38 protein-coding genes (1 of these 38 running past the window's edge) are annotated in these 57,671 nt (G+C 63.2%); 27 read left to right on the top strand and 11 right to left on the bottom strand.

The window, feature by feature from the left end; genetic code table 11:
- The 8 genes from AC3WQY_RS01605 to hemH all read left to right on the top strand — a co-directional run.
- Positions 1-130, top strand: partial view of an oxidative damage protection protein gene (locus tag AC3WQY_RS01605; RefSeq protein WP_285232857.1) — the 3' portion only. It extends 143 nt beyond the left edge of the window; only the last 130 of its 273 coding nucleotides appear in the window; its start codon lies beyond the left edge, outside the window; it ends in the stop codon at positions 128-130.
- A 144-nt stretch (positions 131-274) separates the two neighbouring features.
- Positions 275-1,276, top strand: a complete 1,002-nt coding sequence (locus tag AC3WQY_RS01600) for an extracellular solute-binding protein (protein ID WP_285232858.1) — start codon at positions 275-277, stop codon at positions 1,274-1,276.
- 164 nt (positions 1,277-1,440) lie between these two features.
- A complete protein-coding gene (locus AC3WQY_RS01595) occupies positions 1,441-1,737 on the top strand; it encodes an H-NS histone family protein (RefSeq protein ID WP_285232859.1) in 297 nt (98 codons plus the stop codon).
- A 214-nt stretch (positions 1,738-1,951) separates the two neighbouring features.
- The gene (locus AC3WQY_RS01590) at positions 1,952-4,966 is read left to right on the top strand and encodes a bifunctional diguanylate cyclase/phosphodiesterase (protein WP_492705241.1); all 3,015 of its coding nucleotides are present in this window, start codon (positions 1,952-1,954) and stop codon (positions 4,964-4,966) included.
- A 9-nt stretch (positions 4,967-4,975) separates the two neighbouring features.
- The gene (gene dnaG, locus AC3WQY_RS01585; protein ID WP_492705239.1) at positions 4,976-6,925 is read left to right on the top strand and encodes a DNA primase; all 1,950 of its coding nucleotides are present in this window, start codon (positions 4,976-4,978) and stop codon (positions 6,923-6,925) included.
- A gap of 350 nt (positions 6,926-7,275) precedes the next feature.
- Entirely contained in the window at positions 7,276-9,501 is a 2,226-nt protein-coding gene (rpoD, locus tag AC3WQY_RS01580; protein ID WP_492705237.1) for an RNA polymerase sigma factor RpoD, read from the top strand.
- A gap of 145 nt (positions 9,502-9,646) precedes the next feature.
- Positions 9,647-10,612, top strand: a complete 966-nt coding sequence (locus AC3WQY_RS01575) for an adenylate/guanylate cyclase domain-containing protein (RefSeq protein ID WP_285232863.1) — start codon at positions 9,647-9,649, stop codon at positions 10,610-10,612.
- A 12-nt stretch (positions 10,613-10,624) separates the two neighbouring features.
- Positions 10,625-11,716 (top strand): ferrochelatase, encoded by a 1,092-nt coding sequence (gene hemH, locus AC3WQY_RS01570; protein ID WP_492705235.1) that lies wholly within the window; start codon positions 10,625-10,627, stop codon positions 11,714-11,716.
- 3 nt (positions 11,717-11,719) lie between these two features.
- Here hemH and AC3WQY_RS01565 read toward each other — a convergent pair whose 3' ends face one another.
- Genes AC3WQY_RS01565 through AC3WQY_RS01550 form a run of 4 tightly spaced genes read right to left on the bottom strand, consistent with a single transcriptional unit; the run spans position 11,720 to position 15,791 of the window.
- Positions 11,720-13,213 (bottom strand): tripartite tricarboxylate transporter permease, encoded by a 1,494-nt coding sequence (locus AC3WQY_RS01565; RefSeq protein WP_492705233.1) that lies wholly within the window; start codon positions 13,211-13,213, stop codon positions 11,720-11,722.
- A 15-nt stretch (positions 13,214-13,228) separates the two neighbouring features.
- Positions 13,229-13,756 (bottom strand): tripartite tricarboxylate transporter TctB family protein, encoded by a 528-nt coding sequence (locus AC3WQY_RS01560; RefSeq protein ID WP_492705231.1) that lies wholly within the window; start codon positions 13,754-13,756, stop codon positions 13,229-13,231.
- Positions 13,757-13,766: 10 nt separating this feature from the next.
- Entirely contained in the window at positions 13,767-14,729 is a 963-nt protein-coding gene (locus tag AC3WQY_RS01555) for a Bug family tripartite tricarboxylate transporter substrate binding protein (RefSeq protein WP_285232867.1), read from the bottom strand.
- Positions 14,730-14,762: 33 nt separating this feature from the next.
- On the bottom strand, positions 14,763-15,791 hold the full coding sequence (locus AC3WQY_RS01550; protein WP_492705228.1) for a porin: 1,029 nt from the start codon (positions 15,789-15,791) through the stop codon (positions 14,763-14,765).
- A 137-nt stretch (positions 15,792-15,928) separates the two neighbouring features.
- Here AC3WQY_RS01550 and AC3WQY_RS01545 point away from each other — a divergent pair, with 137 nt between their 5' ends.
- The 8 genes from AC3WQY_RS01545 (at position 15,929) to AC3WQY_RS01510 (ending at position 25,888) form a co-directional block, all read left to right on the top strand.
- A complete protein-coding gene (locus tag AC3WQY_RS01545) occupies positions 15,929-16,603 on the top strand; it encodes a response regulator transcription factor (RefSeq protein WP_492705226.1) in 675 nt (224 codons plus the stop codon).
- The gene (locus tag AC3WQY_RS01540) at positions 16,600-18,030 is read left to right on the top strand and encodes a sensor histidine kinase (protein ID WP_285232870.1); all 1,431 of its coding nucleotides are present in this window, start codon (positions 16,600-16,602) and stop codon (positions 18,028-18,030) included. Before AC3WQY_RS01545 ends, AC3WQY_RS01540 begins: the two co-directional genes overlap by 4 nt.
- Positions 18,031-18,056: 26 nt before the next feature.
- A complete protein-coding gene (locus AC3WQY_RS01535) occupies positions 18,057-18,470 on the top strand; it encodes an RNA-binding S4 domain-containing protein (RefSeq protein WP_285232871.1) in 414 nt (137 codons plus the stop codon).
- Positions 18,471-18,613: 143 nt separating this feature from the next.
- Positions 18,614-19,144 carry a nucleotide exchange factor GrpE gene (gene grpE / locus AC3WQY_RS01530; protein ID WP_285232872.1) on the top strand — a complete coding sequence of 177 codons (531 nt, stop codon included), beginning with the start codon at positions 18,614-18,616 and terminating at the stop codon, positions 19,142-19,144.
- A 79-nt stretch (positions 19,145-19,223) separates the two neighbouring features.
- Positions 19,224-21,185 carry a molecular chaperone DnaK gene (dnaK, locus tag AC3WQY_RS01525; RefSeq protein WP_492705221.1) on the top strand — a complete coding sequence of 654 codons (1,962 nt, stop codon included), beginning with the start codon at positions 19,224-19,226 and terminating at the stop codon, positions 21,183-21,185.
- A 102-nt stretch (positions 21,186-21,287) separates the two neighbouring features.
- Positions 21,288-22,433 carry a molecular chaperone DnaJ gene (gene dnaJ / locus AC3WQY_RS01520; RefSeq protein ID WP_285232874.1) on the top strand — a complete coding sequence of 382 codons (1,146 nt, stop codon included), beginning with the start codon at positions 21,288-21,290 and terminating at the stop codon, positions 22,431-22,433.
- A gap of 128 nt (positions 22,434-22,561) precedes the next feature.
- Positions 22,562-24,187: a response regulator gene (locus AC3WQY_RS01515; protein ID WP_492705217.1), complete on the top strand. Its 1,626-nt coding sequence runs from the start codon at positions 22,562-22,564 to the stop codon at positions 24,185-24,187.
- A gap of 36 nt (positions 24,188-24,223) precedes the next feature.
- Positions 24,224-25,888 (top strand): phosphoethanolamine transferase, encoded by a 1,665-nt coding sequence (locus AC3WQY_RS01510; RefSeq protein ID WP_492705215.1) that lies wholly within the window; start codon positions 24,224-24,226, stop codon positions 25,886-25,888.
- A 2-nt stretch (positions 25,889-25,890) separates the two neighbouring features.
- Here AC3WQY_RS01510 and AC3WQY_RS01505 read toward each other — a convergent pair whose 3' ends face one another.
- Positions 25,891-26,766 (bottom strand): PA0069 family radical SAM protein, encoded by an 876-nt coding sequence (locus tag AC3WQY_RS01505; protein ID WP_492705213.1) that lies wholly within the window; start codon positions 26,764-26,766, stop codon positions 25,891-25,893.
- Between the two features lie 161 nt (positions 26,767-26,927).
- Positions 26,928-27,248 (bottom strand): helix-turn-helix domain-containing protein, encoded by a 321-nt coding sequence (locus AC3WQY_RS01500; RefSeq protein WP_492705210.1) that lies wholly within the window; start codon positions 27,246-27,248, stop codon positions 26,928-26,930.
- Between the two features lie 222 nt (positions 27,249-27,470).
- On the opposite strand from AC3WQY_RS01500, the gene AC3WQY_RS01495 reads away from it, so the two are divergent.
- A complete protein-coding gene (locus AC3WQY_RS01495; RefSeq protein ID WP_492705208.1) occupies positions 27,471-27,704 on the top strand; it encodes a BPSL0761 family protein in 234 nt (77 codons plus the stop codon).
- Between the two features lie 3 nt (positions 27,705-27,707).
- Positions 27,708-28,262, top strand: coding sequence for an RNA 2'-phosphotransferase (locus AC3WQY_RS01490; RefSeq protein ID WP_492705206.1), 555 nt, complete (start codon positions 27,708-27,710; stop codon positions 28,260-28,262).
- A gap of 11 nt (positions 28,263-28,273) precedes the next feature.
- Here AC3WQY_RS01490 and AC3WQY_RS01485 read toward each other — a convergent pair whose 3' ends face one another.
- Both AC3WQY_RS01485 and AC3WQY_RS01480 read right to left on the bottom strand, forming a co-directional pair.
- Positions 28,274-30,988, bottom strand: coding sequence for a UvrD-helicase domain-containing protein (locus tag AC3WQY_RS01485; protein WP_492705204.1), 2,715 nt, complete (start codon positions 30,986-30,988; stop codon positions 28,274-28,276).
- A gap of 79 nt (positions 30,989-31,067) precedes the next feature.
- Positions 31,068-35,540 carry an NACHT domain-containing protein gene (locus tag AC3WQY_RS01480; protein ID WP_492705202.1) on the bottom strand — a complete coding sequence of 1,491 codons (4,473 nt, stop codon included), beginning with the start codon at positions 35,538-35,540 and terminating at the stop codon, positions 31,068-31,070.
- Positions 35,541-35,965: 425 nt separating this feature from the next.
- Here AC3WQY_RS01480 and AC3WQY_RS01475 point away from each other — a divergent pair, with 425 nt between their 5' ends.
- The 9 genes from AC3WQY_RS01475 to AC3WQY_RS01435 all read left to right on the top strand — a co-directional run bounded on the left by AC3WQY_RS01475 (position 35,966) and on the right by AC3WQY_RS01435 (position 49,562).
- Positions 35,966-36,313, top strand: a complete 348-nt coding sequence (locus tag AC3WQY_RS01475) for a hypothetical protein (RefSeq protein WP_492705200.1) — start codon at positions 35,966-35,968, stop codon at positions 36,311-36,313.
- Between the two features lie 543 nt (positions 36,314-36,856).
- Complete coding sequence (locus tag AC3WQY_RS01470) at positions 36,857-37,078, top strand: hypothetical protein (RefSeq protein WP_492705198.1); 222 nt, start codon at positions 36,857-36,859, stop codon at positions 37,076-37,078.
- Between the two features lie 498 nt (positions 37,079-37,576).
- Positions 37,577-38,392 (top strand): translesion DNA synthesis-associated protein ImuA, encoded by an 816-nt coding sequence (gene imuA, locus AC3WQY_RS01465; protein ID WP_492705196.1) that lies wholly within the window; start codon positions 37,577-37,579, stop codon positions 38,390-38,392.
- A gap of 76 nt (positions 38,393-38,468) precedes the next feature.
- Positions 38,469-39,641 carry a Y-family DNA polymerase gene (locus AC3WQY_RS01460; protein WP_492705194.1) on the top strand — a complete coding sequence of 391 codons (1,173 nt, stop codon included), beginning with the start codon at positions 38,469-38,471 and terminating at the stop codon, positions 39,639-39,641.
- A 7-nt stretch (positions 39,642-39,648) separates the two neighbouring features.
- On the top strand, positions 39,649-42,765 hold the full coding sequence (locus AC3WQY_RS01455; protein WP_492705192.1) for an error-prone DNA polymerase: 3,117 nt from the start codon (positions 39,649-39,651) through the stop codon (positions 42,763-42,765).
- Positions 42,766-42,955: 190 nt separating this feature from the next.
- Positions 42,956-44,722: a hypothetical protein gene (locus tag AC3WQY_RS01450; protein ID WP_492705190.1), complete on the top strand. Its 1,767-nt coding sequence runs from the start codon at positions 42,956-42,958 to the stop codon at positions 44,720-44,722.
- Between the two features lie 2 nt (positions 44,723-44,724).
- Positions 44,725-47,838, top strand: a complete 3,114-nt coding sequence (locus AC3WQY_RS01445) for an AAA family ATPase (RefSeq protein WP_492705188.1) — start codon at positions 44,725-44,727, stop codon at positions 47,836-47,838.
- 168 nt (positions 47,839-48,006) lie between these two features.
- Positions 48,007-48,966 (top strand): SOS response-associated peptidase family protein, encoded by a 960-nt coding sequence (locus AC3WQY_RS01440; protein ID WP_492705186.1) that lies wholly within the window; start codon positions 48,007-48,009, stop codon positions 48,964-48,966.
- Between the two features lie 23 nt (positions 48,967-48,989).
- Positions 48,990-49,562, top strand: coding sequence for a hypothetical protein (locus AC3WQY_RS01435; protein WP_492705184.1), 573 nt, complete (start codon positions 48,990-48,992; stop codon positions 49,560-49,562).
- 139 nt (positions 49,563-49,701) lie between these two features.
- On the opposite strand, the gene AC3WQY_RS01430 is transcribed toward AC3WQY_RS01435, so the two are convergent.
- From AC3WQY_RS01430 to AC3WQY_RS01420, 3 genes are all read right to left on the bottom strand, one after another.
- The gene (locus AC3WQY_RS01430) at positions 49,702-53,979 is read right to left on the bottom strand and encodes a hypothetical protein (RefSeq protein WP_492705182.1); all 4,278 of its coding nucleotides are present in this window, start codon (positions 53,977-53,979) and stop codon (positions 49,702-49,704) included.
- A 222-nt stretch (positions 53,980-54,201) separates the two neighbouring features.
- Entirely contained in the window at positions 54,202-56,367 is a 2,166-nt protein-coding gene (locus AC3WQY_RS01425) for an SEC-C metal-binding domain-containing protein (protein WP_492705180.1), read from the bottom strand.
- 519 nt (positions 56,368-56,886) lie between these two features.
- Positions 56,887-57,582 (bottom strand): zinc-finger-containing protein, encoded by a 696-nt coding sequence (locus AC3WQY_RS01420; RefSeq protein ID WP_492705178.1) that lies wholly within the window; start codon positions 57,580-57,582, stop codon positions 56,887-56,889.
- Positions 57,583-57,671: the final 89 nt, after the last annotated feature.

Below are 57,671 nucleotides of genomic sequence, written 5' to 3'. Positions count from 1 at the left end.
GCTGGTGAACGAAAACCGCCTGAACCTGGCGGACCAGCGCGCGCGCCAATACCTGGCAAGGCAGATGGAGCAGTTCTTCTTCGGCGGCGGCGCCGAGCAGCCGGCGGGCTATGTTCCGCCGACGGTTTGAGTCATCTCAAACAAGAATCATTCTCGTTTGAGTTAGACTCCTGAGCATCGGGCGCCACGCCCCTGTTCAGGAGTTGATATGCGTTTCTTGCAGATTCGGCGCGCCCGCGCCGCCTTTCTCCCGGCCATCGCCACGCTGGCCGGCATGCTGCTGGCACCCGCCGCGGCACAGGCCCAGGAACAGGTGCTGAACCTGTACTCGGCGCGCCACTATCAAACCGATGAGGCGCTCTACAGCAATTTCACCAAGGCCACCGGTATCCGCATCAACCGCGTCGATACCGATGACGCGGGTTTGCTGGCAAGACTGAAAAGCGAGGGCAGCTCCAGCCCGGCCGACGTGATTCTGCTGGTGGATGCCGCCAGGCTCTGGCAGGCCGAGGAAGACGGCCTCTTCCAACCCATCAAGTCCACCCTGCTTGAGCAGCGCATTCCGGCGCAATTGCACGCCAGGAATACCGCCCAGGGCGTCTCCTGGTTTGGCCTGTCCACCCGCGCCCGCCTGGTGGTCTATAACAAGCTAACCGTCAAGAAGGACGACGTTCTCAACTATCAGGACCTGGCGGATCCGAAAAACAAGGGGCGCGTTTGCACGCGCTCCGGCTCGCACCCCTATAACCTCTCGCTGTTCGGCGCCCTGTACGAACATATGGGAGCGGAGCGCACCGAGCAATGGCTCAAGGGCATGGTCGCGAATATGGCGCGCGCCCCCAAGGGCGGTGATACCGACCAGATCAAGGCGGTGGCAAGCGGCGAATGCGGCGTGGCCCTCACCAATAGCTATTACCTGGCCCGCATGATGCGCTCGGACAAACCCGAAGATCGCGCCGCGGTAGAGAAGATCGGCATGGTGTTCCCCAATCAGGCCAGCTGGGGCACGCACCTGAATATCGCCGGCGGCGCAGTGGCCAAATATGCCAAGAATCGCGATAACGCCATCAAGTTCCTGGAGTACCTCGCCTCGCCCGAGGCGCAGATCTACTTTGCCAACGGCAACAACGAATGGCCGGCGGTGAGCGGCGTGCGCGCCAGCAATCCGGCACTCGAAGCGATGGGGCAATTCAAGGCCGAAACCATCCCGGTATCGGTGGTGGGTGCCAATCTGCCCAAGGTGCAACAGATTCTGGATCGGGTCGGCTACAAGTAAGTAGGGCGGTGGTGGCACTGGAATGGGTGTCGTGAATATCACCCACTTTCGGCGCCCCCTATTTCACAAGATCTGAAAATCCATTATCGTTAGGTTTCAGCGCCCCCCAATAATTGCAGCACCGGGCGGGGACGACGAAAGAAACCTTGCGAGGATTTGCAAAGATGGCATCGCTGAAAGACCTCCTGGCCCAGAGGGCCGCGCTTGACCAACAAATTGCCGAAACCAAGGACCGCGAGCGTTCCGATGCGATCGCCAAGGTGCGTTCCTTGATGTCCGAGTATGGTCTGAGCGTGGCCGATCTGAGTGCCAAGGTACCCAAGGCGGTCAAGACCTCCAAGGTGGCGGTGAAATATCGCAACCAGGCGACCGGCGAAACCTGGAGCGGACGGGGCCTGCAACCCAAATGGCTGAAGGCGGCGATTGGCGCCGGTGCCAAATTGGACGATTTCCACGTCTGACATTCCGCGCGTGCGGCCGCGGCCGCCGCGATGCAAGCCTGCATATGGAGCCACCCCTCGGGGTGGCTTTTTTCTTGCGCGGCGGGATATTCAACAAGGGGAATACACCACCACCTATTCGCAGGGTGCGTCGGCCCAGGGCCCATGTGACGCACGGCACCCCTGCTAGCATCAGCGCCCCGGCTTCACAGATAAATCCAACCAGGGCCGCCACTTGGATAAATCGCCACTGACGCGTATCGCCCTGGTGGGCGTGGCCAGCATGGCTTGCGCCTGGCTGGGCCTGCTCACACCCGCGCTCGGTGCCTTCGTGAGCCTGTTCTGGCCACCGGCCGGACTGGCGCTGGCCAGCCTGCTGCGCTGGCATTGGCCGGCCGCCATCGGCGTGCTGACCGGGGTGGCGGCGATCGCCATCTTGCAGGGCGCTTCGCCCGCGCTGGCCTGCAGTCTCGCGGCGGCCAACCTCATCGGCCCCTCGATCGCGGCCTGGGGCCTGCGCCGTCTCCATTTCAGGCCCGACATGGCCCGCCGCCGCGATCTCGCCAGCTTTGTGCTGCTGGGCGTCGCGCTGGGCCCGGGCATCAGTGCGCTCGCCGGCGCCTTGATCCTGCTGGGCTTCGGCCACATCGTGCCTGCGGAAATGCCCCGTGCCCTGCTCTCCTGGTGGGGTGGCGACGCGCTGGGCGTGCTGAGCCTGGGCGTGCCCCTGCTGGTGCTGCCCGGCCTGCCGGCGCGGCCACGCACCGAACCAGGCGCCCCGGCCAGGCGCACCGCCTGGCTGGCAAGCGGCTTGCTGGCCTTCGCGACCTTGGGCAGCGCGGCGCTGGTGTTCGGCCTGGGTGGACAGAATGCCGCGATGCTCAGCCCCTGGTTGTTTGCACCGCATCTGCTGCTCAGCTGGCTGACCCTGCGTGATGGCCTGACCCTGGCCTCGGTGACCGCCGCGCTGCTGACCCTGCTGGCCGCGCTGAGCACCGGCGTCGAGCTGGGCCCGTTTGCCGCCATCCCGCTGCCGGAGCGACTGGCCACGCTATGGGCCTACACGGCGAGCGCCGCCGCCGTCCCCTTGCTGGCCAATGCCGTGCTCGGCGAGATGCACCAGGAGCACTCGCGCTGGCGCCACGCGCTGGAGGCCGCCGGCATGGGCATCGCCAGCTGGGATCTGGTCACGGGCGAGCATCGCGCCTCGCCGGCCTGGCAAGGCTTTGTGGGCACGCCCGCGCTGCAGCCCGCCGCCGCGCCGACGGCCTGGCTGGAGGCCGTGCATGCGATGGACCGGGTGCGGCTGCTGCCCCTGCTCACCGAGTTGCTCGCGCCCCATGGGCAAGCCCATATCAGCGAGACGCTGAGGCTGCGCCGCGAGGGTGGCGACTGGCTCTGGTTTGAGCTGCGCATGCATGTCGAGGAACGCGACGCCCGGGGCCTCGCACAGCGCCTGGTGGCCACACTGACCGATGTGACCTGGAAGCGCACCGCCGAGGAACGCGAGCGCATGAGCGTCAGCCTGTTCCAGCATTTGCACGAGGGCCTGCTCATCACCGACACCGATGGCGTGGTGCTGGACGCCAATCCCAGCTATTGCCGCATCATGGCTCAGGCACGCAAGGCCTTGCTGGGCCAGCGGGCAACGCCGCTGCTGCTCGAGCACCTGCGCCGATCCGGACACAGCCCCGAACAGCTGCAACTGGCCCTGCAGGCGCAGGGCCATTGGCAAGGCCTGGTCAGCTGCACGCGCCACGACGGCAGCTCCTGCGAACTGCAGCTGACCGTGTCCACCATGCCCGAGCCCGAGGGTCCGGCGCGTTTCCAGGTGATCGCCGTCAGCGACATGACCGAGCAGCTGCGGCGCCAGGCCTTGCTGGAGCGGCAGCGCCAGTTCGACGAGTTGACCGGGCTGCCCAATCGCAACGAGTTCCTGCGCCGGCTCGAGCTGGCGCTGGCGAGCAGCGAGCAGCAGGGCTTCATGCTGTGCGTCTGCCACCTGGACCTGGACAATTTTGCCCAGCTGGCCGAGGCCGAGGGCGAGGCGCGCGCCAATGCGGCACTGCGCGCGCTGTCGCAGTCCTTGCACGGCGCGCTGCGCAGCGCGGAGCAATGGTCGGACCAGCTGGCACGCATCGGCGGCGATGAGTTCGCGCTGCTGCTGCGCTGCGACAGCTTGGCCGAAGCCCGCCTGGCCACCGAGCGCATGCTGAACGTGCTGCGCCTGCCCATCTACCTGGATGAGCACAGTGCACCGCTGACACTGACCGCCAGCCTGGGCGCCAGCCTGTTCCCCCTGGACCGCTCCAGCGCCGAGACCTTGATGCGCCACGCCGGCCACGCGCTCTACCGCGTGAAACGCGCCGGCCGCAATGCCTGCGAGTTCTTCGACACCGAGAAACGCCTGCGCAAGCATGCCGATGGCATCGCCCTGGGCCGCATGCAGGAAGCACTGGACGGCGGTGAACTGCAGCTGCATTACCAGCCCAAGGTGGACATGCGGCGTGGCCGCGTGCTGGGCTTCGAAGCCCTGCTGCGCTGGCAGCATCCCGAGCGCGGGCTGCTGATGCCAGGCCTGTTCCTGCCCCTGGTGGAGCGCACCGGCCTGGGTGTGCAGATCGGCGACTGGGTGCTGGAGCAGGCGATGCGCCAGTCGGCGCAATGGCTGGCCCAGGGCCTGCAGTTGCGCGTCAGCGTGAATGTCACGGCACGGCACCTGCAGACCCTGGACTTCACCCAGCGCCTGCGCGAGTTGCTGGCCCGGCACCCGGAACCGATTGCCGGGCATCTGATGCTGGAGGTGCTGGAATCAGCGGCGCTGGCCGACGTCGATGCCACCCACCGCCTGATCCAGGACTGCAAGGCCCTGGGTGTGAGCTTCGCGCTGGACGACTTCGGCACCGGCTATTCCACCCTCACCTACCTGAAACGCCTGCCGGTGGACGCGCTCAAGATCGACCGCTCCTTCGTGCAGAACATGCTGATCGATCCGCATGACCAGGCCCTGGTGGAAGGCGTGATCGGCCTGGCCAGGACCTTCGGCTGCAGCGTGGTGGCCGAGGGTGTGGAATCCGATGCCCATGCGCGCGCCCTGCTGGCCGCTGGCTGCGAACTCGGCCAGGGCAGCGGCATCGCCCATGCCATGCCAGCGGAGCGCGTGCCCGAGTGGGTGGTTGCCTTCGAGCAGGCGCCCAGCTTCGGTGGACGTCGCGCGGCCGCGGGCGCGACGAAAATGGGCATCGCTTAGACTCGGCCGGTGATCCCACCCGGCTTTATCCAGGACCTGCTTTCCCGTGTCGACATCGTCGAGGTCGTCGGCCGCCATGTCGAGCTCAAGAAAGCGGGCATCAACCACAAGGGCCTGTGCCCCTTCCATGGCGAGAAGTCGCCCAGCTTCATCGTCAGCCCGACGCGCCAGACCTACCACTGCTTCGGTTGCGGCGTGCACGGCAATGCGATCGGTTTCCTGATGGAGCACACCGGCGCCGGCTTTGTCGAGGCGGTCGAGGACCTGGCCCAGCAGACCGGCATGCAGGTGCCGCAGGACGAGCGCAGCGCCGAGGAGCGCGAACGCGCGCAGGCGCAGAAGCAGCGCCAGGCCAGCCTGACCGACGTGCTCGCCAGGGCCGGCGAGCATTACCGCGCGCAGCTGAAGAAAAGCCCGCGCGCCATCAACTACCTGAAGCAGCGCGGCCTCACCGGTCAGATCGCGGCCCAGTTCGGGCTGGGCTATGCGCCCGAGGGCTGGCGTGCGCTGGCAAGCGCCTTCCCGTCCTACGACGACCCGCTGCTTGCCGAGTCCGGCATGGTCATCACGTCAGGCGACGAGGGCGAGGAGCAAAAGCGCTACGACCGCTTCCGCGACCGCATCATGTTCCCGATCCGCAATGTGCAGGGCGAGGTGATCGGATTCGGCGGCCGTGTGCTCGACAAGGGCGAGCCCAAATACCTCAACTCGCCCGAGACCCCGGTCTTCAGCAAGGGGCGCGAACTCTACGGCCTGTACGAGGGCCGCCAAGGCCTGCGCCAGCGCGGCTATGCACTGGTGGTGGAAGGCTATATGGACGTGGTGGCGCTGGCCCAGCACGGCTTCAACAACGCCGTCGCCACGCTGGGCACGGCCTGCACGGCCGAGCATGTGCAAAAGCTGTTCCGCTTCACCGAATCGGTGGTGTTCAGCTTCGACGGCGACGCCGCCGGTCGGCGCGCCGCGGGCCGCGCGCTGGAGGCCGCCCTGCCCCATGCCACCGACGTGCGCAGCGTCAAGTTCCTGTTCCTGCCCAGCGAGCACGACCCTGATTCCTATGTGCGCGAGCTCGGCGCGGAGGCGTTCGAGCGCTGCGTCGCCGAGGCCATCCCGCTCTCGCGCCAGTTGCTGGAGTCCTGCTCCGAGGGGCTCGACCTGGGCAGCGCCGAGGGCCGCGCGCGCCTGCTGGCGCAGGCCAAGCCCTTGTGGGAGGCCCTGCCGCAGGGGCTGCTGCGCCGCCAACTGCTGGGCGACCTGGCGCGGCGCGCCCAACTGCCCGATCAGGAATTGATGGATCTGTGGCAGACCCGCGCGCCGCAGTCCGCGCGCGCGGCCAGCCACGAACAGGGCCATCCGCCCGACGACTACTGGGCGCCGCCTCCCGAGCATTACGACGATCTGGGTGCACCCGCCGCGCCGGCCGCACCCGCGGCCCCGCGCCGCCGCCCCGAGCAGGCCGGCGGCGAACGCAAGCCCTGGAAGAAGGACTGGAAGCGCCGCGGTCAGGATGACGACCCGACCCTGGGCACACCGCGCCAGCAGCCCGCCGCGCCCATGGACCATGCGCTGCGCATGCTGCTCCTGCACAGCGCATGGTGGGAGCGCCTGAGCGACCAGGACCATCAGCTGCTGCACGAACTGCCCGGCGTGCATGGCGACCTGGTGGCATGGCTGGAGCGCTTCCTGGTCAACCACGGCGCCTGCGCCTGGTCCGTGCTGCAGGTCAGCCTGGCCGAGGAAGGCCAGTTGGAGGCCGCACGCCGCGCCTGCGGCGGCCGGCTCGATGCCATGGAAGAGGAGGAGTTGCAGTTCGAGGATCTGCAGCAACTCCTGCGCAAGCTCTGGCTGGACCGGCTCAAGGGCGAGGCCAGCCAGTTGGCCAGCGCGCCGGTCGGCCCGGACACCCTGGTCAGACTGAAGGAATTGCACGAACAGATCCGGCTGCTGAGCGCGGCCTGACGTCAAATTCTTTGACGGACCCGCGTTCTTGGCAGATAATTAAGGGTTTTCGCGCGTCAAGAGTGACGGCAGCACCTTCCGGAACCGGCCACCCACTGACCCTGGGCACCTACATAGAGGTATCAGGCCACCTTTATCCGCTTAAGGGCTGCGTTCTCAAACGTTCACGCTAGCCTTGCACGCGCAAAGCCTTGTGGCCTGGCCAGATGCCCGCATCTATCCAGGCTGCGAGGCCCATGTTTTTGCCGCCTGGGCATGATCGCGCCGCATCACTCCTTCGGAGTTTTCGCGCTGAGCTCTCAGGTGGCCGCTTGCATTGCGCCGCCCAAATACCCCATCCGAGGAACTGCATGACTGCCAAGAAGACCGCGCCAAAGGCTGAGAAACAGGCTGACACTCTGGTCGAAGAGACCAAGAAACCTGCCAAGGCCACCAAGGCCAGCAAGGCAGCCGCCGCTGCACCTGCTGCGGCCACGGCCGAAGACAAGCCCAAGCGCGGTCGCAAGCCCAAGGCAGCCACCGAGACCAAGAAGGCCGGCGCCAAGGCCAAGCCGATCGAAGAGGAAGTGGACCTCTCCGATCTGGAAGCCGATCTGGAAGGCGAGCCCGAGGCGGATGCCGAGGTGGAAGAAGCGGCCGAGGACAAGCCCAAGGCCAAGCCCCTGCGCATGAAGGTCAGCCGCGCCAAGGAGCGCGCGCTGATGCGCGAGTTCGGCCTGGACGAAACGGCGCTGACGGAAGAAGAAGTCGCCAAGCGCCGCCAGGAGCTCAAGACCCTGATCAAGATGGGCAAGACGCGCGGTTTCCTGACGCATCAGGAAATCAACGACCACCTGCCCGAAAAGCTCATCAACGAGGAAATCCTCGAGGCCATCGTGTCCATGTTGAACGACATGGGCATCGCGGTGTACGAGCAGGCGCCCGACGCCGCCACCCTGCTGATCCAGGGCAGCACCTCGCCCACAGCCACCGAGGAAGAAGCCGAAGAAGCCGCGGAAGCTGCGCTGTCGACGGTGGACTCCGAGTTCGGCCGCACCACCGACCCGGTGCGCATGTATATGCGCGAAATGGGCACGGTGGAGCTGCTCACGCGTGAGGGCGAAATCGAAATCGCCAAGCGCATCGAAGGTGGCCTGCAGGCCATGATGCTGGCCATCTCGGCCTCGCCCACCACCATCGCCGAGATTCTCTCGATCGCCGCCAAGATCCGCGCCGGCGAGATGCAGATCTCCGAATCGGTAGACGGTTTCGTCTCCGACGACGAGGCCGACGACTATGTGGCCGAGGAAGACTTCGACGAGTTCGATGAAGAGGACGACGACGACGGCAACGGCGGCTCCAAGGCCCTGACCAAGAAGCTCGAGGAGCTGAAGAACGCCGCGCTGGTGAAGTTCGACAACCTGTCGACCAACTTCGACAAGATGCGCAAGGCCTTCGAGAAGGACGGCTACCGTTCGGCCTCCTACGACAAGGCCCAGCACGCCATCAGCGCCGAGCTGATGACGATCCGCTTCACCGTCAAGACCATCGAGCGCCTGTGCGACATCCTGCGCTCGCAGGTGGACGATGTGCGCCGCTACGAGCGCGAACTGCGCAAGATCGTGGTGGACAAGTGCGGCATGCCGCAGGAGCACTTCATCAAGGTGTTCCCGCCCAATGCGCTGAACCTGCAATGGGCCGAGAAGGAAGTGGCGGCCGGCAAGCCCTACAGCACCGTGCTGTCGCGCAACCTACCGCCGGTGCAGGAACTGCAGCAGAAGCTGATCGACATCCAGGCCCGCGCGGTGGTGCCGCTCGATGATCTGAAAGAGATCAACAAGCGCATGAACGAGGGTGAGAAGGCCTCGCGCGACGCCAAGAAGGAAATGATCGAGGCCAACCTGCGCCTGGTGATCTCGATCGCGAAGAAGTACACCAACCGCGGCCTGCAGTTCCTGGACCTGATCCAGGAAGGCAATATCGGCCTGATGAAGGCCGTGGATAAGTTCGAATACCGTCGCGGCTACAAGTTCTCGACCTACGCCACCTGGTGGATCCGCCAGGCCATCACGCGTTCGATCGCCGACCAGGCCCGCACCATCCGCATCCCGGTCCACATGATCGAGACGATCAACAAGATGAACCGCATCTCGCGCCAGCACTTGCAGGAATTCGGCTTCGAGCCGGATGCGCCGACGCTGGCCGAGAAGATGGAGATCCCCGAGGACAAGATCCGCAAGATCATGAAGATCGCCAAGGAGCCGATCTCCATGGAGACGCCGATCGGCGACGACGACGACTCGCATCTGGGCGATTTCATCGAGGACACCAACAACACCGCGCCGATCGAGGCCGCCATGCAGGCCGGCCTGCGCGATGTGGTGAAGGACATCCTCGACTCGCTGACCCCGCGCGAAGCCAAGGTGCTGCGCATGCGCTTCGGCATCGAGATGAGCACGGACCACACGCTGGAAGAAGTCGGCAAGCAGTTCGACGTCACGCGCGAGCGCATCCGCCAGATCGAGGCCAAGGCGATCCGCAAGCTCAAGCACCCCAGCCGTTCGGACAAGCTGCGCACCTACCTCGACAATCTCTGAGCGGTACCAACTGCCCAGCAAAGGCCGGCCACGCGCCGGCCTTTTCCTTTGCTGCGCAGTACTTCGCGTTTTCGCTGCAATGGCCGTCACGGAGGCCGGGCTACACTGAGACTTAGTTCACAGCCGCCACCTCGACCACCCGCCCATGACCCAGATACGGGATCGCACCGTCTTGTTTGCCGACCTGCGCGGCAGCACCGGCTTGTTCGAGACCCTGGGCAACGCCGAAGCGACCTCGGTGGTGACGCACACGGTGAGCCTGATCGGCCAGGCCGTCGATGGTTGCGGCGGCCGTCTGGTGAAGACCTTGGGCGACGGCCTGATGGCGGTGTTCGACACCCCCCGCGATGGCGTCAAGTCCGCCATCCAGATGCATGAGCTGCTGAAGAAGGTGGTGTCGCGCGGCCGCCAGCACGGTGCCTCGCCGGGGCTGCGGGCCCTGCGCCTGCAGGTGGCCCTGGCACGCGGCGAGGTGGTCGAGATGGGCGGCGATTGCTTTGGCGACGCCGTCAACGTGGCCGCGCGCCTGCTGGATCACGCGGGCGACAACGAGATCCTCATCACCGCCGAGGTGCTGCAGGGCGTGGCCAGCAATACCAAGTCGCGCTTTCGCAGCCTGGACCGCATCGCGGTGCGCGGCCGCGCCGAGCCAGTGCATGTCTATGTGCTGGACGGCGCGCCCTCCAGCGATGCGGCCGCCACCCAGTTCGGCGAGGTGGTGCATTCGATGGATCCGGATGGCATCCGCCTGGTCTGGCTGGACCTGGACCGCGTCTTCGATATCGACAGCATGCCCATCGTGCTGGGCCGCAGCACCCAGGCCACCTACTGCATCACCGATGGCCGCGTGTCGCGTTCGCACGCCCGCATCGACTGGCATGGCGGCAGCTTCTCGCTCACCGACCTCAGCTACAACGGCACCTTTGTGCGCTTCGGCAGCGACGGTGAAATCGTCAGCCTGCGGCGCGGCTCCTGCACCCTGCATGGCAGCGGCGTGATCGGCCTGGGCAGCGCACCGCTGGACGCCACCTCGCCGACGGTGCGCTTCGAGGTGCTGCACTTTGCCGACACCGAACCCCTGCCCCTGGGCACCTCACGCCTGAAGGGCTGAACCTTCTTCTCCATGAGCTTCCAGTCCGAACCTGCCTTCAGCCACGGCAGCGCGCCCAAGATCGGCGTGCTGTTCTGCAACCTCGGCACGCCCGAGGCGGCCACCGCGCCGGCCCTGCGCCGTTACCTGGCGCAGTTCCTCGGCGACCCGCGCGTGGTGGAGATTCCGCGCCTGGTCTGGCTGGCCATCCTGCACGGCATCATCCTGCGCGTGCGCCCGGCCAAGTCGGCCGCCAAGTACGCCAGCGTCTGGACGCCCGAGGGCTCGCCGCTGAAGGTCTGGACCGAGAAGCAGGCCAAGCTCCTGCAAGGCCAGCTGGGCCAGCGCGGGCACCAGCTGGTGGTGCGTTACGCCATGCGTTACGGCCAGCCCGCCATCGCCGCCCAGCTCGATGCCCTGCGGGCCGAAGGCGTGACGCGCGTGCTGGTGCTGCCCGCCTATCCCCAGTATTCCGCCGCCACCACCGCCAGCGTGGTGGACGACGTGGCGCGCTGGGCACTCAAGACCCGGCACCTGCCCGAGCTGCGTTTCGTCAACCGCTACCACGACGACCCTGCCTATATCGCCGCCTTGGCCGAGAGCGTGCGCAGCCACTGGCAGCGCGAGGGCCGCGGCGACAAGCTGTTGATGAGCTTTCACGGCATGCCCGCCCGCACCCTCGCCCTGGGTGACCCCTATCACTGCGAATGCCAGAAGACCGGCCGCCTGCTGGCCGAGGCCCTGGGCCTGAGCAAGGAGCAGTACCTGGTGACCTTCCAGAGCCGCTTCGGCAAGGCCAAGTGGCTGGAGCCCTATACCGAACCCAGCCTGATCCAGCTGGCCCGGCAAGGCCTGAAATCGGTGGACGTGATCTGCCCGGGCTTCAGCGCCGACTGCCTGGAAACGCTGGAAGAAATCGCCCAGGAAGCGCAGCAGGCCTTCAAGAACGCGGGCGGCCAACGCTTCAGCTACATCCCCTGCCTGAACGACAGCCCGGCCGGCATGCGCGCCCTGGCCGAGCTGGCCGAGCGCCACTTGCAGGGCTGGCCCAGCAAGACGCCGAGCGCGGCCGCCGAGCTGCAGCAGCAGCGCCAGCGCGCCTTGGACGCCGGCGCCAGCCGCTGAGCCTCAGCGGCGCCGCGCCCGCGCACGCCAGCGCAGAAAGCGCGGCAGCAGCAAGACCACCGCCACCAGCACCAGCAGGCCCAGCGAGAGCGGCCGCTCGACGAACACCGACCAGTGCCCGCCGCCGATCGCCACCGCATTGCGCAGATGGGCCTCGGCCAGCGGGCCCAGGATCATGCCCACCACCACCGGCGCGGTGGGGAAGTCGAAGCGCCGCATCACCACGCCAAGCAGGCCGATGGCCAGCATCAGGTAGAGGTCGAAGGCGCTCTGGCGCATGCCGTACACACCCACGGTGGCGAAGATCAGGATGCCGGCATAGAGCTGCGGCTTGGGAATCTTCAGCAGCTTGACCCACAGCCCCACCATCGGCAGGTTCAGCACCAGCAGCATCACGTTGCCGATGTAGAGCGAGGCGATCAGCGCCCACACCAGGGTCGACGAGGTCTGGAACAACTGCGGGCCGGCCTGGATGCCGTAGTTCTGCAGGGCGCTGAGCAGGATGGCGGCGGTCACCGAGGTCGGGATACCGAGGGTCAGCAGCGGCACCAGGGTGGCCGTCACCGCCGCATTGTTGGCCGCCTCCGGCCCCGCCACGCCCTCGATGGCGCCGGTGCTGCCAAACTCCTCCTTGTGCTGCGACAGCTTGCGCTCGGTGGCATAGCTCAGAAAGGTCGGGATCTCGGAGCCGCCGGCCGGGATGGTGCCGAAGGGAAAGCCGATGAAGGTGCCGCGCAGCCAGGCGGGCCAGGAGCGCTTCCACTCGCTGCGCGTCATGTGCACGCTGCTCAGCTTGTTGAGGTTCTGCTCCTCGCGGCCCTCGTAGAGCGCGTTGTAGAGCGTCTCCCCGACCGCGAACAGGCCCACCGCCACCAGCACCACCTCGATGCCGTCCATGAACTCGGGCACGCCCGCGGTGTAGCGCACCTGGCCGGTGATCTGGTCCAGGCCCACCAGGCCCATGGCCAGGCCGATGAACAGCGCCGTCATGCCGCGCAAGGTGCTGGCGCCCAGCACCGCGCTAACGGTGGTGAAGGCCAGCAGCATCAGGCAGAAATACTCCGGCGGGCCCAGCGTGACGGCAAAGTCCGAAACCACCGGCGCGAACAGCGTCACTAGCACGGTCGCGATCGTGCCGGCCACGAAGGAACCGATCGCCGAGGTGGCCAGCGCCGCGCCGGCGCGGCCGTTCTTGGCCATCTTGAAACCCTCCAGCGCCGTCACCATGGTGCCGGTCTCGCCCGGGGTGTTGAGCAGGATGGAGGTGGTGGAGCCGCCGTACATGGCACCGTAATAGATGCCGGCAAAGAAAATCATCGAGGCGGTGGGCTCCACCTGCGAGGTGATCGGCAGCAGCATCGCCACCGTCACCGCCGGGCCCAGGCCCGGCAGCACGCCGATGGCCGTGCCGATGGCGCAGCCCAGAAAGGCCCATAACAGGTTGATGGGTGTGCCGGCAGTGGCAAAGCCGCCCAGCAGTTGGTTCCAGAGTTCCATATCGGCTCGCTATCCTCAGATCCAGCCGCCGCTGGTGACGCCCGGCAGGTTGATGGCCAACAGCTTGGTGAACATCCAGAACACCGGCGCGGCGATCAGCAGCCCGGTCACGCCGTCGATCAGGGTCTGGCGCGCATCGCCGGCGCCCCTGCCCTCGGCCACGCGCATGCCACGCACCGCCAATGCGAAGCACAGGCTGCAGGCCAGCACGAAACCGATCTGGGTGATGAGCGAGGCATTCGCGACGATGCCGGCCACCACCCAGCTGACGGCACGCCAGTCGGCGCGCTCGCCCCCGGAGGGTTTCTGCATGACGCGATAGCCACCGCTGCGCGCCTCCCAGATCAGCCAGGCGCCGCACAGCAGCAGCACCGCCGACACCAGCCAGGGCAAGGCGTTGGGGCCCACGCCCGCATAGCCGGCCTCGGCCGAGACAAAGCTGGCGCCATAGGCCATCACGGCGCCCACCAGCAGGGCGCCCACACCAACCAGGGTCTGGTGCAGCACCTGGGTGGAAGAGAGAGGAGCAGCGGTTTCCGACACGGCAGCGCCCTCAGATCATGCCGGACTTGGCCATGATGGCGCGCAGCATCGCGAACTCCTGGTCCACGAAGTCGGCGAAGGCCTTGCCGGTCAGCAGGGCCGGCGTCCAGCTGTTCTTCTCCAGCGCCTCGATCCAGGCCTTGTTCCTGAACACCGCCGTCACCATGTCGGTGAGCGCCTTGTGCTGCTCGGGCGTGATGCCCGGTGCCGCGTAGACGCCGCGCCAGTTGCCGATCTCGACATTGATGCCCTGCTCCTTCAGCGTCGGCACGTTGACGCCCTTGAGCCGCGTCGGCGAGGTCACCGCCAGGGCGCGCATCTTGCCGCTGTCGATGTACTGCGAGAACTCGGAATAGCCGCTGCCGCCGACGGTGACGTTGCCGCCCAGGATCGCGGCCGTGGCCTCGCCGCCGCCGCGGAAGGGCACATAGTTGATCTTGGACGCGTCCACGCCCACCTCACGCGCGATCATCGCCGCGGCGATGTGCTCGGTGGAGCCGCGCGAGCCGCCGCCCCATTTGACGCTGGAGGGATCCTTCTTCATCTGCTCGACCACGTCCTTGATGGTCTTGAGCGGCGAGGCCGCATGCACGACGAAGACGTTGTACTCGCTGGTCAGGCGGGCCACCGGCGTGGCCTGGCTCAGGTTCACCGGCGGCTTGCCGGTGATGATGCCGCCCAGCATCACCGCGCCCATCACCATCAGCGCGTTCGGGTCGCTCTTGGCCGCATTGACGAACTGCGCCAGACCGATCGCACCCGCAGCGCCGCCCTTGTTCTCGTACTGCACCGAGGCCGCAAGGCCGGCGTCCTGCAGGGCCTTGCCCAGCGCGCGGCCGGTGGTGTCCCAGCCGCCGCCCGGGTTGGCGGGGATCATCATCTTGAGGTTGGCCCCCGCGGCCTGAGCCCCCAGAGGCAGGGTGCCGGTGGCGGCCAGGGCCGCCAGGGATTTCAGAAATTGGTCTCGACGCATGGCTGTCTCCTGTTCTTTGTGCAGACCGGACGATCAGAACGAGTGATAGATGCCGAGCTCGGTACCGCGCGATCCCTGGCCGGCCGCCACGGACGAGCCACCGGGGATCAGGTACTTGCCCGTGGCGCTATTGCTCACCCGAGACATCGTGCCATACAAGGAGGTGCGCTTGGACAGGGCATATACGTAACCAAGGGCAAGCTGCTGACCCTTGTAGTCGGTGGCCGGCGCCGCATTCGTCAGATGCGCGCTGACATAGCTGGCGCGCAGCGTGCCCTTGCCGATCGCGTACGTCGCCCCCAGCACCCAGTTCGATTGCTTCTTGCTGGCCTGTTTGCTGGTGTGCAGCAGGCCGAACAGCTTCAGCTCGTTGAGCGCGTAGCTGGCGCCCAGGCTGGCCACCTTGAACTTGTCGCCGGCGGCGGTGTTGGTGGTGTCGGAGACCGACACCGCCACGTCCAGCGGGCCGCTCGCATAGCCCAGGCGCATGCCTAGGTACTTGCCGGTGGAACCCTCGCCCGCGGCCGCCATCGCCTGGCCATAGACCCCGCCCAGGCCGCCGGGCAGGAAGTAGCCCACCGAGTTGTCCGAGCGCACCACCGTCTTGGCGCTGCCGGAGGCGCCATCGAAGCCGTAGACCAGATTGCTGGCCGCGCCCACGCCGTTGGTGCCGAAGGGGTTGAAGCGGCTGATGTTCCAGAAGGTGGGCGTGTAGTCGCGGCCGAGGCGAACTTCGCCTGCCGTCGTGCTGGCCAGGCTCACCGTGGCGCGGCGGCGCCAATCGCCGCCGGCACCGGTATCGGGGCCGATCGCGCCCTCCAGATGGAAGCTGGCGCTGAGGCCGCCGCCCAGGTCCTCGGTGCCGCGGAAGCCGAGCCGGCTGGTCTGCATGCCGTCGATGCTCAGCAGCGACACCGACTTGCTGCCGTTCGTGAGGCGCTGCACGCCCAGGTCGAGCACGCCGAACACGGTCACGCTGGACTGTGCCAACGCCGCGCCGGTGCAGGCGCCCATCAGCATCAGGGCCAGGGGGGCGCGGCGGAAGAGTTTTGTCGGTGTCATCGGTTTGTCTCCGTGGTTTGTAGGAATGCACCACGATGGTGGCCAGCCAAGCTGTCAAACCGCTGTCCGCGGCGCCCGGGAAAACCACAGGGGCCGGCCCGCTGCGGCACCGGCCGCCGCGCTGTTAAGGTGGCGGCATGAAGTTGCTGCTGATCGAAGACAACCCGAGCATGCTGACCACCTTGCAGCGCTCCTTCGAGCGGCGCGGCATGCTGGTGCAGACCTGCACCGATGGCGAGCGCGCGCTGGCGCGCTGGCAGGCGGCCCTGCCCGACGTGGTGCTGCTGGACCTCAGCCTGCCCGGCCGCGATGGCCTGGACGTGCTGGCCGCCGCACGCGCCGAGGGCCTGCGCACGCCGGTGCTGGTGATCACCGCGCGCGCCACCGTGGGCGACCGCATCCTGGGCCTCAATACCGGCGCCGATGACTACCTGACCAAGCCCTTCGACCTCGACGAGCTGGAGGCGAGAGTGCGCGCCCTGGCGCGGCGCGGCGCCGCCGCCGGCAGCGAGCGCGAGACCGAGGGCTTTTGCGGCCTGCGCGTCGATGCCGAGAGCGGCGCCGTCTACCACCAGGGCCGGGCGCTGGAGCTGCCGCCACGCGAGCACGCGCTGCTGCGCGCCGTGCTGGCGCGCCCCGGCCAGGCCGTCACCAAGGAGCGCCTGTCGGAGCTGGTGTTTCCGGACGAGTCCAGCGTGCAGCCCGATGCCATCGAGGTGGTGGCCTATCGGCTGCGCAAGCGCCTGGCCGGCACCGCCGCGCGCCTGGTGACCCTGCGCGGCCTGGGCTATCTGCTCAAGGCCGAATCATGAGGCTGGCGGCGCGGCTGCAGCGCCTGTCCATGCGCAGCCGCCTGCTGCTGGGCATCCTGATCCCGGTGGGTCTGCTGGTGATGGTGAACGCCGCCAGCCTGTACCAGCAGGCCCTCGACGCCGCCGACACTGCCTACGACCGCACCCTGCTGGCCTCGGCCAAGGCGATCGCCGAGCTGCTGGAGGTCAAGGGCACGGTGGAGGCGCCGCGCCTGCAGGCCAACCTGCCCTACTCGGCGCTGGAGGCCTTCGAGGCCGACAACCGCAGCCGCATGTTCTTCAAGATCAGCGGCTTCCAGGGCGAGATGGTGGGTGGCTTTGCCGACCTGCCCGGCTGGCACGGCACCCTGCCCCTGCGCGGCAACTACGCCGCGCTGGTGGACTTCTACGACGACGTCTACCAGGGCCAGGCGGTGCGCGTGGCGGTGCTGCTGCAGCCGGTGGCCGGACTGACCGGCCAAGGCCTGGCCACCATCCAGGTGGCCGAGACCCTGGAGCTGCGCGAGGCCCTGGCGCGCCAGCTGCTGCTGGACACCTTGTGGCGCCAGGCGGCCCTGCTGGCGGTGATTGCCGCGGTGGTGTGGTGGGTGGTGGCGGCGGCGACGCGGCCGGTGCGCAAGCTCAGCGACGCCATCCTGGCGCGCGACGCCCAGGACCTCTCGCCCATCGAGCTGCCCCAGGCGCCGCGCGAGCTGATGCCGCTGATTGCCGCCACCAACGACGCGCTGGGTCGCCAAGCCCTGCTGCTGGCGCACCAGAAGCGCTTTGTGCGCGACGCCTCGCACCAGCTGCGCACGCCGCTGGCGGTGCTGAAGGCGCAGGTGCAGTCGGCGCAGCGCGGCGACGTGGCGGCCGCGCAAGCGCTGCGCGAGATCGAGCAGACGGTGGACGGCGCCACCCGGCTGGCCAACCAGATGCTGGCCCTGGCCAAGGTGGAGCAGCTGCGCCAGTCGGCCGAGCCCCTGCCCGTGCAGGACTGGGCCGAGCTGATACGCGCGGTGGCGCTGGATCTGGCACCGCTGATCGCCGAGCAGCAGCTGGACTTCGAGATCGCCACCGACCCCGCCGCCGTGGCCGGCCACGAATGGGCCTTGCGCGAGCTGACGCGCAATCTGCTGCACAACGCCATCAGCTACACGCCGGTGGCGGGGCGCCTGGGCATCACGCTGCGCTGCGAGCAGGGGCGGGCCGAACTGCTCGTCGCCGACAGCGGGCCGGGGCTGTCGCCGGCCCAGCAAGCCCAGCTCTTCCTGCCCTTCGCCGCCGGCCAGCCGGGTCGCGGCACCGGCCTGGGCCTGGCGATCTGCCAGGAGATCGTGCGCTCGCTGGGCGGGCAGATCCGGCTTGAGAACCGCGTTGAGAATCACCTGAAGGACGGGCAGATCACCGGCATGGATGCGCGCGTGAGCCTGCCCCTGGCCGGCTGAGGGCCTCCATCGGCGACAATCGCGCCATGAAGAAAGATGCTGCAGCGAGCGGCCTGCGCCTGGACAAATGGCTCTGGGCCGCGCGCTTCTACAAGACCCGCGCCCTCGCGGTGGAGGAAATCGTGAAAGGCCGGGTCACCGTCAACGGCCAGTCCGCGAAGGCCTCGCGCGAGGTCCGGCTGGGCGACCGCATCCACCTGCGCCAGGGCGTCATCGAGCGCGAGCTGCTGGTGCGCGGCCTCAGCCACATCCGCGGCCCGGCGCCACAGGCCCAGGCCCTCTATGAAGAAACGCCGGACAGCATCGACGCGCGCGAGCGCGCCGCCGAGGCGCGCCGCCTGGCACCCGAGCCGGCCGCCAGCATCGTGCAGGGCCGCCCTACCAAGCAGGACCGGCGCGCCCTGGCGGACTGGGACCGCTGGTCGGCCCAGATCGATTGATCAGGGTTAGTACCCGGCGATTTCCCGAAAATCCCCCTCTTGAAAGCCCGGGCTCTCGCCCCATATGGGCGCGGTTACCCCGAAAGCCTTAATCGCGCGGGGGCCCAGCCAGCATCACACAGACCATGACGATCGAGCCATCCATGTCCCAGGAACCCAACGCCGCAAGCACCGCCGAGGCGGCCCAGACCGAAGGCAGCGCCACCGCCGCCGAGCCCAGCATCGAGGCCAAGCTGGCCGAAGCCGAGGCCCGTCTGGCCGAGATGTCCGACGCCTATCTGCGCGCCAAGGCCGAGACCGAGAACATCCGCCGCCGCTCCGAGGACGAAATGTCCAAGGCCCGCAAGTACGCGGTGGAGGCCTTTGCCGAAGCCATGCTGCCGGTGATGGACAGCATGGAAGCGGCCATCGCGACGCCCGACGCCAAGGTCGAAACGGTGCTGGAGGGCGTGCACGCCACCAAGCGCCAGCTGGCCGCCGCACTGGAGCGCAACAAGGTGCTGGAGATCAACCCCGGCGCCGGCGTGAAGTTCGATCCGCACCAGCACCAGGCGATCTCGATGGTGCCCGCCGAGCAGGAAGCCAACACCGTGGTGGCGGTGCTGCAGAAGGGCTATCTGATCGCCGACCGGGTGCTGCGCCCGGCCCTCGTGACGGTCTCGGCACCCAAGTAATTCACAGGCCGCTGCCCCTTGAAAAGCAGCGACTTATCCACAATTCAGAACCATCGCACCACATTCAGGAGTTATAAAAATGGGAAAGATCATCGGCATTGACTTGGGCACCACAAACTCGTGCGTCTCGGTCATGGAAGGCAACACGACGCGCGTGATCGAGAACGCCGAAGGCGCTCGCACCACCCCGTCCATCATTGCCTACCAGGAAGATGGCGAAGTGCTGGTGGGTGCGTCGGCCAAGCGCCAGGCCGTCACCAACCCCAAGAACACCATCTATGCGGTGAAGCGCCTGATCGGCCGCAAGTTCACCGAAAAGGAAGTGCAGAAGGACATCGACCTGATGCCCTACAGCATCGCCGCCGCCGACAACGGCGACGCCTGGGTGGAAGTGCGCGGCAAGAAGCTCGCGCCCCCGCAGGTCTCGGCCGAGATCCTGCGCAAGATGAAGAAGACCGCCGAGGACTACCTGGGCGAGGAAGTCACCGAGGCCGTGATCACGGTGCCGGCCTACTTCAACGACGCCCAGCGCCAGGCCACCAAGGACGCCGGCCGCATCGCCGGTCTGGACGTCAAGCGCATCATCAACGAGCCCACCGCCGCGGCCCTGGCCTTCGGCCTGGACAAGCATGGCAAGGGCGACCGCAAGATCGCCGTGTATGACCTGGGCGGCGGCACCTTCGACGTGTCCATCATCGAGATCGCCGATGTCGACGGCGAAATGCAGTTCGAAGTGCTGTCGACCAATGGCGACACCTTCCTGGGCGGCGAAGACTTCGACCAGCGCATCATTGACTACATCGTCACCGAGTTCAAGAAAGAGCAAGGCGTCGACCTGACCAAGGATGTGCTGGCCCTGCAGCGCCTCAAGGAAGCCGCCGAGAAGGCCAAGATCGAGCTGTCGAACAGCTCGCAGACCGACGTCAACCTGCCCTACATCACCGCCGATGCCTCGGGCCCGAAGCACCTGAACATCAAGCTGACCCGCGCCAAGCTGGAGTCGCTGGTGGAAGAGCTGATCGAGCGCACCATCGCCCCCTGCCGCACCGCCATCAAGGATGCCGGCGTGTCGGTGAGCGCGATCGACGACGTGATTCTGGTCGGCGGCATGACCCGCATGCCCAAGGTGCAGGACAAGGTCAAGGAGTTCTTCGGCAAGGAGCCGCGCAAGGACGTCAACCCCGATGAAGCCGTGGCCGTGGGCGCGGCGATCCAGGGCCAGGTGCTGGGCGGCGAGCGCAAGGACGTGCTGCTGCTGGACGTGACGCCGCTGTCGCTTGGCATCGAGACCCTGGGTGGCGTGATGACGAAGATGATCGCCAAGAACACGACCATCCCGACCAAGTTCAGCCAGACCTTCTCGACCGCCGACGACAACCAGCCGGCCGTGACCATCAAGGTCTACCAGGGCGAGCGCGAGCTGGCCTCGGGCAACAAGAGCCTGGGCGAGTTCAACCTCGAAGGCATCCCGCCGGCACCGCGCGGCACGCCGCAGATCGAGGTGAGCTTCGACATCGACGCCAACGGCATCCTGCACGTGGGCGCCAAGGACAAGGGCACCGGCAAGGAAAACAAGATCACCATCAAGGCGAACTCGGGCCTCTCCGAAGCCGAGATCGAGAAGATGGTGAAGGACGCCGAAGCCAACGCCGTCGAAGACAAGAAGAAGGTCGAGCTCGTGCAGGCCAAGAACCAGGCCGATGGCATGGTGCACAGCGTGCGCAAGTCGCTCACCGAGCATGGCGACAAGCTGGATGCCGGCGAGAAGGACAAGATCGAGGCCGCCATCAAGGACCTGGAAGAAGCCATCAAGGGCGATGACAAGGCCGCCATCGAGGGCAAGACCGAAGAGCTGATGAAGGCCAGCCAGAAGCTGGGCGAGAAGATCTACGCCGAGTCGCAAGCCGCCGCCGGTGCGGGTGCCGCAGGTGCCGGGGCCGAGCAGCCCCAAGCACATTCGCACGAGCAGCAAGCCAGCGCCAAGCCGGCCGACGACAACGTGGTCGACGCCGAGTTCAAGGAAGTCAAGGACAGCAAGTAAGACGCGTGCGCGCCGGCCTGCCGGTCGCTTGCACCAAGCCGCCGCGCAAGCCTGAAAGGCTTGACGCGGCGCACCTTTTTTCTACGCCCCGGATGCTCCCCCATGGCAAAGCGTGACTATTACGAGATCCTCGGCCTGGCCAAGAACGCCAGCGAGGAAGAGATCAAGAAGGCCTATCGCAAGCTGGCCATGAAGTTCCACCCCGACCGCAATCAGGGTGACGGGGCCAAGAAGGCCGAAGAGCAGTTCAAGGAGGCCAAGGAGGCCTACGAGATGCTCTCGGATGCGCAGAAACGCGCCGCCTACGACCAGTACGGCCATGCCGGCGTGGACCCCAATATGGGCGGCCGCGGCGGCCCGGGGGCCGAGGGCTTTGGCGGCTTCGCCGAGGCCTTTGGCGACATCTTCGGCGACATCTTCGGTGGCGCCGGCGGTGCCGGCCGGCGTGGTGGCGGCCAGCAGGTCTACCGCGGCAGCGATCTCAGCTACGCGATGGAGATCACGCTGGAAGAGGCCGCACGCGGCAAGGAAACGCAGATCCGCATCCCCTCCTGGGAAAGCTGCGAGACCTGCAGCGGCACCGGGGCAAAACCTGGCACCAGCGCCAAGAGCTGCGGCTCCTGCAACGGCAGCGGCACGGTGCATATGCGCCAGGGCTTCTTCTCGATCCAGCAGACCTGCCCGCATTGCCATGGCAGCGGCAAGATCATCCCCGACCCCTGCACCGTCTGCAGCGGCCAGGGCAAGCTCAAGAAGAGCAAGACGCTGGAGGTCAAGATCCCGGCCGGCATCAACGAGGGCATGCGCATCCGCTCGGCCGGCAATGGCGAGCCAGGCGTGAACGGCGGCCCGGCCGGCGACCTCTATATCGAGATCCGCATCAAGCAGCATGAGCTGTTCGAGCGCGATGGCGACGACCTGCACTGCACCATGCCGGTGGCCATGACCACCGCCGCGCTGGGCGGCAGCATCGAGGTGCCGACCCTGGGCGGCAAGGCCGAGATCGATCTGCCCGAAGGCACCCAGCATGGCAAGACCTTCCGCCTGCGCGGCAAGGGCATCAAGGGCGTGCGCTCCAGCTATCCGGGCGATCTGTACTGCCACATCAGCGTGGAGACGCCGGTCAAGCTCACCGAGCACCAGCGCAAGCTGCTCAAGGAGTTGGACAAGAGCTTCAAGGACGGCGGCGAGCGCCACTCGCCCAATGCCAAGAGCTGGACCGACCGCGTCAAGGACCTGTTCAAGTAGGCCGAGGCCGCCAAGTGGGCGTGCGCGCGACTTGCGTCACGGCGTGGCGCTCAAGTCGTGCGTGATCCGGCCGAAGAAACCGGGGTGAGCAAGCCCGTCTCCATACGCAGCGCTGCGCCTGCCCGGCCATGCAGCTGATCGACAGCAGCATCCAGGATGCCAGCGCCCTGGTCATCGACAGCAACGCCACCTCGCGCAGCCTGATGGCGGCGCAGCTGCGCGAGCTGGGCGTAGGCATGGTGCGTCAGGCCACCCGCATCAGCGATGCACGCGTGATCCTGGAGCACAAGGCCTACGACATCGTGCTGTGCGACTACCACTTCGACGGCAGCGAGATGTCCGGCCAGGACCTGCTGGACGAATTGCGCCGCGAGCAGCTGCTGCCCCACTCCACCGTCTTCATCATGGTCACCGGCGAGGCCTCCTACGCCAAGGTGGCCGAGGCCGCCGAGGCCGCACTCGACGCCTACCTGATCAAGCCCTACACCAGCGCCTCGCTGGCCGAACGCCTCACCCACGCCAGGCACCGCAAGCGCGTGCTGAAGGACATCTTCGAGGCGCTGGAGGCACAGAACTACGAGGCCGCGGCCGCGCATTGCTTGCGGCGCTTCCAGGCCCGCGAGCAGTTCTGGCTCTACGCCGCCCGCATCGGTGCCGAGCTGCTGCTGCGCCTGGAGCGGCACGACGATGCCCGCAAGCTCTACGACGCCATCATCGAGGCCCGCACCGTGCCCTGGGCGCGCCTGGGCGTGGCGCGCAGCGAGCTGGCCTCCGGCAACCCGGCGGCCGCGCGCCGCACGCTGGAGACCCTGATCGGCGACCTGCCCGGCCATGCCGACTCCTACGACGTGATGGGCCGGGTGCAGATGGAACAGGGCGAGATTGCACAGGCCATGGCGACCTACCGCACCGCCGCCAACCTGACGCCGGGCTGCCTGCTGCGCCAGCAGCGCGCCGGCACGCTGGCCTTTTATGTGGGCCAGCGCGACGAGGCGCTCAAGCAGCTGGAACGCACCATCGCCACCGGCCTGCGCTCCAAGCTCTTCGACATGCTGACCCTGGTGCTGGTCGCGCTGATGCGCTTTGACAGCAAGGACACGCGCGGCCTCAAGCAGATGCACGAGGCCATGCAGCGCGAGCTGGAGCGCGCCCCCAAGTCGACCCGCCTGCAGCGCTTCGCCACCGTCGTCAACGGCCTGCGCCTGCTGCAGGAGCGCCGCGTGGCCGACGCCCTGCAGGTCGCCCGCGATTTCAGCCTGGAACTGAATCGCGAGAACTTCGACCTGGAGGCGGCCAGCCTGCTGGTGGCGCTGTGGATGCGTTTTGCCGGCCAGGAGATCCAGCTGGAGGAGATGACCGCCCTGCTGACCCGCATCGGCCTGCGCTACTGCACCACCAAGTCGGCCACCGAGGTGCTGATCGCGATGGCCGAGAACAACGAGATGGCCGTGCAGGAGCTGCGCGATTGCCATGCGCGCATCTTCGCTATCGCCGAGACGGCGATGCGCCACTCCATGCGCGGCACCGCCAAGGTGGGCGTGGAGCTGCTGATACAGCAGGGCGCGGAGACGCGCAACGCCAAGCTCATCGACATGGCCAGCCTGGTGCTCAAGCGCCACGAGGAGAAGATCGACAACGCGACCGAGCTGCGCGAGCAGATCGGCGAGCTGCACCGCCGCTTCGTCCAGCCCCTGGGCGGCGGCGCGGGTGTACGGCAGGCGCGCAGCGCGGGCGGGCTGGCATTGCGCGGCTGAGCCACAATCGGGGGCTTTGGTCCCACGCCCCACCCCATGCGCCTGCCCGGCTTTCTGCGCCCCCGCCTGAACTCACCCCTCAGCCTGACCTGGCTGGCCGCCCTGTGGATGGGCCTGCTGTGCAATTGGCCGCTGTGGCAGCGCATGCTGGACCTGCCCGAGCTGGGCGACGCCGCCGGCCGCCTGTTCGTGCTGGTGTTCGCCGGCATGGTGGTGAGCCTCACCGCCGGCCTGCTGAGCCTGCTGTGCTGGCGCGGATTGATCAAGCCGGTGCTGGCGCTGTGCCTGCTCACCGCGGCCGCGCTGACGCATTTCATGAGCAGCTACGGCATCGTGGTGGACCCCACCATGATCGTCAACGTGCTGCATACCGATGCGCGCGAGACGCGCGATCTGCTGAGTCTGCGCCTGTTCCTCACGCTGGCATTGCTGGGCGGCCTGCCCAGCTGGTGGCTGTGGCGTCGCCCGCTGGCGCACCGCAAGCTGCTGCCCAGCCTGGGCCTGAATCTGCTGAGCTTTGTGCTGGGCATGGCGCTGGCGGTGGCACTGGCCATGAGCAGCTTTGCCGAGCTGGCCTCGACGATGCGCAACTACAAGGAGTTGCGCTACATGATCAACCCGATGACGGCCTTCTGGTCGCTCGGCACGGTGGCCGTCGAATCGCAGCAGGCGCCGCATGGCCCCGCGCAGGTGCTGGGCGCGGATGCGCGGCTGACGCCGCGCGCCGCCGGCAGCAAGCCGCCGCTGTTCATGCTGGTGGTGGGCGAGACCGCGCGCGCCGCCAACTTCTCGCTGAACGGCTATGCCCGCAACACCAACCCCGAGCTGGCCAAGCTCGAGGTGCTGAGCTTCCGCGCCGTGAGCGCCTGCGGCACCAGCACCGCCGCCTCCCTGCCCTGCATGTTCTCGCCACTGGGCCGCGAGGCCTTCGGCAGCCAGAAGGGTGCACAGGAAAACTTGCTGGACGTGCTGCAACGTGCCGGCCTCGCGGTGCTGTGGCTGGACAACCAGTCGGGCTGCAAGGGCCTGTGCGAGCGTATCCCCAACAGCATGGCCGGCACCCCGGCCGCCGGCGCCGCGCCGCTGCCCGACGGGCTGTGCGATGGCGAGGAATGCCTGGACGCCGCCCTGCTGCATGGCCTGGATCAGCGCATCGCCGCGCTCGACCCGGCGCGCGTGGCGCGCGGCGTGGTGCTGGTGCTGCACCAGATGGGCAGCCACGGGCCGGCCTATTTCAAGCGCTCGCCGGCCGCGGCCAAGCCCTTCCAGCCCGAATGCCGCAGCAATGCCCTGCAGCAATGCCCGCGCGAGCAGGTGCTGAACGCCTACGACAACACCATCGCCTACACCGACCATGTGCTGGCCGGCCTGATTGCCTGGCTCAAGACCCAGCAGGCGCGCTTTGACACCAGCCTGCTCTATGTCTCCGACCATGGCGAGTCGCTGGGCGAGAACAAGCTCTACCTGCATGGCATGCCCTATGCCGTGGCGCCGCAGGAGCAGAAGCAGGTGCCGCTGATCCTGTGGTTGCCCGAGCCCAGCGCGCAGGCGGCCGGCGTGTCGCGCGCATGCCTGGCCCAGCGCCTGGACCAGCCGCTCTCGCACGACCACCTCTTCCACACCACCCTGGGCCTGATGGGCGTGCAGACCCAGGTAAGGCGCAGCGACTGGGATCTGCTGGCGCCCTGCCGCCAGCCCTGAGTTCAAAACAGCTCGGCCTGTGCCCCGCCCGGCGAGGCCGGGGGCCGGAACTGGCTCAGGTCCAGCGGGATGCGTTCGCGGTTGAGCCCCAGGCGCGCGCAGGCCTTGCGCATGCGCTGCTGCAGCAGTTGGGCCCAGATGCCCTCGCCCCGCATGCGCGAGCCGAAGCGCGGATCGTTGTCGGCACCCCCGCGCATCTCGCGCACCCGGGCCATCACGCGCGCGGCCTTGTCGGGCACATGCTGCTGCAACCAGTCCTGGAACAGCGGTGCCACCTCCCAGGGCAGGCGCAGCGGGATGCTGAAGGCCTTGCTGGCGCCCGCCTCGGCGGCCGCGGCCAGGATCTGCTCCAGTTCGGGCTCGTTCAGAAAGGGAATGATGGGCGAGACGCTCACCCCCACCGGCACGCCCGCCTCGGCCAGGGTCTTGAGCGTGCGCAGGCGCCGCTGCGGCGCGGCCGCGCGCGGCTCGAGGATGCGCGCCAGTGTCGGGTCCAGCGTGGTGATGGACACATAGACGCCCACCTGGCGCCTGGCGGCCATCGGCGCCAGCAGGTCCAGATCGCGCTCCACGCCCGCGGACTTGGTGACGATGGAGAACGGGTGCTGGCAGGCCGCCATCAGCTCCACCAGGCCGCGCGTGATGCATAGCTTGCGCTCGATGGGCTGGTAGGCGTCGGTGGCGGTGCCCAGGCACAGCAGCTTAGGGCTGTAGGCGCGCGATGCGAAGGCCGCATGCAGACGCTCGACGGCGTTGACCTTGGCAATGATGCGGGTCTCGAAATCCAGGCCCGGCGAGAGGTTCAGGTAGCTGTGCGTGGGCCGCGCGAAGCAGTAGATACAACCAATTCTTATATGCCACAGGAATCTGCATTCCATAGGGAGGCATAGGCGTTCGTAGGAGGGTGCATGCCAGTGCACACACCTGCGCCTTCTGAGACAAGCCACCTATTCAGCTGGTGCATTGATTTGTCCCGGAGAGTGCCAGGCAGCCCAGGTTCTGGGAGAGGCGACCGCCCAGGTCGGTCAGGCCGGCACGCCTAGGAATCCCCCCCGCCCCCTTTGAGCGGCCGTCCTGGTCGTCGCGGCGGTAGTGCCGCTATCGCGGAGAGTCGCTTTTCTTCGTCTTCCAGGTAAGTCAGCGCTTGTTTTACGAGCTTGTCCGGAGTCGTCTGAAGCGCGACAGCAAGGTCGTAGAAGACTCTAAGGGTCGGACTCTTCTTACCTCTTTCCACATCTGCGAGGTAATTTCGATGGATGCCGGCACCCTCAGCAAGCGACTCCTGAGTCAATTGCAATTTTCGTCGTCGAACAGCGATGGCAATACCGACTACCGCGTCCCAATCTATCGAAGAAGCCATGCGCGCCAAACTGATGAAAGGCGGTCAGTCTTTCGAATACATTGTCTTGTTTAAATCCTCTATAGTGTGCATATTGCAAACACAGTCATGAAATGAGGTCGTGACGATGACAACGGGACTCCGTCACCTCCAGGAAATTCAGGGATTTGCTCGTCTTGAAAATGCCCGTGGCGCGGTCCACGCGCGCCCGCCCGTTGAACTCAAGAAAGGACTTTGGCAATCATGACCACACCAGCCCAACGCACCCTTGCGGTACTCAACGCCGAACTCTTCCTTTGCGCGCTGGCAACCGAGAAGCCTGAGTCTCTGGATGTTTCGCGGGTGCTCACGCAAGCCGGGAAGCTTCTTGCACATTTCCCCCGCCAAGGGGACCTGGCAATGACCGCAAGCGCGTTGCCGTCCATCTGGGGAGAGCCCCTTGCGTTGGCCACGGTAGCCCAGCAGTCTTCAGAGTAGTGCATGAAGCTCTCTGACGACCTTGTCCACCTGAGCAAGCTTCTCGCCCGGGCCCTACGGCACCGCCCCGAGGCGGCCGGAGTCTCACTAGATAGCCAGGGGTGGTGCCAAGTGGATGACTTGATTGCGGGTATGGCGGCGTCAGGAGTCTCAATTACTCGCCATCAGCTTTCTCAAATCGTTGCTCGGAACGACAAGCAGAGATTCGTGCTGTCCGACGACGGCACAAGGATTCGGGCATGCCAGGGGCATTCAGTGTCGAATGTCCGTCCGCTGCTTCGCCCTAAGAAGCCCCCTCCCGTCCTCTTTCACGGCACTTCAGTGACAGCCCTCCCAAGCATCCTGAAGCGCGGGCTCCTGCCGATGCGCCGGCACCACGTGCACCTCTCGCATGACTTCGATTCAGCGAAACAGGTTGGGATGCGGCATGGCCCTCCAGTGGTGTTGGGAGTTGCTTCGTTCGCCCTTGCCCAGACAGGAGTCACCTTCCTCTTGAGTGACAACGACATTTGGCTTGTAGACCATGTGCCGCCGCAGTATTTGAGTCTCATTGATTGAGTCGTCAGCCACTAGCTTTCAAGGCGTCTGGTGAACTTGCAACGGGGGTAGTTCGAGCAGCCCATGAACGGTCCCCACTTCCCTCGGCGCGCTACGAGGAAGCCAGCGCTGCAGTTAGTACAGAGTTCGGCGCTACTCGCTTTGCCTTCAGCGTTCAGGACCTTGATGCCGTGGTCGCGTATGAGCTCGGAAATGAAGGTCGACTCCTTGCGCTCGACCGTGACTAGGGTGACGGTTTTGCGAGCCCTCGTGAGGCCGACGTAGAACAGTCGGCGCTCTTCCGAGAACTCGTGGCTATCGCCACCTGGCATCGCCAGCATTAGCACCGGGTCGTCGACAATGCGGCAAGGAAATCCGAGCGTCTCCGACGTGACGTTCGGGATGATGATGTGGTCGGCCTCCAATCCCTTTGACGAGTGGACGGTCATGAACTGAAGGTCTATCTCAGGCGAAGCGAGATGTGTTGGGAAGTGCTCGCGGTCTCGCTGGTATCGCCCGAGTACGTACACGGAGGGCTTAGCGCCAGGCTGGGATTCAATAAGGCGCGCGATGGTGGCCTCAATGGCGGATTTGGCCTGCCACTCGTTGGTGACGCGCACGACGCTCACCGGTTCTGCAACCTGCTCGCGCGGCGAACGGACGGACTTGCGCAGTTGGCGGGGGTTCTTCTGGATGAACTTGCTGCTGATGTCGCAAAGAGATGGCGCGCAGCGGAACGTGGTCTCGAGCTTGAGGGTCACAGCCTTGCCGAAGTGCTGCTCGAACTCGGCCATGACGGCTAAGTCCGCGCCGGCGAAGCGGTTTATGGACTGCCAGTCGTCGCCAACCGCGAAGAGGTAGCGGCCGGGCTTGCTAACCAACGCAGCGACCAGGCGGGCCCGGGATTGGCTGGCGTCCTGGAACTCGTCGACCATCACGAGTTCGTAAGGGCTCTGCCACCGACCGGACTCCAGGCAGTCGGTGGCCATGTTGAGCATGTCCTCGAAGTCGATGACGCCATCCTGGCGCAGTCTCGTCTCCCAGCTGTCCCAGAGCTTCTCGAACAGGTCCAAAAACATCTGGTGGCGAAATCGGAACGTCCCTGCGATGCCGTTATCGAGACGGCTCCGGAGCTGCTCGTTGGTCAGCCGGTTGTTCTTGACGTGGGTGAGAAACGTACGAATGGTGCGCACGAGCCGCGGGCTCTCGATGGGCTGGCGTCCTGGTGCGGCTCGGTCGGGGTTAGGGTCGAGTTCGACCCCCAGGTCTGCAAGTTGACTCTCAAGCTTCCGAAACAGCTGGCCGGACCACATGTCTGCCATGGTTGTCTCAAGCAGCTTGGTGCCGTTCTGCGCATGGACCTGCCGCTTCCATGCCATGCCTTCCTTGTAGCCGGCAAACTCGGCCGGCGGCTCACCTTTCGCGTTGACGGCCCAATGCTCAAGGTAGGCGTCGACGTCTGGAAGGTAGAAATCGGGGCGGTATTGGCGGTGCTGTGGCGTCGCCGTGTCGACCTCGTAAGGAGCCTCGTAGACGTAGCGGATGCCGTTGTAGAACAACCAGTTCGCGATGATGAGCTCGCCACGACTGCGGACAACTTCATTGTTAAGAGTCCAGAAGCCCTCATGGTCGCCCGTACGGCTCCACGAATCGGGGTTGCTTGCCTCTTTGCCGAACTCCGGCAGGTCCTGGCCGAAAACGAGCCGGAACATGTCCCACTGGGTACGGAAAACTGGGTCTGAGCCTTTGAGGTCATCCACCATCCCCAGCAGGGCCTCCAAGTCCTGCCCGTTGTCGAGCCAACTGGCGACGGATGGCTTCTTGCCTGTCGCCTGGCCAATGACCGTCAGACCGAACGCATGGAAGGTCTGGGCAGTCACACCTTCTGCGGGGAGACCAAGCGGGACGAGGCGGTCGGAAAGCCGCTTCCTCAGTTCGGCGGCGGCATCATTGTTGAAGGCCAGCAGCAGGATGCGCTCGGGCTCGAAGTAGCGGAACTTGAGTGCATACCCAGTCTTGGCAACCATGGTGGCGGTCTTGCCCGAACCAGCGGCGGCAACCAGCAGCACGCGGTTGTCGAAGCAGATGACGGCCTCGGCTTGCTCTTTGGTCAGGGGTGACTTTTCCACGGTCGCCAGGAACTGAGCAGCAAGCTCGAGCTGGCGTTCTCGCTGCCGGGCGTTGATGGCCAGCACCGTCTTGGAGAACGGCTGGCGCCAGTCGTTGACGGCATCCTGAACATCGGCTGGCTGGGCCCGAAGAAGAGCCATCAGCTCGGGTTCTGCCAGCAAAGAAGCTAAGGCAGTCGGCTTGCGAGCGGAAAGCTTTTCAGCCAGCTCGCCGTCCAACCACCCGCGCCTGCGCAGCTGGTCGACACAGGCGCTGTGGGTGTCCATCTTCCATGCAACGACTTCATTCAACGCCGGGGCTAGTTGCTTGGACAACTCGCCAATGTGATGACGTCGACGAAGGACGGCGACGGTGGCGGCCAGTTGCTCCTTTAGGTGCTTGGCGCGCCCGTTGGGAATTCCGTCGAGCTGCAGGGTCTGGCGACCGTCCTCGTGCAGTCGAACAGTTGCCCAGAAAGCACCCGCCTCGATTTCCAGCTTGTCGAGAAGCAGGATGTGCCCCTTGCGGGTTTGGCCTCCAACCTTCAGCATGAACTGCTCGCCTTCCATGGTCAGTCGCCATGGTTGGCTCCGCGTGAACAACTGGCCGGCCGCAGTAGACCCCCATGACTGCTTCAAGGGCCAGCCTCCGGGCGGTAGGAACCAGGAACGTAGTGGCTTGAGCCAGTAGGCAGAGCAAGTTGCGCCTGCATGCGCTTCACCGTTCCTTCAGTTTATCGAGCTGTTCAGCCCTTGGCGAAAGGAACTCAGTCCTCGTTCCGAAAGACTTCAGCACGCCAGCATCCATTGCGAATGCGGTTGTGTGGGATAGGCGGCCGCCGAACCCGCCCATAGCTCCCCCAACGTCTTGGCCTGCATAGACGTTCTTCTCTCCGGCCAGCACCCATACGGGCTCGAGTCCGGCGCTCGCTAGATGACCCAGGAAGTAGTCGCCGGAAACCACGCCGGCTCCAGCCCCGCGCGCGTTCAGCGAAGGGTCTTGCCACCTGAGGACGCCGTCGCTATCGACGTACTCGGGAGCCTTGCCACTTCGCAGGTGCAAGCCCAGCATCTTGATAACACCGGACGAAGGCAGGTATAGCGAGAATCCTTCGTCGATGGAGTTGTCCTTGCCATTGCCTTCTACGTTCAGGGATTCAACGATGCCCGTGTAGGGCGTATTGATGCCAGCCCCTGCGTTCTTCTCTAGCTCGATTCCCTTCGTGTCTCGCCAGCCGTGCTCGCCCAAAAAGGGGGCCAGGTATCCGCTTTCCCACAGTCGGGACACGTCACCCCGGTGCCTGCCAAGCAGCTCCTGTGCGAGCTGACGACCGTTGCCGAGAGCTGTGACCAGGCAGCTGATTCGCGACCAAGCGTCTGCGTGATTTCGCCTGCTCTGACCAGGCACGGTCCAGTGGCGAAAGCCGTACACCGTCAGCCATCGCTCCCCGTCGGGGCTGACCACCTCGATTTGACCGAGGTCGTTGCACAAATCGCTTTCGACGTGCACCCATGCAAGGAGCAGGTCTGTATCTCCGGACGGGAGTCGGGGCGCAGACGGATTCCACCACGTGACCGGCGTGGCTTCCCACCCGGTTTCTAGGGTGCTTCGAACAAGGAGGGATGGGTCCAAGTCCCTCTTCATATCACGACCGCGCGGGCCAGGCTCGAACGCCCTGAGCTTCCCGTCGTCTCCCCACGAACAAATCGCCAGGTTGTCGGTCATGCGAGCCGTTGCCTCAGCGAGCGCGATGTACTGGTACTTCTTGCCGACCCGCTCCACCCGATGCTTGCCCATGCGGTCGTGGCTAACACTCCCGCTCCGCTCGAACTGCTCAAAGAGCTCTTCGGCCCAACCGAGCTGGTGCGCGCGCTCGCAAATCCATCGCCTTACAGGGCCATGGTCGACCTCTGACGGGCGCCTGTTGTCGTCCCGCATGCGCGTTGACTCAAGAAGATGATGTTCCGCGAACCCGACATATTCAGCGCGCAGTTCCTCGGACAACGACTCCTTGAATGCTTGGTTGGCTTGCACGACCTCGGTCCATAGCCGCTCGGACCGGTCGGTGCGCTTCTCGGTGAAGGAAAGGCGCAAAGGCCGCAGGCGATAGTCGACTGTCAGCTTTCGCAGCGCTAGGTAGGCTTCTTGCTGCTTGTGGGTCGCCTTGTCTATCAGGTCCTCCTGCCAGAGCTCGAAGAGTTCCTTGGTGGTGTTGCCAGCATGGGTGCGCGGCGCATCCACGATGTCGTGCAACCAACCGCGCAATGTGTAGTTTCCGAAGTCGCCGTGCTCGTTCGTAGAGGAGCAAATCGAATCGCCGTATCCCCGGCCGCGATACTTCTCGAGGTCCTGTTCCGTCACAGATTCCAACGGCCAGGCTGACTTGAACTTGGCCTTGCATGAGTCGAGGTCGACCTCCGCCGGCAACTGGCCTGCAGCCTGAGCGTAGAGCAGGACACCGACGGCATAGTCCCGGGCCATCAAGTTCAGCGGCGGCTGCTTGCCTTCAGCAAAGTAGTTTCTCCAGACCGAAGCGGCGAGTACCCTGCAACGGGCTCGGTCTATGCCCTGCATGGCCGCGCCGTAGCAGGCAGCGAGGAGGCGCTCAGTGATGTACAGGTCGTCGACGTCGGCGAATTGGTCGACAAGAGCCGCTGCACAACCAAGCTTGCAAGAAAGCAAGTTCACGAGAGCTTTGGTGGCGCGGTCGCGCACGGCACGGTTGCTGGTCGACAAGAACCAGGTCAGCGTTACCGCGGCAAGCCACAGGCGCTGTTCATCGACTTCCTTGGCGTCAGTCTCCCAGGCCCAGTCGATAAGCGAGACAACTGCACCGCCCTCGTCCAAGTCATCCTTCGCCAGAAACACCGACCATGCAGCGTCTCTCTGCGGCATCGGACGCGGCCATAGGTCCTTGTGTAGCCAGTTGGCGTTGAACACGTTCTCAGGCTCGGTACTGACCAGAAGCATCAAGCCGTAGGCCGAGCGGCCAGTGGTCTCGCAGAGCTTGTCCACCCATCTGGCCGTTCGACTTGTGAACGCCTTGGGACTCCGCCATGCCAGCGAATTCTCGAAAGCGTCGCAGAGCGACGAGTCGTCGATGGCCTCCTTGGGCAGCACATCGAATATCTCACAGCCAAACTCCTCCGGCAGTTGTACTGCCAGGGCCTCGATGACCCCGGCAAACTGCCAGCTCTCGAACGGTTCGAAGTAGGCGACCAGTGGTGCTCGTCGGAACGAGCCTTCAAGGTCCGCGCGGTCAATTTGGCCGATGAGCCTTTTGGCACGCAGGTGGTCGGACAGCCGCTCAAACGTGAATCTGATGACTTCCTTGTGGCCCCCCCCAGGCTGCCACACGACGTCTTGCGTGAGGACGCCCTCTGACATGAACGCAGAAAAGAGACTGCGGTCTGTGTATCCGCCCGAATTGTGGATGCCTTCCAGTAGCTTGATGGTGTCTGCCATGGGCAGGCTTCCGCCATCGCTATAGGCCGCGCAGGCTTCCAGGAACTGCTCCAACGCTTTGCGCGGAATCTTCAGCTCGGGGATGAGCTTCAGCTCCCTCTGGACCTTGTTCGCCACCGCAGTGAGATAGAAGTCAAAGATGGCGGTAATGCCGTCCATGCCCTTGGGAAGCTGCTTGAGGTCTTCGGTGTCGAGGTACTCGCAGCAGGTTCGAAGGAACAGTGGGTTCTCGAACTCCCTCGCCAGATTCGGAGAGCTCGGCCGCGCGATGCCGCGGCGGTCGAGATAGGCCTTTGCTGCGGCTCCTGCGTGGCCGGCAAAGCCGGGGTGCACAACGTGCTCAATGCCCTTCAGCGGGAGAAAGCGGAAGTACGTGCTGCGCACGGTCAGCACCAGCGCCAGCCGAGGGAACTTCTGGACCAGTCGGATAAATCCCAACAGGCGCGGCTCCCACAGGGCGATGCCCTGCCTTTCGTTGAGAGCGTCAATGGCCAGCACCGCCCGGCAGTCGGTGGCTTCGGCTGCAGCATCGAGCGCGCCCAGGAAGTCGGCGGTTGTGACTTGGGCCAGGTCCAACTGACCTCGGATTTGCTCCCATGGGTCTCCATCGGTCAGGCTTCCGCTGAGAACCAGAACAAAGGGGCGGCTTGCCTCAAGCTGCCTGTGTCCGAAGTCAGCGATTAGGTGCGATTTGCCGATGCCACCGGGACCCGAGATGACCAGCTCGCGCTTGTTCATGAGCTGCCAGCGCACGCTGGCAATCTCCTCGCGGACGCGGTCGACCGCCGAATAGAGGTCGAACAAATCCTTGCGAGGGGCGTAGCGACTCTTTTCGGGGACCTTGTCCTCAACCTCTGTTAGGGCTTCGGAGATGCTTTCGATGGCCGCGGCCGCCAGCGCCGCCCAGCTCTCCAGGGGCACCGAGGCTTCCAAGGGCACGGGAGGGACCCCAAGGTCTTGCAGCAGCGGCTCGCAGGCTTGTCGCACTCGGTCGGCAGCAGACGACAGCTTTTCGCGCGACAAGCTCCCGGCTGCGCCGTCCATCTTGTACGTAATCTCGGCTGCCCAGGTCGCAGGCATTGCCAGCAATTCTGGGTTGCGTGCCACTGCTTGCAAGGCTTGCTGGATGGGCAGCTCCACGTGGCTTTCGGGGCTGTAGCGCTCACCCAGGTTGTGGCGCTGAACGTCGAGCTTGTCGCGGAACCAGGCAGAGCTGAATCTGACGGTGTCGAACCAGTATCGTGCCCGTCCAGAGTACGCTGGGTCGTCGCGACCTAGCCGCTCGCCGATGCTCGACGCACTCCAGAGTTCGATTTCGACGGTGCGGCCATTGGCGGCTGCGTCGTCGATGCTCTTTTTGCGCCACTTCTCGTAGCGCTGAACTTCGCTGGCCTTCTTGCCCGACCGGTTGTCACGCAAGTCGATGGGCAGGCAGACAACGAAAGTCGTCAACTGCGGATGGGCGCTGAGCGCGCGCTGCAACGAGTTATCCAGGTCGTTTACTTGACCGTCATCGAAGCCGTTGATGAAGTACTTCGCTTGCCAGCCGACCTCGTGTCCACCCGCGTAGGTCCGGTAGCACTCAAGGCCTTGGTCGGCTCCCGGACCTTTCCGAATGAACCTGGAGCCTGCAGCCGGGTCCTCCAGTGCGGCCAGCTGACAGCAGAGTTCCTCGAAGCCGCCGTTCTGAGTTCCTCGATGTTCTCGAATACGTTTGAAGTCCAAGCTCAACACCACGAAGCCTCCGTCTTGTTCTTAGGCGTCGTCCAAGTTTCCACAGGCCGCCTCTTCTCCCAAAGGACTCTACAGGACTGAGTCGCCCAGGCCTTTCTAGACATCCACAGAAGGGAGGCTCGCGGTCGCGAAGCAGCTGTAGGCGAGCCGCCCTCCGCCTGAAAAGTAGGCGGCTGCCACGGCCAGTTCGGGCCACCAAATCGCGCTCAGGTGGTCAGTGTGAGCCCGCACAAGACGTCAATGTGGCCGGAATCCGCGCCCCGAGACAGAATCGCGGGACTGCTGTTAGAAGTGAGGCTGCGGAAGAGGTGGCGTTCTGGCCCCAAGAGCATTGGGGATGCTGCGACAATTTCTACTACGCCCACAGTCTGCGCAAGAGCGGTCGCAATGGGGCCGACCTCCCGCAGAGCATCAAATTGCAAGACATCGTCAAAACCATCGAGGACCTGGACAGCGTCGCGGTTTCCCTGCCCGACCTCCTGCGGGGAGCCAGGGGTCAGACCGTTACCTCAAATGCACGAGCGATTGCAGAGCTGTCCGAGCTTCTGAAATTGGAGGTCTTGCTGGACAAGCCGCGCGCCGAAGTTGTGGCTTCGGCACTTCGACTTCTGACACTCATCAAGCAAACCAACCTCCTCGTTTCGTCCAGCAGAGTCGGCCACGAAGAAAGAATGGCGATGTCGCTTGCAGAGGCACTTGCCAGCAAGCTGCACAAACTCCTCAAAGACTGGGCAACAGAGTCCCAGGCTTCCACCGCTGCCTGAGCGCCATGCTCGGCGGCGGGGGCGGCTTCAATGACTGCATCGCGCGGCGACGTTTCACCACTCAGTCAACACCAGTTCGCTGTTCGATGTACCGCTGCTGCCGTTGCTGACAAAGCACCCAGGATTGAAGCCAGCCATTGAGAAAGGCCAGTGGTTTGCGCCTAGTCAAGAGGCCTTCACCGGACGCTTTCGCAGCGAAAGGGGCCATATCAACAACAACGGGCTCAGAGGATGGGTTCCAGTCACCCGTAAACTTGAATTTGGGAGGCGGTCAGGCCTACACCATCTATATCGCCCCAGGGCGACGACCTCAGAATTCGGCCCGGTTGCCTGCAGCGCCTTGGCAGTACTGGATGGGAAGTTGGGGCCTCGTGGGTTCAAGTCCCGCCGCAGCCCACCTTCTATCGAAGAGATGCCTCATTCGATGGAGTAGCGAAGCCTTCTTAATCTCGAGCTCGGCTCGCTTTTGCGCTCGCCCCATTCCATTGCAATCGCTCGCCGCTCGCTGCATCATCATGCGGTCGAGTCGCCAGCGAGGCCCACATGCCTGCTCTCTACTTCTCTCCAGACGTCAGCGCCTTTACCTCGGTCAAGTCGGTCAGTGGCTTTTTCGTGGGACGGGTCAGCTGCTACCAGGGCAAGACCGCCGTCAGGGTTGAGCATGAATGCCTGTGCTATCGAGACACCTATGCCGAGGCAGAGCGTGACGCCAGTCGGGACGCTGCAGCGCTTGTTCGCATGTGGGCAGACAAAGTCCGCATTTAGTCCTCGAACGGACTAGCACCTTGAGCACCACGGAGTGCGCAGCGTGCGGCAATTGTTAGGGTCACGCAGTCCCTACACATTTGGCCGAACTTAATCTGGGTCAACACCGATTCGCTGTCCGATGTATCTCTGCTGCCCTCGCTGACCAAGCACCCACGATTGAAGCCAGCCATCGAGATACAAGAAGCTGTCGACTGGGTCCTTGAGCACGCGCGCATAGCCAGACGCGAGGGCAAGTGCAACGTACTCGCCACGAGATAAGACACCTACAAGGTCCGGTGGCGAGTCTGCGTCCAGCCAAAGCAGCCGAAGTTCAATGAGCTTGTCGAAGACGCTCTGTTGCCAGGCGGGCGGGGCCATAGGAACTCCTTTCAATGTATCCGTCTGATGCACAACCGCTGACTCCGTCCGGTCAGCGTAGGCACTCGACGGGCCATAGTGCTTTGACAATTCAGGCAGGCAAGTATACTGTATGTTCATACAGCGTTTTCCATCGCCATGCCTTCGGATATTTCTGCCGCGATGGTGTTGCCTGCGCCCCTCTCCGCGCCAATCAACCCATCTATTGCCACCATCCCTCGCCTACTTCCCCCTGAGGTTGAGGCGTCGATTTGGCGTGCGGACCAATTGGGGCGCGGTGTCGAGTTGGTAGTCCCGACCGGCTTTGCAGACCTGGATGCTGAGCTCCCCGGTCATGGATGGCCCTGTCGAGGATTGACGGAGGTCCTTACAGCCCAATTCGCATTGCTCGAATGGCGACTCGCGTCCCCCGCCCTGCGCGCCATTTGCAGCCACGGAAGAGACTTGGTGGTGGTCGGGCCGCCCCGCTGCCCATTTCCGCCGGGCCTTCAACTCGACGGCATAGACCCCGACCGAATCTTGTGGGTTGATGTTGACAAGCCGGCTGACCGACTCTGGTCAACGGAGCAAGCCATAAAGAGCAATGCATGCGGAGCCGTGCTGGCCTGGTTGCCGCAGGTTCGAGCCGACCAAGTCCGCCGCCTGCAAGTGCTCGCGGCAGGTTGTGACGCGCCGGTATTTCTGTTCCGCCTTGCCTCCGCGGCTTCAGAAGCGTCCGCTGCACCTCTACGACTTGAGGCCAAACTCTGCGAGGACTGGGAGCTGCGCGTACGCATCCTCAAGCGCAGAGGAGCGCCATGCGAGACAGAACTTCGCCTTGAGTCCATCCCATGTGGACTCAAGACCATCATGACCCCGCGACTTCGATACCCAAGTCGCTTCACGTCGCGAGTGCCCGATGCTGTGGTGCGCACTTCGACTCCCGGCCCCGAGCGGCAAGCCGTCCCCCATTGATGACGACATTCGAGCATTGGCCGTCTGGGCGTTGCAGTTCACGCCACGGGTCACTGTCCTCGAGGAGTCCGTCGCAATGGAAGTCGATGCCAGCACGCGCCTTTTTAAGGGCCGGCGTGCTCTGCGCGACCGTGTAGTTGCCGAGTCCGCCGAGCTCGGAGTAGCGAAGGTCTCTTGGGCACCAAACAGTCTTGCAGCTCTCGCTTTTGCGCGCGCCGGCATTGAGAACGGCCTCAAGCGAGGTCTGGAGTCAATGCTCGACCCGCTTCCCATGCAAGTCTTGAGCGCAGTCGTGCCCCACATGTCGGTGCTCCTGCGAACGGGTGCGCGCACCCTTGGGGACATACGTAGGCTGCCGCGCGCGGGCATCACTCGCCGCTTCGACAAATCACTGCTGCGAGCCTTGGACCAAGCCTATGGTGTTCAACCAGAAGCCCACAAATGGGTTGAAGTGCCCGATGCATTTACCACCAAACTCGAGCTCCCGTTTCGGGTCGAGCATGCGCCAGAGCTCTTAGTCGGCGCTCGCAAGCTACTGCTCCAGATGTGCGGTTGGCTCGCGGCCAGGCATGCAGGAATTACCGCGTTCACATTGAACTGGTGGCATGACAGCATGCGCTCAAAAGATGCCGGCACCGGCGGAGGTTTGGTTGTTCGAACGGCCGTCGCCATGCGAGACATCGACCACCTCTTCCGGTTGCTATCCGAGCACTTGGCCAAAGTCACGTTGCTCGCCCCAGTAGGCGACCTAGAGCTGGCTGCGACAGAAGTTCATGCCCTTCACGAAGTCAGCGCGTCGCTCCTTCCCGATACGGTGTTGGAGCGGGAGACGGTCGGCATGCTGCAAGAACGCCTTGCCGCACGGTTCGGCCCAGCAAAGGTCTGCCGCCCGTTTGTGGGTGACGACAACAGGCTCGAATGGGTCTGCACCTGGCGCGCTGCCTCTGAAAAGCGTCCTCGGAAGCCGGGCCCACGTTCTCGCTACCCGGCGCCCTCGTTTGTGCTCGCGGAACCCTTGAAGCTGTCCGTGCGGGATGGCCGTCCTCAATACCAAGGCCCCTTGAAGCTTCTCGCCGGGCCTCACGCCGTCGAAGACGGTTGGTGGCATCGCGACGAAGCCAAGCGTGAGTGTCACGCTGTCGTCCGCGACTACTGGATTGCGTGGAGCGACCACGCCGGACCGCTTTGGATTTACCAAACTCGTCTTGAAGCCGATGCAGCTTGGTGGCTGCACGGCTCGTTCTCGTGAGTCAGCGATGGACGAAGTACTGAGGATTCCATACGCTGAGCTGCGATGCATCAGCAATTTCAGTTTCTTGACCGGCGCAAGTCGACCCGACGAGTTGGTCGAGCGAGCGAAGAAGCTTGGCTACAAAGCACTCGCGCTCACGGACTACTGCAGTCTGGCGGGCGTCGTCCGAGCACATACGGCGGCCAAGGAGGTCGGCCTCAAGCTCATCATCGGAAGCCAGTTCAAAGTCGAGGCAACCGCGCCGTTCTCCTTAGTTGTACTGGCATGCAATCACAACGGCTACGGCAATCTCTGCGAGTTCATCACCAACCTCCGTCGCGAGTCGCCTAAGGGAACGTATCGCCTTCACGTCGATGCCGTTCGCTCCGAGCGTTTGGAAGACTGCCTGGTAATTGCGATACCAGCGCGGGAGAGCACGCAGGACGAATGCAATCGCCTCGCACGCTGGCTGCTGACCAACTTCATGGGGCGCTCCTGGCTCGGCGTCGAGCAGCTAAAGCTAATAGATGACGAGGTCGTGTTTGAGCGCATCGCTCAGGCTAGCGAGCTGACAGCAATCCCGATGGTCGCGACCGGTGACGTTCAGATGCATGTGCGGTCCAGAAAACCGCTGCACGACGTCATGACTTCTATCCGTCTGTGCAAACCGCTGACCGAGTGCGGCACCGAGCTAGCAGGCAATGCCGAGCGCCGTATGCGCTCCCGCCTCAGTCTGGCTAACCGGTATGCCGGCCATCTAGCCTTGCTCCACGAAACGCTCGCTATAGCCAGCCGATGTGACTTCTCCCTGGAGGAGCTCCGCTACCAGTACCCAGACGAGGTGGTTCCGAAGGACGAGACCCCAAGCTCGTACCTGCGACGGTTGGCTTATGAGGGAGCCGGACGCCGTTGGCCCACCGGCGTCCCTGCAAAGGTTCAGGCTCAAGTTGAGCATGAGCTCGAGTTGATTGGCGACCTTCGATACGAACACTACTTCTTGACGGTCTACGACATCGTCGCGTTTGCTCGCAGTCAGCGCATCCTTTGCCAGGGCCGCGGCAGCGCAGCCAATAGCGCGGTCTGCTATTGCTTGGGCATCACGGAGGTCGACCCAGCACGGGCTGTTGTGCTGGTCGAGCGCTTCATAAGCCGCGAACGCAATGAGCCCCCCGATATCGACGTCGACTTCGAACACGAGCGACGAGAGGAAGTCATCCAATTCCTCTATCGGAAATACGGTCGGAAGCGTGCAGCCCTGACTGCAGCAGTGGCAACGTATCGGACCCGAGGGGCAATCACCGACGTCGGAAAGGCGCTGGGCTTCAGCCTCGACCAGGTCAAGGCCATTTCCCAAACTCATCAATGGTTTGACGGCCTTGGCATCAACAAAGACCGCCTCAGCGAGATTGGCGTCGACGCAGACTCACTGGCCGTCCAGCAACTTCTGACCCTCACCGGGCAGCTCATCGGAATGCCGCGGCACTTGAGCCAGCACAGCGGCGGCTTCGTGCTGACAAAGGGCCCCTTGAGCCGCATCGTGCCAATCGAGAATGCTTCAATGGAAGACCGTACCGTCATCCAGTGGGACAAGGACGACATCGACGCTCTGGGTCTGCTTAAAGTCGACGTGTTGGCCCTCGGGATGCTGACGGCAATCCGCAAGACGCTAGACCTCATCGGCGGCCGCCAAGGCTTCGAGATGGAGATGCAAGACATCCCGGCCGAAGACACAGTCACTTACGACATGATTTGTCAGGCGGACACGGTGGGCGTCTTCCAAATCGAATCTCGAGCCCAACGCCAGATGCTGCCGCGCCTGCAACCAAGATGCTTCTACGACCTGGTGGTTGAGGTGGCGCTGGTGAGGCCAGGCCCTATCCAAGGTGGTGCCGTGCACCCGTACTTGGAGCGCCGCCAAGGCAAAGCGCCAGTCACCTACCCAAGCGCGGCACTCAAAGAGGCGCTTGGACGGACGCTGGGCGTGCCGGTCTTCCAAGAACAATGCATGCAGATTGCAATCCTCGCGGCTGGCTTCACCCCAGACGAGGCGGATGGTCTGCGCCGCGCGATGGCGGCTTGGAAACGCAAAGGCGGACTCGGGAAGTACGAAGAGCGGCTCATCGGTGGCCTTACTTCGAACGGGTACACGCTTGAGTTCGCGCAGGGCATCTTTGAGCAGGTCAAAGGCTTCAGCTCGTATGGCTTCCCTGAATCGCACGCCGCCAGCTTTGCGCTCTTGGTCTACGCCTCCTGCTGGCTGAAGTGCCACCACCCGGCCGAGTTTCTTTGCGCAATGCTGAACTCTCAGCCGCTCGGCTTCTACAGCCCGAGGCAACTGGTGCGGGACGCAATAGCTCACGGGGTTGAAGTTCGTCCTGTCGACGTAATGACCAGCTTCAGCGACTCTAACCTTGAGGATGTCGAGGGCGAAGAGATGCCGGCGGTAAGACTCGGATTCCGTTTGGTCGATGGGCTGAAGGGCGATGCGGTCACGAGATTGATTGCGGCAAGAGAGAACGCGCCATTCGACGATACCGAGGACCTCGCCCGTCGGGCGGGACTGGCCCCGCAGGACATGCGTCAGCTAGCAGCTGCGGATGCGCTCGCAGCGCTTTCCGGACATCGGCGGCAACAGGTCTGGGATGCAGCAGGTTGGACGGGAACACCTGAGTTACTACGCGAAGGCCGCATTGAGGAGGAGTACCTGGAGCTAGAGGCGGCGCCTGAGGCAGAGGAAGTGGCGTGGGACCACGCGGCTTTGGGGCTCTCACTGCGCAGCCACCCACTCGCGTTGATTCGCGACAAGCTAGCCGAGATGAAGCTCAGCACCTCAGCAGACCTGCACGACCTCCCCGATGGCAGGGCGGTTCGCTACGCCGGCATGGTGACTGTGCGCCAGCAACCTGAGACCGCGAGTGGCGTTACCTTCATCAGTCTTGAGGACGAGACGGGCGATGTGCAGCTTGTGGTCTGGCGCGATGTGCTGGAAAAGCAACGTAGAGAAATTCTTGAAGCTAGGTTGCTTGCGGTCAAGGGACGTTGGCAGCGCGAGGGCGAAGTCCGCAACATCATCGTTGGGCACGCCAAGGACCTAACGGAAATGCTGGGAGGATTGACGCTGCCCAGTCGGGACTTTCATTAGGACCCTCGCGAATCGTTTTCAGACATGCTCAGGCGAATTCAGCTCGATTCATGCTGCAACAAGGAAGGGTGTTCGCTTCACGGCGAAGACAGGCGTAGCAGCGCTCAAATATGAATGTCCAGCGAAATCTGGCTGATACGATTTGTCCACAAGAAATCAATTCCCGGCGCCATAAGGGGGGCCTAGCGAGATGAATGTCGAGAACATCGTCGACGTCCGTGACTATCTTGAAATCCGAGGGCTCACAAATCCGACGCTCGAAGCTCTGATGCCGACGGAGGAAAGCTACCGCGCATTGCTGATGCAGCCCGCTGGCCCATTTCTGGGCGACGAAACGCGAATCGGTCCGTTGGACCTTGACTTTGCCGACCAGCAGGCGACCCAGCTTCTCGTGATGGCCAAGAAGGGGGGACACCATTTGGTCGTCACCCCTGAGTACTACCTCCCCATCAAAACGTTGCTCAGATGCGTCGAGGGCGAAACCTTTCCGGCCGCCGATGCTCTGTGGGTGCTTGGCTGCGAAAGCATGACTCCCAACCAACTACGCGAGTTCAAGGAACGGGCACTCCAAACCGGCAAGTGCGATGTTTTCTTCGAAGAGGATGACGAAGCACCGAAGCAAGGAACGTACTTCGACCCTGTGGCGTATTGCTTCATTGCTAAGGAAAAGCAAAGCGGAGACGAGCGGCGCGTTGTCCTGATTCAGTTCAAGACTATCTCATCAAAGGATGAGCACTACTTCGAGAACAAGCTGCTTCGCAAGGGAAAGTACATATACCAGTTCAAGGGGCCAAAGGACCGCCTATCGCTTTCGACCATCATTTGTTCTGACGCCTTTGCAATTGCTGAGAATAATGACGTCTTGCTGGCGCTGACGGAGAAGGCGACGCTGCTACACATCCAGCTGAACAAGAAGCCCCGGAATGTCGACTATCTGAAGTATCGAGTCGAGACTTTCAGGCGGCACCTTCGCTCAAGCAACTGCGACATCGTCTGCCTCAACTGGGCGGAGAACATGGTCTTCAAGGGCCATGCAAATGGGAAAGGCGATGACTGGAACAACGAGACAGGTTCCGCGTGGTACCTGCCGCATGACCGATGCTCCTCGGATGATGCCGAAGTTGAGAGCAATGAGAAAAAGGGGCTCTACTACTCGAAGCATCGAAGAGACCGGCATGTCTTGCATTTTCACAATGCTCCAGCCGCCTTTGAGCTAACGGTCCCGAAGGTCGAACACACGGGTCTGCAGCTGCATGCAAATCCAACCGGTCCAGCCTTGGACTCTCGTTTTGTCTGGGATGCAAATGCAGCGGCCTGGGTCGAGCACGCAGATTGCGCTGACACCGGACTTGCGCAGCTCTTTGCTTGCGACGAACAGGTCGAGGCGGCATTTGCCGAACTCAAAGGGGAAGAAAGTCGCCTCAAAGTCGAGCGGGCAGTCGCACTCAGCTGCGGGCTACACACGGGAAAGGAGGACTGGTACGCAGCGGCAGAACTTCCTTCGCTTCGCATCGGAGATGACGAAATTCCTCAACGAGTGACGGTCTGTCTAGAGCGTGATGAACAAGCCCGGAAAACGCGATATGACCGTGTGAAAAACGTTGCTGCACTCCACCACATTCTGGCGAACAGCGCATTGCTGCCTCTATCAATTCGCGACCTTCAGGGGGGCGGAGCTCGCATCAGATGGTCCAAGAAGTCTCCGAACACCAACATTGTGAAGGACGGCCATGAGCCTGCACTTGTGTCCTTTCTTGGATTCAACCCGCTTCCGGACCAAATAAAGAACACGTCGGACGCCGCCTATGAACTTCTTCGCAAAGAGAAAGATTCGAAACATCGCCACCGGCTGGCGGTCTGCTACATGACATTGAACGGACCTGAGTTCGCGACCATCACGCAGTTGGCGCACTTCACGGACGACGCTGGCAGTCCCACGTCAATCGCCAGAGGCTAAGCATGCAACTACTCGAATCTGCACGAAACAAAGTGGCCGACCTGTTAGGCGGCATTGAAGAGCTTGACGACGCTGTTGTTCGTGGCGAGCGCCGATACGGCGACAAGACATTTGCTGTTGCGTACGTCGACTTTGCAGATGACGTCGTCGGTCGTGCGAAGAAGCTTCGCGCGTTTCAAGAACGAATCCTTGGGGAGGGATTCTTTGCCTCGCCTGGCGACCTGAGGTGGAACAAATACATCTACATCGTGGCAGGACCACAATCGCTGCAGCAAGAGGGCTTTGAGGCAGCGAAAATCGCGATTGAAGCAGATGAGGAGTACGCTCGAAAGCGCGTCGTCTCTGAGTCCGAACTTGCTTCAGCGCTCGGCGCTGCTAGCTACTTCACTTCAAGCCGCAACGTTCAAGAGTTCGACATCTTGGCCGAATGGAGGCTCAAACTTTCTGATGCGGCCCTCGATGCAGTCCTCGACTGCCCCACGCGCACCACACTCATCGACCAGATTGGGGCAGGTAAGGCGCGTCGTGCTGCGGCAAGTCGAAAGGCTCTCACGCTTCATCAGTCCGATGCATCCCTCGACACAAAGTGGCTTGCGCGCCTAAGAATCGAGAGTTTTCGACCTGTCCACGACGGGAAGGCGCCGTTTGACTTCGGTCAGGTTACTTTGATTACTGGTCCGAACGGAACAGGCAAGACTTCGCTACTCGAGGCCATCGAGTATTTCTACTGCGGACAGAACCGTAGGCCAGGGTACGTTGCTAGCAAGGTGTTTGGCACGCTCCGTGGGGCCTCATCCGAAATGGCATCAACGACTGACGCCAGTCGCCTAAGAGCAAGGTGCCTGAAGTGGTACAACCGCGAGGAGCGGAATGCCGCCGGTCTCCTCAACGGATTTGACCGATTCAATTTTCTCGATACAGATGCTGCCTTCCGCGTCACTGCGGAGTTGGACCCCAAAGCACTTCCGGAGGACCTTAGTCGCCTCATCGTGGGCCCTGAAGCGTCGAATGTCTGGGCCTATATCGGAAAGCTAACGCCCGAAGTAGAAACAGCAAGGGACCGTTCTTTGGTCCGACTCGAGCAAGCTCAAAGCCAACTCCAGGACCTAAGGACGAAGCTGAAGGAGTTGCAAGAGCGGCCCTCCAATGCAAAGTCGTTGACCGAGGCTTTCAGGGCCTCGCTGTCGTCAATGGGCTGGAGGGCTGGCCAGGCAGCGGCTCCCTTTGCATCAGCTGAAGAAGGAAAACCGTTGCAGGTCGCGCTCGAGCGCATCCAAACCCTCCTTGCCGCGGGACCAGGTCTCGAAAGCCTGCATTCGCTCGCGGAGCGAACGAATGAAGTCGAACGGGCCTTCGACGCCGCCCAGACAATAGAAGAGGCTCGCAAATCGCTAGCGGAACGTACTAAGGACCTTGAGGAAAAGATTCAAGGCTACGAAAACGCCGCCGGTCACTTCGAACGATGGGGCGTCTACGTCGGGAGTCGGTTCGCGACATTGAGGTCGGCCTACCTTCAATGCAAATCACGGGTTGACCAAGCCTCAGGGCAGCTCGGAATCTACGCGACCACTGACCTTCCGTCCATTGACATCACCTACGCGCAGATGCGCATGGTCGATGCTATCCAAACAGTAGCTGAGAACGTCAATGCGGCGAAACGCCAAGTTAGTTCGCTGGAGCAGATGAGCGCTTCGTTTGGCCAGGTGGCTGCGAATCGAGCGCGAATTGCACAAGAGTTGACGGCTGCGGTTAGGGCTGCAATGGCTGATGGAACGGCAACAGATGTCTGTCCAGTTTGTAAGACGAAGCACGCCGCCGAGGTTTTGGCGCGTCATATCGACAGCATCACCACAGACCTTGGGCAGCCGATAGAGTTAGCTGCGGTTGCGCAGCAATTGACAGACGCGAAACGCAATCAGCAAAGCTGGGTCGCTTGGCATGATTTCCTCGAAAGACTTCAGCAAATTGCGATTCAGCTCAACCTGCCGCAGACCTCGCTTTGCCAAGATGTTTTGTTCACGTTAAACCGCTTACGCACAGAGCTCCATCAGGCGAACCTGGACCTTTCATTAGCCAAAGAGCAATGGCTGGAGCTCGAGAAGCTTGGTCTGACCGAGGTCGAGCACGACCTCTTGTTGAACGCGGTGTCTGCTGAAATCCCCGTCAATCAGAACCCCTATGACGCCGCCACCATCGAGCATCACATACAGGCGTACAAACGAGCTTCTGCGTCGGCTCTCGAACAACTTCCACAGCTGCATGAAGCGTTGACCGCAAACACATTGCAACTTGCATCGTTGGTCTCTCCCCTGTTTTCTTCTTCTTGGGATACCAGAGTTGCCGTCGGGAACAGCTTTCTAACGATTTCTGCGCTGCGCCAAGAGCTGCTGACTTTGAACAAGAATGCAGATGCGCTCACCTCCCAGCTCGTCATTGCCAACGATGTGATGCTGAGTGATGTTCAAGCGTCAATTGCTGGTTCATTGCGCGCCCTTGATGACGCAGTGCAGGCCGCGAACCATGAGCTCAATGGCGCCACCGAAATTTCCGTCCTAACCGAAAGCATAGCTGAGCAAGACGAGGCAGTTCGGAGTTTGCTGCTGCGTCATATGAACTTCCGTGCCGCGGCGGAGGCGTTGACGAGCCTTGCGACCGAGTTGTCGTTGGACCGTGCGACGACAAAGTCGCTAGATGCAATTGGCGAGGAAATCAACGGAGCCTTCGAGCGGATTCATTCGCCGAATGAATACGAGTATGTAGGCCACGGGGATGAGCTTCTCAGGTCACGAACCACTCAGGAGACATGGTCGTTAGACAGAGTAAGCACAGGCCAACGTGCGGCGTTCGCGCTATCGGTGTTTTTAGCTCTCAATCGAACGGCGACAAACGCACCCCCGGTGGTCTTGATTGATGACCCGGTTGCGCACGTAGACGATTTGAATACCTTGTCGTTCTTGGACTACCTCCGCGACATGGCCGTTCACTCGAAGCGACAAATTTTCTTTGCTACGGCGGACGCGCGCATCGCATCGCTTTTCACTAGGAAGTTTGGCTTCCTCGGGGAGGACTTCAAGAGAATTGACCTGCCCCGGGAGCTTGAACAGGGCGCGGCGTGAGCTGTACTCTAGTGGTGGCTGAGCAATTGCGTCAGTGCCTCCAACCGAGACATTGCTGCAACTGAAGCCTCAAAGAACTCGCATCCTGGGGAGACTAGGGGCTCCAGCGAACACAAGCGCCTGGGCGTCTGAGACAGATTCGAACGTTGTCGGATTGAATGGAAACGCATGTGCTACTCAGCTCAAGTCTGGGCCGACTACCGTACCTACGTACGCGACTTCGGCGCTGAGATTGACATCAAAGAGTTCTACGAGACCTTCTATCGAAGGGCGCAGGGTGACCCCATCACCGTGCCGCGTGCAATGGAGAGCGCCTTCGACAATCCGCAGAGCGACGATGAGCGCAAGGTCAAAAGGCTCATCGACGAGTTCCGACAAGCGGAGCACAAACGCCTGCAGGAAGAAATCTTTGCGCAGCGAACTAGGCTCACTGAGGCTGAGCGCAAACTTGCTCTTAAGGAGACTAAAGCTGCGCTTGATAGCAAACGCATTGCGACCACCAAGGTCGACCGTGCGCTGGCGAAGCTAAAAAATCTCGACAGGACGGACCTGCGGGAATCCGACTTCCGGATGTTCCCCAAGCACTTCGTTCCGGTGATGGTGTTCGAAGAAGGTCGCCTGGTTGTAAGACCGATGCGCTATCAATGCCGCCCTGCAGGAAAGCCAGAGTTCTACGACACGAAGTACCCGGGCACGTTCAATGCTCGAAGGGACAACCTTGAAGGCTTTTGGAAAGGGCAGTTCGGCCGCACCCATGGTGTGGCACTCGTAAGTGCGTTTTATGAGAACGTGCCGCGGCACAAGGCCGAGCATCGAGAGCTCCGCGAAGGAGAGGCCGTGGAGAACTTGATTCTCGAGTTCAAGCCGCGACCAGCACACGACATGCTCGTCGCCTGCTTGTACTCACACTGGGCTTCGCCTGGCCAGCCAGACTTATGGAGCTTCGCCTTCATTACCGATGAGCCGCCGACAGAAGTCGCCGATGCGGGGCACGACCGGTGCATCGTCCCACTGAAGCCTGAAAACATGCTGCCATGGCTGCAGCCAGACTCGAAGGACCTCAAGTCGCTCTATGCCTTGCTGGACGACCGCGACACCCCCTACTACGAGCATCAGTTGGCCGCATAGCGCATAGGCCAAGACCAAGCAACATGGTCCAACGCAAAGGCATGCCTCCTGAATCGAACGACCCCTTCCGCGATGAGTTTCATCGCCTCCTGGGGAGGCTGGTCCATGCGCTCGCTTCCTTTGATTTCAACATCGGATTGCAACTGAACTGGATGGGACCCTACGGCGGGCGCGATGTCTCTGACCTATTGAAGCCTCGGCAAGCTCGATTGGGCGAGCGACTCGACAAGCTCGAGGAATTGGTTGTTGAGCTGTACTCCCCAGCTGGAACGCAAGCACTAGAGGACTTCCAAGACTGGTTCGCAACAGCCCATAAAGTTCGTGCGATTCGAAATGACTACGCTCATGGCCGCTGGGGCGTTCCGGGCAAGCTTCAAGAATCGCCGGGCGGGCCGCCCTTCACGAAAGTCCCATTGCTTGCCTTTGTCCCACTCGAATTTGATATGACGCCGGACCAACCTGACAAGTCCATCTACCTAACTCTTGAAGAGTTCAAACATCAGGTTGCTCAAGCGGAAGAATTGTTTGCCAAGTACTGGGACCTCGCAGAACGACACAAGGCATCAATGCTACCGAGCAAAGGCCGACTTTCGTAGTCTCATACATTGACGCCCAACCTCGCGCTGCTAGTCATGGCACTGTCGAAAGCAGTCACCGATGGAATCGAAGCCGTCGAAGGCCGCTCCCCGTAAGGGCGAAGTTTGGAAAGCCGACAGTGACGTCACGTCAGTTCAGTTAGGACACTGACTTCTTTGCCGCCGCCTTCGGCGTGGCCTTCTTAGATGCCGTCTCGACACCTTTCGCTTTCGCTTTCGCTTTCGCTTTCGCTTTTGCTTGCTTAGCAACTTTCTCAGAAGCAAGGCGCGGTGTTAGGTCGAGCACTCTAGCCATCACGCGCGCCACGCCACCCAGCCTTTCCTGCTGCGCGCGGGCCTCTGCCTCCAGGAGCGCTTGCAATCCGAACCGGTCCAGGTCTTCGTTTGTGTCGGGGTGAACCCACGTTCTCTCCGGATTGGCAACGCTGACGACCAGACATCCAACCTGCGCCTCCTTCGCCATCATGTACTTGTCCACCAGTTGCTCTCCGATGGTGGCCCGCAGGTCACGAGCCGAACGGTCCTTCTCGCCGACCTTCAGCTCAATGGTCGCCTGCAGGTTAGACGTTGTTTGGAGACGAATATCTCTTTCCTTATTGTCGACCGTGACCGACTCTTGGTCCACCGTGTACGCACCCTTCGCTGCCAGAAGCAGCTCTCGCGCAATGGAGGAACGTAGAGCGTTTTCAACTTGAACCTCAGCCCAGACCGCGCGATGTCCGGCGTCGCTCAACATCGAGTCTTGAAGGTCATCTAGACGGTCTTCGAGAAGCTGCCCAAGTTCTGACATTGACGTAGGAGTGAACTCTTCCGGCACAGCCTTGAAGAGCTTCGCGACCTCATCGTCATCCGGGTTCAGCATGTCAAGGTCAGCTGCCAACCCCTCACGCGCGAGGTGCAAAACTCGGTCACGCATGTCGGCGAAGAGCGGACTCTGTGCGAGCTGGTTCTTGATTCGCAAACCTTCCTGCCCACCGCGTGAAAAAAGGGCGTTAAGGCAGTCTCGCCGCGCGTCCTCAGCGACGTCTCGGGCTTTGGGCGAGTACACGCCCTCATGACGCAGGTCGTGCCGGACGAGGACATGCTCCGCAACCAACAACGCAAGAGTCAGAAGCTGCTCCGCAGGGAGTTCGTTCAGCCGAACTCCATACGCCGAATCGGAGTTTCGTGACGGGAACGTTGACGCAATCAGATGGACCGCTACCCCCTCTTGCTCGACCGGCAATCCCTGACAGAGCTTCACCAGATGGTCCACCGCTGCGGCAGGGTCGACACGAGCGAAAACAGGTAGCCAGAAGTCCAGAAACGGCGTCTGCGCAGTGGTTGGAATTCGGGTTGATATCTCAGCCGCCAACTCCCGCCTGAGCTCAGGTAACCCATGTTGCAGGAGAAGCTGAATCGCGGCGTCGAAACGTTCAAAGACGCCCGCATTCATCGGGAAGCGGACAGACTTCCGCGAGGCGGGTACGAACCAGTCCAATAGCGGGCGAAGTACAGGCAGGCCGACTTCGGGACTTGCATAGCGGAGCCCGAGAAGAATCAACGACCCGCTCCCGTGCTCAGGCAGCCGTTCCCCGAGTTCGGAGAGCACCTCTCGCACTACCAAGGTCGCCCACACGCCCGGGTGGGCCGCGATTGCGTCGGCGAGCCAAGGGGCAAGTTGATGCGACTGGGTAAGCGCAAATCGGAAGGCGCGTTCAGCGTCCGTAGCGGATAGATTCTTCGCCCACTCTGGGTCTTCCGCAGTCGCGTCCAGCGACATCAAGCCAGTCTCCCAGGCGCGACGGTGGTGGTTCTTGTCAACAACCGGCCGCTCACTACGAGTCGAGGGCCAGCCGCACCGCCAGACTTTGCAGAGTTCATGGTGAATCTTGTCGACAGTCTCTTTGCCGAAGAGTCGCTCCAACATGGGCCGATTCCATCGGCCGCCGTAGCCTGCTCGACGCTCGGCATCGAGCAGCTCGTTTAGGCGGTGGAGAGTGGTTGCCCTGGCCTCATCTGCCATGGCTTCTATGGGAGCAGCCAGGAGTGCTTCGCGGAATTTCCTCCAGACGGTTCGCTCTCGATGTGCACGCTTCGACGCCTCGATTTCGTACTGTCGTTGCCGCGCCTCCATAGCCAGTATTTCTGCACTGGGCTCCGTCGCTGCCACCGCTCGGTCGAGCTCTTGCAACCACGCGTCTTGGTCCGCAAGAGAGCTACGCAGCGCCGATAGTGCCTCGTCGTCGAGCTGGTCAACAGCCCAGAGGCGAACAAAGAAGGTGATGGCAACGGAGCGAACGTCATCGCGCGCGCTCCTATCAATCACCGTTTCTGCGAGCCAGGCGCCGTCCTGTCCAGCATTCAGCCGTAGCAGGCCCTCTAGCAAAAGTTGGCCGATGAGCTGGCTCCGAGGAACCACCTGAAGCTCTTGCCTGATGCGGATGTCGGACTCGAACGCGCGCCGTCGCGAGGTGGAGTCGAGTTGGGCCATGTAGCCCCTGACGACCTCTTGCTCCTCGTTGGCCTTTAGAGACCACGGAGTGGCAGCGAGCGAAAGGGAACAGGCATCGAGCAGCTCGCTGTCCAAGTCGGTGTTCCCGACTAACCTCGCTGCGAGCGCCTGCAAGGTTCTGTGCATGGGCACCTCGTCGTTGCCCTCATAGTCGCCTGCAAAGCGGCGCTTGGCGGCACGCACCAGCGCTACAACCGAAGGCAGAATTTTCCGGAGCTCATCGGCGGATGCAGTCCGGTCTCGCACGGCACGGGAAGCAGGCCCGTCGACATCAATCGCAGGGGCGGTCTGCTGCGCAAGCCGCCCAATTGCGGCGATAAAGACCTGGGTCGACATCGAAGCTGGATAGAGGCTACTCAAGAACCAGCGAACCATCTGCGGCGGACCGCTCGCGACGACGTCTCCAAGAGCACTCTCAAGTCGCGCGTCATTGAGTTCGCCGAGAGCCAGGAAGGCTTCGAACCGCAGGCCGTCGCTGCATGTGGTGTCAGTGGCAACCTTGTACGCCAGCGCTTGGCAGCCTTTGAGTCGACCGGCGCTCACCAGTCTCAGAAGTACTTCGCCGACTTCTTCATTCTCAATCCCTGCGTTCCAGAGCCTGTTGATAGCCTCACAAAGGTCCTCACTGGCAAGGCGCTTGACCTGCAAAGCGGGTACTTCCAGTCCACGCCACGTACCGGTGCCGTATCGCTCGACATACGCTTCCAGCGCCCTCGACCGTTGGACAGGCAGGAGCGACTCTGGGTCTCCGTGAACCAAGAGCACGCTTGGCTCGACCTCGAGGAGGAGCTCAAAGACTCGCGCGTCCTTCAAGGCTAGCCATGCCGCGATGGGCGCCACTGACGGGCGGAGCACTACCTCACCTGAGAGAGCCTTTGAGGACAGAACGCGCTTGAGCGCCCGTAGTGAGAGTGCCCCGGCTTGCAGCAGGTCGAACAACTGCGATGCGGCTAGGTATTCGAAGGTTGAGCGGTGTTGGAAGCGCACTCGGCCGAAGCCGCCGAAGCCGAAGAGCGGCCGCTGAAGCAGCGTCTCGATGCTAGGCTGAGGCCAGTCGGTCAGGACCTTTCGTGCATCGACCGGCGAGTCGCCGCCTACTGCATCTGAAGCAACCCCAAACCGTATTGCCAGGCGCTTGGTCAGCGCCACCGCCAGCGCGAGCCTTTTTGCACCGGCATGACACGCATCGAGCGACAGGTGCACCTTCTCATCTCGATTCGCCTGTTGGGTCAGGCGGACAGCGACGTGGCTACGAACTTGGTGCGCGTGAGCGCGAATCTCGCCGTGCCGTATCCAGTCATCGCACAACTCTATGAGGTCCTGTGGGCGTCGGGCGAAGTCCTCAGCATTGCGCTGTTTTACTGCCTCGAGCAGGGCATCTGGGTTCCCGACCTTGAGGAGCTTCGCGAAGTCTCGAATCTCCTCGTCGCTCAGTGGCGCGAGCGCCACTTCCCGGAACCCAGGCGGCAGAGCCTTCTTGGTCGCGCGCTTGTTTCCATTCCGGCTGGTGGCAAACTCGGCAAATTCTTCCTCACTCAGCGCCGAAACAACTTCCGTGACCGGGAGGCAACGACGGAAGGTCTCGCGGTCAAACTCCACGGGCCGCGAGGTCACGACAACGGTCATGCGCTGCGAGGCGCCGCCCACCTCGCTGGCGAGCCGCTTGAGCGCCCTCTCCAGGCTGCCGCGCTGCAACTGCAGTTCGTCGATGGAGTCGAGGAAGAAGAACGCCTCTTCGCCATCTGACGCAAGCCACGTCTTGAAGCGTCCCAGCTCCGGCTCCATGAGGATTTCCGATGTCGGACGACCGTGTAGCTCTTCGAGCCTCAGGAAGAACGCCGGCAGACCTTGCCCGGCCAGCTCTTCAGCCTTGTGTTCGCACTCGTAGCTCTTGCCAGCACCCGCCTCGGAGACGATGAGCACCCGTCGGGAACTCAACAGGTCCGTCCAGTTCAGGGGTTTCGAGTTCGGAAGGCTGTGCCCTCGGAATAGGGGTTCCGACTCGCTGCTAGGCAGTCTAGTCGGCAGGTCATAGAAGGTTCTCGACATGTTGTCTCGGTGTCGGTGGAGCTCGCTTTGCGGGTCGCAAAGAACATCGGTCATCGTAGGGACCAGTTGGCTCCTCTCAAGGCTCTCATCTGGGGTCTAGGTCTGGCAGCAGCGCTTGTACTTCATGCCGCTCCCGCAGGGGCAGGGAGAATTTCTTCCGACCTTCAACTGTCGCGCGTCGCTGACCATCTGAGGAAGCACCGCTGAAGCCTTCTGTGGCGCCTTCCTTCTCATGCCGGCCGTCGCCTTGTCCATCTCGTCGGACTGCTCCCATGGAGAGTCGAGCGTGATGCCAAACTGCACGTCGCCGTCGGTGTCGACTGATACGCCAAACCATTGGTTCGTTCGTTCCGCGTACTTGCGCCTATGGCAGTAGCTCTCGAGCGCGGCGACCGCCTCCAGGGAAGGCACAGGGTTGCAGTGGAATGTGAAGCCCCCCGCGGCGCCTTGCGTTAGCAGCGTGAAGTCGTGGCGCTTTCTGTCGTACCGCGCCATGCGTACGAGCGTTTCGAGGCCACGGTGCACGTTTCTGGCGGAGTTCTCGCTCATCGTCAGCAGGGCGAGCCCAAACTCCAGCGTCGCCGCTTCAGGTCGGTCCTCAATCGTGCGAATCAAGCGCTCGTAGTAGGTTCCCGCCAGCTTCGTGAGGATGCCGGGGGGGGTCCGGTCTCCCTGGATGCCTTCCCGACGGACCGTCATCGCCGTGTCGAGGTCGACGTTGATGGAGTCGTCGAGATGAACCGCGTCGTACTCGCCACTGAGCCAAAGGTTGCGACGTAGGTGGTACGCCAGCGCCGTGAGTTCGTGGGCGAGCGTTATCTCCTCGTGCGCGGACGTCCGCAACTGTGCGTAGCTCAGTAGTCGAAGAGGTGTAGCAAGCATCTCCGTCATCGTGTCGAGCAAGAACACGTCCATGATGAACGGAGCCCGAATGACGTCGGTCCTTTGGTAATTCAGGAACTGGCGAGCTTGAAATGCCAGCGCTGGATAGTGCTCGGCCAGCATTGTGAACACGTGGATTTCCTTCATCGACGGCGGCAACGGGACCTCCGCACCCCTCGCGTCTTCAAGTCGGCACTCCCCTGCGACTAGCTCGTTCGCGCATTTCCACCCCTGGTCATAGGCAGCCTGGATGGCTTCGGCAAAGTCCTTTCTCAGCTGTCCATCGTTGCCTTTGCGCGCAGCAATGGTCAGCTTCTTGGCCTTGCACTGAACGATGATGAGCCTGTCGCCGAAGACGACGAGCGCGTCGGCTTCGCCGACCGTCTTCTTGCCGCGCTTGATGTCAACGTTCGTGTGAACATGCTTCGGGCCGAAGACGCACGCGAGACGGCGAGCAGAGTACTTCTCGATGAACGCGCCGCGGTTGTCTCTTGCAGTTGGCCAGTAGGCCTCGTCAGCGAGCATCCAGAAGAATGGCGACTCATATAGGGCCTCGTATATCGCGTACTGCTGGAGCAACAGAACAGTCCCTCTTCCTGTCGGTATAAGCGGGGTTCCCGTAAGCGCGTTGTAGTCCCCAACCTCTCGGAAGCCCTCGTTCTCCCCGCTGAAAGTGAGCGCGTCTAAAAGCGCGTCAACCACGGCGTGCGACTGGCCACTTCGATGGGCGATTTCGGCTGGGGAGAGCTCAAACGTCGATAGCCATGTGGAAGGCGACTTTCCACTACGCCTTGATTCAGCGTGGAGGACGGTCGACTTCTCGTCCATGAGTTTGGACATTGCGTGAGCTATCGCCTGCGCCTGAGTCGAGGTGAAGCCCTTGTTCTCTCGCAGCCAGTCGTCGTCAGCCGCGTACTTCTCAGTCAGCAGGTCGCGGTACTGGAAGCTATAGGCCGACTCGCCACCGTAGAAGATTGGCTCCCGCAGCATCTGACCCTGCCCAAGCTCTGGCACATCCGAGGTTGCTTGGCCAGTGGCGGCTTGAAGAAGCGACGCAAACATCGGATACGACATCGCGTTGTGGAGCTCCTCCATCAACTCATCTGTCTGCTCGACGTACTTCTTGAGTACATCCGGTGCTGGCTCCTCGAGCAAGACCGGTGCCGTCACCATCAGCCCAAGCAACGTGTTGACCTCGGTGCGGATGAGGCGATTGCCTCTGAAGAGTTTTTCCATGTCCTCCGGTTTCAGCTTTTCTCTGAAGGCAATGAAGCTGTCGCGATGGCAGATGTTCGCAATAGCGTGCACGTAACCTGATGACGTCGCGAGCGTCCTGATGTCTTCGAGAATCTGAGCTTCCGTTCTCGGCTTCTTGAGCATGAGACCCTCCCTGGGCGCGGCTACGCCGGCCATCTGGACCGTGCTTGTTTGCCATGCTCCCTCTGAATCAAAGCCCTGTCATCAGCACAAGCGCCGATGCAGCATCCGAACCGTTCAGGACCTGCTAGGTCATGCCGACGTCGCAACAACCATGAGCTACACCCACGTTCTGAAGGTTGGCGGCGGAGTGGGCTGTAGTTCGATGGATTCTCATTCCGCTCGATTTCCAATCAGAACCGAGGGGACAACCCGCCGCAAAGCTGGCATCCGCCAGTACCTGCTTGTGGCGAAGTCCAGTCGCTTGACCTGGTGCCTGCGACCGACAGCAACCGCTGCACCGCAGTGGTTGGTTGAAGTCATGACCGGCAGCCTGGTCAGCGCAAACAGGCATGGTGGTCAGCTATCGCCAGCGCCTGCTTGTCGCGCCCACGGCGCCCGAAATTACGCCGCGCTACGCAGGACTTCGTAAATTACGGATGTGCTCCGTAGTTCGAGGTAAGCCCTCTCTCGCAAGCCGGCTCATGCTCCCTTGCAATACATGATGAGCGGATGAAGGCCTTGCCGTTCAAGGTCGGCACCCCGAGCCTTCCAGACTTGGGTCCGCGGCCAGAAGTCGATAACGGTTCCGCGTGTTGCGATGACGAGATGCTCACCGTCGTCTTGGACTTCGAATCGAAGACCTGCTCTCGCCAGCCAATCGGGAGCAATCGCGACTCGCCGGTCGTCGGGCGACTCTTCGATGCTAGGGGCCAAGTCAGGCTGAGTAGCCTCAGCTACTTTGCCCGCTAGTGTCGGCGCGTCATGTATCAAAGCTTCGATAGCATCGACCAGCGCCCAACATTGGTCGGCCTCAAGCAACGCAAAGCGTGCCGAGTCGGGATGAATACCCAACACCGCAGCCATCCAGCCGTAGGCCTGCGTGCGCGTCATCCGTCCCTCGCGCCACAGTCTCTCGAAAAGGTCGTGGGCGCGAAGACGTGCTGAGCGAAGTGGTGCATTCGCAAGGCGCCCTAAGGGCAATGTTCCGTCGCTATCGACCAGAACATCCTCTCCGACGTTGACCCGCGCGCCAGCTCTATGGCACCCAACCTGAGCGTCACAAGGCGCGCAGCGCCAGAACCAGACCTCGTGCAGGTCTGTTCGGTGCGGATAGACGGTACGCCCCGGGACAAGCTCAGCAGGCTTCCCGCAATAGTTGCAGGTAACGGAACGCATGGGGCGATGCTACTGGTACACGAAGCGTCACGAAAACGAGGCACTTCAACATGGCTGGAAGGACTCACAACAATACTGTATATTCATAC

The organism is Roseateles sp. FW301-B2 (assembly GCF_058788955.1).
Note: the sequence above shows the minus strand (reverse complement) of the source record. Positions and strands in the feature narration are given on the sequence as shown.

Excerpts from the sequence above, each read along its gene's own strand:
- rpoD (WP_492705237.1), top strand. The coding sequence starts at position 7,276 with ATGACTGCCAAGAAGACCGCGCCAAAGGCTGAGAAACAGGCTGACACT.
- AC3WQY_RS01495 (WP_492705208.1), top strand. The coding sequence starts at position 27,471 with ATGACCACACCAGCCCAACGCACCCTTGCGGTACTCAACGCCGAACTC.
- AC3WQY_RS01515 (WP_492705217.1), top strand. The coding sequence starts at position 22,562 with ATGCAGCTGATCGACAGCAGCATCCAGGATGCCAGCGCCCTGGTCATC.
- AC3WQY_RS01500 (WP_492705210.1), bottom strand. The coding sequence starts at position 27,248 with ATGGCTTCTTCGATAGATTGGGACGCGGTAGTCGGTATTGCCATCGCT.
- AC3WQY_RS01440 (WP_492705186.1), top strand. The coding sequence starts at position 48,007 with ATGTGCTACTCAGCTCAAGTCTGGGCCGACTACCGTACCTACGTACGC.
- AC3WQY_RS01450 (WP_492705190.1), top strand. The coding sequence starts at position 42,956 with ATGAATGTCGAGAACATCGTCGACGTCCGTGACTATCTTGAAATCCGA.
- AC3WQY_RS01490 (WP_492705206.1), top strand. The coding sequence starts at position 27,708 with ATGAAGCTCTCTGACGACCTTGTCCACCTGAGCAAGCTTCTCGCCCGG.
- AC3WQY_RS01470 (WP_492705198.1), top strand. The coding sequence starts at position 36,857 with ATGCCTGCTCTCTACTTCTCTCCAGACGTCAGCGCCTTTACCTCGGTC.
- imuA (WP_492705196.1), top strand. The coding sequence starts at position 37,577 with ATGCCTTCGGATATTTCTGCCGCGATGGTGTTGCCTGCGCCCCTCTCC.
- AC3WQY_RS01555 (WP_285232867.1), bottom strand. The coding sequence starts at position 14,729 with ATGCGTCGAGACCAATTTCTGAAATCCCTGGCGGCCCTGGCCGCCACC.
- AC3WQY_RS01435 (WP_492705184.1), top strand. The coding sequence starts at position 48,990 with ATGGTCCAACGCAAAGGCATGCCTCCTGAATCGAACGACCCCTTCCGC.
- AC3WQY_RS01595 (WP_285232859.1), top strand. The coding sequence starts at position 1,441 with ATGGCATCGCTGAAAGACCTCCTGGCCCAGAGGGCCGCGCTTGACCAA.
- AC3WQY_RS01425 (WP_492705180.1), bottom strand. The coding sequence starts at position 56,367 with ATGCTCAAGAAGCCGAGAACGGAAGCTCAGATTCTCGAAGACATCAGG.
- AC3WQY_RS01460 (WP_492705194.1), top strand. The coding sequence starts at position 38,469 with ATGGAAGTCGATGCCAGCACGCGCCTTTTTAAGGGCCGGCGTGCTCTG.
- AC3WQY_RS01455 (WP_492705192.1), top strand. The coding sequence starts at position 39,649 with ATGGACGAAGTACTGAGGATTCCATACGCTGAGCTGCGATGCATCAGC.
- AC3WQY_RS01510 (WP_492705215.1), top strand. The coding sequence starts at position 24,224 with ATGCGCCTGCCCGGCTTTCTGCGCCCCCGCCTGAACTCACCCCTCAGC.
- AC3WQY_RS01540 (WP_285232870.1), top strand. The coding sequence starts at position 16,600 with ATGAGGCTGGCGGCGCGGCTGCAGCGCCTGTCCATGCGCAGCCGCCTG.
- AC3WQY_RS01445 (WP_492705188.1), top strand. The coding sequence starts at position 44,725 with ATGCAACTACTCGAATCTGCACGAAACAAAGTGGCCGACCTGTTAGGC.
- dnaK (WP_492705221.1), top strand. The coding sequence starts at position 19,224 with ATGGGAAAGATCATCGGCATTGACTTGGGCACCACAAACTCGTGCGTC.
- AC3WQY_RS01575 (WP_285232863.1), top strand. The coding sequence starts at position 9,647 with ATGACCCAGATACGGGATCGCACCGTCTTGTTTGCCGACCTGCGCGGC.
- AC3WQY_RS01550 (WP_492705228.1), bottom strand. The coding sequence starts at position 15,791 with ATGACACCGACAAAACTCTTCCGCCGCGCCCCCCTGGCCCTGATGCTG.
- AC3WQY_RS01420 (WP_492705178.1), bottom strand. The coding sequence starts at position 57,582 with ATGCGTTCCGTTACCTGCAACTATTGCGGGAAGCCTGCTGAGCTTGTC.
- dnaJ (WP_285232874.1), top strand. The coding sequence starts at position 21,288 with ATGGCAAAGCGTGACTATTACGAGATCCTCGGCCTGGCCAAGAACGCC.
- AC3WQY_RS01505 (WP_492705213.1), bottom strand. The coding sequence starts at position 26,766 with ATGGAATGCAGATTCCTGTGGCATATAAGAATTGGTTGTATCTACTGC.
- AC3WQY_RS01565 (WP_492705233.1), bottom strand. The coding sequence starts at position 13,213 with ATGGAACTCTGGAACCAACTGCTGGGCGGCTTTGCCACTGCCGGCACA.
- AC3WQY_RS01600 (WP_285232858.1), top strand. The coding sequence starts at position 275 with ATGCTGCTGGCACCCGCCGCGGCACAGGCCCAGGAACAGGTGCTGAAC.
- hemH (WP_492705235.1), top strand. The coding sequence starts at position 10,625 with ATGAGCTTCCAGTCCGAACCTGCCTTCAGCCACGGCAGCGCGCCCAAG.
- AC3WQY_RS01535 (WP_285232871.1), top strand. The coding sequence starts at position 18,057 with ATGAAGAAAGATGCTGCAGCGAGCGGCCTGCGCCTGGACAAATGGCTC.
- AC3WQY_RS01545 (WP_492705226.1), top strand. The coding sequence starts at position 15,929 with ATGAAGTTGCTGCTGATCGAAGACAACCCGAGCATGCTGACCACCTTG.
- grpE (WP_285232872.1), top strand. The coding sequence starts at position 18,614 with ATGTCCCAGGAACCCAACGCCGCAAGCACCGCCGAGGCGGCCCAGACC.